Annotated in this window: 46 protein-coding genes (2 of these 46 cut by a window edge); 30 read left to right on the top strand and 16 right to left on the bottom strand. The window is 73.4% G+C overall.

The window, feature by feature from the left end:
- Positions 1 to 908, top strand: the 3' portion of a protein-coding gene (locus tag OUQ99_RS26770) for a hypothetical protein (RefSeq protein ID WP_267946545.1). 289 nt of this gene lie to the left of the window's left edge; the window shows 908 of its 1,197 coding nt (coding positions 290-1,197); its start codon lies off the left edge, out of view; it ends in the stop codon at positions 906 to 908.
- Between the two features lie 100 nt (positions 909 to 1,008).
- Here OUQ99_RS26770 and OUQ99_RS26765 read toward each other — a convergent pair whose 3' ends face one another.
- Positions 1,009 to 1,425, bottom strand: coding sequence for an RNHCP domain-containing protein (locus tag OUQ99_RS26765; RefSeq protein ID WP_267946544.1), 417 nt, complete (start codon positions 1,423 to 1,425; stop codon positions 1,009 to 1,011).
- Positions 1,422 to 1,799: an RNHCP domain-containing protein gene (locus OUQ99_RS26760; protein WP_267946543.1), complete on the bottom strand. Its 378-nt coding sequence runs from the start codon at positions 1,797 to 1,799 to the stop codon at positions 1,422 to 1,424. The genes OUQ99_RS26765 and OUQ99_RS26760 overlap by 4 nt, the downstream gene beginning before the upstream one ends.
- Before the next feature lie 404 nt (positions 1,800 to 2,203).
- Here OUQ99_RS26760 and OUQ99_RS26755 point away from each other — a divergent pair, with 404 nt between their 5' ends.
- Positions 2,204 to 3,181, top strand: coding sequence for an ABC transporter ATP-binding protein (locus OUQ99_RS26755; RefSeq protein ID WP_267946542.1), 978 nt, complete (start codon positions 2,204 to 2,206; stop codon positions 3,179 to 3,181).
- On the top strand, positions 3,178 to 4,005 hold the full coding sequence (locus OUQ99_RS26750) for an ABC transporter permease (protein WP_267946541.1): 828 nt from the start codon (positions 3,178 to 3,180) through the stop codon (positions 4,003 to 4,005). The genes OUQ99_RS26755 and OUQ99_RS26750 overlap by 4 nt, the downstream gene beginning before the upstream one ends.
- Before the next feature lie 134 nt (positions 4,006 to 4,139).
- Here OUQ99_RS26750 and OUQ99_RS26745 read toward each other — a convergent pair whose 3' ends face one another.
- Both OUQ99_RS26745 and glpX read right to left on the bottom strand, forming a co-directional pair.
- Positions 4,140 to 5,840 (bottom strand): hypothetical protein, encoded by a 1,701-nt coding sequence (locus OUQ99_RS26745; RefSeq protein ID WP_267946540.1) that lies wholly within the window; start codon positions 5,838 to 5,840, stop codon positions 4,140 to 4,142.
- Between the two features lie 221 nt (positions 5,841 to 6,061).
- On the bottom strand, positions 6,062 to 7,084 hold the full coding sequence (gene glpX, locus OUQ99_RS26740) for a class II fructose-bisphosphatase (protein ID WP_267946539.1): 1,023 nt from the start codon (positions 7,082 to 7,084) through the stop codon (positions 6,062 to 6,064).
- Positions 7,085 to 7,266: 182 nt separating this feature from the next.
- Here glpX and OUQ99_RS26735 point away from each other — a divergent pair, with 182 nt between their 5' ends.
- Together OUQ99_RS26735 and OUQ99_RS26730 are read left to right on the top strand one after the other, a co-directional pair.
- Positions 7,267 to 7,905, top strand: a complete 639-nt coding sequence (locus OUQ99_RS26735) for a TetR/AcrR family transcriptional regulator (protein WP_267950514.1) — start codon at positions 7,267 to 7,269, stop codon at positions 7,903 to 7,905.
- 178 nt (positions 7,906 to 8,083) lie between these two features.
- Positions 8,084 to 8,656 carry a DUF4245 domain-containing protein gene (locus OUQ99_RS26730; RefSeq protein WP_267946538.1) on the top strand — a complete coding sequence of 191 codons (573 nt, stop codon included), beginning with the start codon at positions 8,084 to 8,086 and terminating at the stop codon, positions 8,654 to 8,656.
- 87 nt (positions 8,657 to 8,743) lie between these two features.
- Here OUQ99_RS26730 and OUQ99_RS26725 read toward each other — a convergent pair whose 3' ends face one another.
- Positions 8,744 to 9,715, bottom strand: coding sequence for a 4-hydroxy-3-methylbut-2-enyl diphosphate reductase (locus tag OUQ99_RS26725; protein WP_267946537.1), 972 nt, complete (start codon positions 9,713 to 9,715; stop codon positions 8,744 to 8,746).
- A gap of 294 nt (positions 9,716 to 10,009) precedes the next feature.
- Here OUQ99_RS26725 and OUQ99_RS26720 point away from each other — a divergent pair, with 294 nt between their 5' ends.
- The 4 genes from OUQ99_RS26720 to OUQ99_RS26705 all read left to right on the top strand — a co-directional run bounded on the left by OUQ99_RS26720 (position 10,010) and on the right by OUQ99_RS26705 (position 12,971).
- On the top strand, positions 10,010 to 10,759 hold the full coding sequence (locus OUQ99_RS26720) for a hypothetical protein (RefSeq protein WP_267946536.1): 750 nt from the start codon (positions 10,010 to 10,012) through the stop codon (positions 10,757 to 10,759).
- A 113-nt stretch (positions 10,760 to 10,872) separates the two neighbouring features.
- On the top strand, positions 10,873 to 11,385 hold the full coding sequence (locus OUQ99_RS26715) for a DUF3060 domain-containing protein (RefSeq protein ID WP_267946535.1): 513 nt from the start codon (positions 10,873 to 10,875) through the stop codon (positions 11,383 to 11,385).
- A gap of 75 nt (positions 11,386 to 11,460) precedes the next feature.
- Positions 11,461 to 12,693: an exodeoxyribonuclease VII large subunit gene (xseA, locus tag OUQ99_RS26710; RefSeq protein ID WP_267946534.1), complete on the top strand. Its 1,233-nt coding sequence runs from the start codon at positions 11,461 to 11,463 to the stop codon at positions 12,691 to 12,693.
- Positions 12,694 to 12,695: 2 nt separating this feature from the next.
- Entirely contained in the window at positions 12,696 to 12,971 is a 276-nt protein-coding gene (locus OUQ99_RS26705) for an exodeoxyribonuclease VII small subunit (RefSeq protein WP_267946533.1), read from the top strand.
- 97 nt (positions 12,972 to 13,068) lie between these two features.
- Here the strand turns inward: OUQ99_RS26705 and OUQ99_RS26700 are convergent, their stop codons facing one another.
- Positions 13,069 to 13,611 (bottom strand): DUF6542 domain-containing protein, encoded by a 543-nt coding sequence (locus OUQ99_RS26700; RefSeq protein WP_267946532.1) that lies wholly within the window; start codon positions 13,609 to 13,611, stop codon positions 13,069 to 13,071.
- Between the two features lie 231 nt (positions 13,612 to 13,842).
- A complete protein-coding gene (locus tag OUQ99_RS26695; RefSeq protein WP_267946531.1) occupies positions 13,843 to 15,255 on the bottom strand; it encodes a DNA recombination protein RmuC in 1,413 nt (470 codons plus the stop codon).
- Positions 15,256 to 15,567: 312 nt separating this feature from the next.
- Here OUQ99_RS26695 and OUQ99_RS26690 point away from each other — a divergent pair, with 312 nt between their 5' ends.
- Positions 15,568 to 16,323, top strand: a complete 756-nt coding sequence (locus OUQ99_RS26690; protein ID WP_267946530.1) for an alpha/beta fold hydrolase — start codon at positions 15,568 to 15,570, stop codon at positions 16,321 to 16,323.
- An 84-nt stretch (positions 16,324 to 16,407) separates the two neighbouring features.
- Here the strand turns inward: OUQ99_RS26690 and OUQ99_RS26685 are convergent, their stop codons facing one another.
- Positions 16,408 to 17,379, bottom strand: coding sequence for an FkbM family methyltransferase (locus tag OUQ99_RS26685; RefSeq protein ID WP_267946529.1), 972 nt, complete (start codon positions 17,377 to 17,379; stop codon positions 16,408 to 16,410).
- 422 nt (positions 17,380 to 17,801) lie between these two features.
- On the opposite strand from OUQ99_RS26685, the gene ychF reads away from it, so the two are divergent.
- Positions 17,802 to 18,887 (top strand): redox-regulated ATPase YchF, encoded by a 1,086-nt coding sequence (gene ychF, locus OUQ99_RS26680; protein ID WP_267946528.1) that lies wholly within the window; start codon positions 17,802 to 17,804, stop codon positions 18,885 to 18,887.
- Between the two features lie 69 nt (positions 18,888 to 18,956).
- Here the strand turns inward: ychF and OUQ99_RS26675 are convergent, their stop codons facing one another.
- Positions 18,957 to 19,667 (bottom strand): lysoplasmalogenase, encoded by a 711-nt coding sequence (locus OUQ99_RS26675; RefSeq protein WP_267946527.1) that lies wholly within the window; start codon positions 19,665 to 19,667, stop codon positions 18,957 to 18,959.
- 470 nt (positions 19,668 to 20,137) lie between these two features.
- Between OUQ99_RS26675 and OUQ99_RS26670 the strand changes: the two genes are divergently transcribed.
- The 3 genes from OUQ99_RS26670 (at position 20,138) to OUQ99_RS26660 (ending at position 25,627) form a co-directional block, all read left to right on the top strand.
- On the top strand, positions 20,138 to 21,088 hold the full coding sequence (locus OUQ99_RS26670) for a conjugal transfer protein (protein ID WP_267946526.1): 951 nt from the start codon (positions 20,138 to 20,140) through the stop codon (positions 21,086 to 21,088).
- Between the two features lie 72 nt (positions 21,089 to 21,160).
- Positions 21,161 to 21,484, top strand: coding sequence for a hypothetical protein (locus OUQ99_RS26665; RefSeq protein WP_267946525.1), 324 nt, complete (start codon positions 21,161 to 21,163; stop codon positions 21,482 to 21,484).
- A gap of 18 nt (positions 21,485 to 21,502) precedes the next feature.
- Complete coding sequence (locus OUQ99_RS26660) at positions 21,503 to 25,627, top strand: TcpE family conjugal transfer membrane protein (RefSeq protein WP_267946524.1); 4,125 nt, start codon at positions 21,503 to 21,505, stop codon at positions 25,625 to 25,627.
- Between the two features lie 162 nt (positions 25,628 to 25,789).
- Here OUQ99_RS26660 and thpD read toward each other — a convergent pair whose 3' ends face one another.
- On the bottom strand, positions 25,790 to 26,695 hold the full coding sequence (thpD, locus tag OUQ99_RS26655; RefSeq protein ID WP_267946523.1) for an ectoine hydroxylase: 906 nt from the start codon (positions 26,693 to 26,695) through the stop codon (positions 25,790 to 25,792).
- 509 nt (positions 26,696 to 27,204) lie between these two features.
- Between thpD and OUQ99_RS26650 the strand changes: the two genes are divergently transcribed.
- The 3 genes from OUQ99_RS26650 to OUQ99_RS26640 all read left to right on the top strand — a co-directional run bounded on the left by OUQ99_RS26650 (position 27,205) and on the right by OUQ99_RS26640 (position 31,814).
- A complete protein-coding gene (locus OUQ99_RS26650) occupies positions 27,205 to 27,864 on the top strand; it encodes a GmrSD restriction endonuclease domain-containing protein (protein ID WP_267946522.1) in 660 nt (219 codons plus the stop codon).
- Between the two features lie 245 nt (positions 27,865 to 28,109).
- Positions 28,110 to 30,578 (top strand): ATP-binding protein, encoded by a 2,469-nt coding sequence (locus tag OUQ99_RS26645; RefSeq protein ID WP_267946521.1) that lies wholly within the window; start codon positions 28,110 to 28,112, stop codon positions 30,576 to 30,578.
- Positions 30,579 to 30,773: 195 nt separating this feature from the next.
- Complete coding sequence (locus tag OUQ99_RS26640; protein WP_267946520.1) at positions 30,774 to 31,814, top strand: hypothetical protein; 1,041 nt, start codon at positions 30,774 to 30,776, stop codon at positions 31,812 to 31,814.
- A gap of 24 nt (positions 31,815 to 31,838) precedes the next feature.
- On the opposite strand, the gene OUQ99_RS26635 is transcribed toward OUQ99_RS26640, so the two are convergent.
- Complete coding sequence (locus OUQ99_RS26635) at positions 31,839 to 33,662, bottom strand: serine/threonine-protein kinase (RefSeq protein WP_267946519.1); 1,824 nt, start codon at positions 33,660 to 33,662, stop codon at positions 31,839 to 31,841.
- 431 nt (positions 33,663 to 34,093) lie between these two features.
- The gene (locus OUQ99_RS26630) at positions 34,094 to 34,633 is read right to left on the bottom strand and encodes a hypothetical protein (RefSeq protein WP_267946518.1); all 540 of its coding nucleotides are present in this window, start codon (positions 34,631 to 34,633) and stop codon (positions 34,094 to 34,096) included.
- A gap of 621 nt (positions 34,634 to 35,254) precedes the next feature.
- Between OUQ99_RS26630 and OUQ99_RS26625 the strand changes: the two genes are divergently transcribed.
- The 4 genes from OUQ99_RS26625 to OUQ99_RS26610 all read left to right on the top strand — a co-directional run bounded on the left by OUQ99_RS26625 (position 35,255) and on the right by OUQ99_RS26610 (position 40,223).
- Positions 35,255 to 37,588, top strand: a complete 2,334-nt coding sequence (locus OUQ99_RS26625) for a type IV secretion system protein (protein WP_267946517.1) — start codon at positions 35,255 to 35,257, stop codon at positions 37,586 to 37,588.
- A 19-nt stretch (positions 37,589 to 37,607) separates the two neighbouring features.
- On the top strand, positions 37,608 to 38,276 hold the full coding sequence (locus OUQ99_RS26620; protein WP_267946516.1) for a hypothetical protein: 669 nt from the start codon (positions 37,608 to 37,610) through the stop codon (positions 38,274 to 38,276).
- 107 nt (positions 38,277 to 38,383) lie between these two features.
- A complete protein-coding gene (locus OUQ99_RS26615; RefSeq protein WP_267950513.1) occupies positions 38,384 to 39,469 on the top strand; it encodes an NlpC/P60 family protein in 1,086 nt (361 codons plus the stop codon).
- Positions 39,462 to 40,223: a hypothetical protein gene (locus tag OUQ99_RS26610; RefSeq protein WP_267946515.1), complete on the top strand. Its 762-nt coding sequence runs from the start codon at positions 39,462 to 39,464 to the stop codon at positions 40,221 to 40,223. The genes OUQ99_RS26615 and OUQ99_RS26610 overlap by 8 nt, the downstream gene beginning before the upstream one ends.
- A gap of 29 nt (positions 40,224 to 40,252) precedes the next feature.
- Here the strand turns inward: OUQ99_RS26610 and OUQ99_RS26605 are convergent, their stop codons facing one another.
- Positions 40,253 to 40,804: a thymidine kinase gene (locus OUQ99_RS26605; RefSeq protein ID WP_267946514.1), complete on the bottom strand. Its 552-nt coding sequence runs from the start codon at positions 40,802 to 40,804 to the stop codon at positions 40,253 to 40,255.
- A 425-nt stretch (positions 40,805 to 41,229) separates the two neighbouring features.
- On the opposite strand from OUQ99_RS26605, the gene OUQ99_RS26600 reads away from it, so the two are divergent.
- Together OUQ99_RS26600 and OUQ99_RS26595 are read left to right on the top strand one after the other, a co-directional pair.
- Positions 41,230 to 42,063 (top strand): ion transporter, encoded by an 834-nt coding sequence (locus OUQ99_RS26600; protein WP_267946513.1) that lies wholly within the window; start codon positions 41,230 to 41,232, stop codon positions 42,061 to 42,063.
- A 165-nt stretch (positions 42,064 to 42,228) separates the two neighbouring features.
- Positions 42,229 to 44,373, top strand: coding sequence for a hypothetical protein (locus OUQ99_RS26595; protein ID WP_267946512.1), 2,145 nt, complete (start codon positions 42,229 to 42,231; stop codon positions 44,371 to 44,373).
- A gap of 40 nt (positions 44,374 to 44,413) precedes the next feature.
- Here OUQ99_RS26595 and OUQ99_RS26590 read toward each other — a convergent pair whose 3' ends face one another.
- Together OUQ99_RS26590 and OUQ99_RS26585 are read right to left on the bottom strand one after the other, a co-directional pair.
- Positions 44,414 to 46,075 (bottom strand): hypothetical protein, encoded by a 1,662-nt coding sequence (locus OUQ99_RS26590; protein ID WP_267946511.1) that lies wholly within the window; start codon positions 46,073 to 46,075, stop codon positions 44,414 to 44,416.
- Positions 46,076 to 46,208: 133 nt separating this feature from the next.
- On the bottom strand, positions 46,209 to 47,375 hold the full coding sequence (locus tag OUQ99_RS26585; RefSeq protein WP_267946510.1) for a DUF695 domain-containing protein: 1,167 nt from the start codon (positions 47,373 to 47,375) through the stop codon (positions 46,209 to 46,211).
- Between the two features lie 180 nt (positions 47,376 to 47,555).
- Between OUQ99_RS26585 and mnmA the strand changes: the two genes are divergently transcribed.
- The 7 genes from mnmA (at position 47,556) to gatA (ending at position 57,565) form a co-directional block, all read left to right on the top strand.
- Positions 47,556 to 48,644, top strand: coding sequence for a tRNA 2-thiouridine(34) synthase MnmA (mnmA, locus tag OUQ99_RS26580; RefSeq protein WP_267946509.1), 1,089 nt, complete (start codon positions 47,556 to 47,558; stop codon positions 48,642 to 48,644).
- A gap of 123 nt (positions 48,645 to 48,767) precedes the next feature.
- Positions 48,768 to 49,367 (top strand): DedA family protein, encoded by a 600-nt coding sequence (locus tag OUQ99_RS26575; RefSeq protein WP_267946508.1) that lies wholly within the window; start codon positions 48,768 to 48,770, stop codon positions 49,365 to 49,367.
- A gap of 547 nt (positions 49,368 to 49,914) precedes the next feature.
- Entirely contained in the window at positions 49,915 to 50,964 is a 1,050-nt protein-coding gene (locus OUQ99_RS26570) for a methionine synthase (RefSeq protein ID WP_267946507.1), read from the top strand.
- A gap of 49 nt (positions 50,965 to 51,013) precedes the next feature.
- Complete coding sequence (gene ligA, locus OUQ99_RS26565) at positions 51,014 to 53,266, top strand: NAD-dependent DNA ligase LigA (RefSeq protein WP_267946506.1); 2,253 nt, start codon at positions 51,014 to 51,016, stop codon at positions 53,264 to 53,266.
- Between the two features lie 374 nt (positions 53,267 to 53,640).
- The gene (locus OUQ99_RS26560) at positions 53,641 to 55,689 is read left to right on the top strand and encodes a putative bifunctional diguanylate cyclase/phosphodiesterase (RefSeq protein WP_267946505.1); all 2,049 of its coding nucleotides are present in this window, start codon (positions 53,641 to 53,643) and stop codon (positions 55,687 to 55,689) included.
- 76 nt (positions 55,690 to 55,765) lie between these two features.
- On the top strand, positions 55,766 to 56,065 hold the full coding sequence (gene gatC / locus OUQ99_RS26555) for an Asp-tRNA(Asn)/Glu-tRNA(Gln) amidotransferase subunit GatC (protein WP_267946504.1): 300 nt from the start codon (positions 55,766 to 55,768) through the stop codon (positions 56,063 to 56,065).
- A gap of 3 nt (positions 56,066 to 56,068) precedes the next feature.
- Complete coding sequence (gatA, locus tag OUQ99_RS26550; protein WP_267946503.1) at positions 56,069 to 57,565, top strand: Asp-tRNA(Asn)/Glu-tRNA(Gln) amidotransferase subunit GatA; 1,497 nt, start codon at positions 56,069 to 56,071, stop codon at positions 57,563 to 57,565.
- An 84-nt stretch (positions 57,566 to 57,649) separates the two neighbouring features.
- On the opposite strand, the gene OUQ99_RS26545 is transcribed toward gatA, so the two are convergent.
- Positions 57,650 to 57,671: the 3' end of a thioester domain-containing protein gene (locus tag OUQ99_RS26545; protein ID WP_346660219.1), read on the bottom strand. Its footprint extends 1,163 nt past the window's final position; the window shows 22 of its 1,185 coding nt (coding positions 1,164-1,185); the start codon falls outside the window, past its right edge; its stop codon occupies positions 57,650 to 57,652.

Genomic DNA, 57,671 nt, shown 5'->3' with positions numbered 1-57,671 from the left:
CGGTCACCGGCCTCACGGGCCACCTCGGCGACCTCGACTTCAACGACCGGGACGGGCGCGTCTACGGATCGCTGGAGTACAAGGCGGCCGAGGCGTTCTACATCGCGATCTTCGACGGCGACCGCATCACGCGGCCGGGCATGGACGCGGAGGACGACCGCGTCCTGACCACCGTCCACCTGGACGAGGTCGTCGAGGACTACACCGCGGACATGGACGGCGACGGCGTGTTCGACGGCAACGTCGCCGACACGGCCGACCACCGCTACGGGTCCAGCGGCATCGACGGGGTGGCCTTCGGCCCCGAGTTCGGCCGCGGCGGCGGCCGCGAGGTGCTGACGGTCGCCTACGGCGTCTACTCCCACCCCGGGCGCGCCGACAACGACCACCAGGTCCTGCTCCAGTACGACACCTCCTCGTGGAGGCGGTACGAGCGCCCGCTCGACCAGGACGCCCCCCACACCAGCGGCCCGCCCCGGGTCGGGGGCAAGTACTTCGTGTACACCGGAAACACCACCTACGGCGTGCAGAACCTGGAGTACGACGCGCGCACCGGCGACTGGTTCATGGCGGTCTACGAGGGCGTCAAGCCGCACTTCCCCAACTACTCCCTCTTCGTGGTCGACGGCTCCCGGCCCCCGGTGCGGGGCACGGTCCGCGGCCAGGAGGACGACGAGCAGGGCCTGCTGCTCCCGCTGCGCCGGGACGGCATGCTCCACGGGGAGTCGGGGGTCCGGGGCTGGGACACCGGAGGCCAGTACGGCCTGGTCTCCCTGGACGACGGTCGCTTCTACGTCGTCGAACGCGGCCGGCGCACCGGGGACGGGGTCACGCTGGAGACCGGGGTCGCCCACCTGAACCGGTGGACGGCGGGGACCCCCGACCCCTTCACGCCCCTGGACGGCTGAGAGGCGCACGCGGGCCGGCCGGCCCGGGAGCCGCGGGCGGGCCGGCCTGTTCCCGGCCGGACCCGCCCACGGCGCCTCCGGAACCCCGTCGGCGCCGCCCCTACAGGCGGAGCAGCACCCGCCTCGCCACCGCGTCGGAGGCGGCCGCGAGCGGGCGGACCGCCAACCGGACCAGGGCGCGGGGGTTGTCGTCCCCGGCCACGCGGTTGGAGCCGAGTTCGCCGCAGCGAACGCAGCGGTGGATGAGCATCCACTCCCCGTCGGGACGCGAGGAGAGGCTCAGCGCGACCATCCTGCCCCGGCAGTCCGCGGCGCGGTCACCGGGAATCCGGCGGTCCACGTGCAGGCTGGCCAGGCAGTTCGGGCAGTGGTTCCGGTGGCTGGTCCCCGGTGCGGCGAGGGGGACCTCCAGACGGCACCCCGCGCACCGGAACGACCCGGACTCGCCGGCGGCGTGCCGGACGGTCTTCGCCCGCTGGGGCCGCCGGTCACGCACGTTGCGCCGTCCCACGCTCACACCTCCCCGAACAGGTCGAGCGGGAACGGCGGGTCGGCGAGGGGCCGCACCGCGATCCTCATGAGGACGAGGTGGTTGTCGTCCCGGGAGACGGAGCTCCCGGCCAGCTCGTCGCACAGCGTGCAGCGGTGGACGAGCATCCAGGCCCCGTCGCGCACGACCGCGACGGAGACGGGGACCATGCGCCCGCCGCAGTCGGAGCGGCCGCCCCGGACCTGGTCGACGACGTGGCGCGAGGTCAGGCAGCTCGGGCAGTGGTCGCGCCGTTCTCCCCCGGGCGCGAGGGCGGACACGGACAGGCCGCAGCGCAGGCACGTGAAGGTGCTGGTGCGCAGGGTGGGACTGGGTTCGTACGGTGAATCGGTGGTGGACACCCGGAACTCCTTGCTGGAAGTGGTACGAGGCAGCAGGAGCAGGCCGAGCGCTTCTCGACGGAAGGGGCGCCGCGTCAGACGGTGCGGGGGCCCGCAGGGATGTGAGGCGCGCTCGGCGCGTTCCGGTTCATCAACACCTGTCCTTGACCCGTGGGGCGTCGGCCCCCGGGAATCGTCTCCGGTTCCGGGCTCCCCGGCCCGGAAGTGACGATGGTAGGCAGGGGCTCCGAGCGGGCGCAACGGGTTTTCCGCGGCCCCCGGGGCGGGCGCGGCGCGGGGGGTCGCCGGGGCGGCCCCCGCCTGCGGCGCCCGGCCTCCGGGGGCGCGCGAACAGGCCGTGCGGCGTCCGCGCGGCGGGCGTAAACCCGTTGGAATTCCGGGCACCCGGTGCCTACGGTTGGGCCATGACCACACCTGTGCCCGGCCGCCGCCTGCCCGGGAGCGCGTCCTCCACCCCCGTCGACACACCCCCGCCGGACGTGCCCGCACTGCTGCTCCGCGGCGTCGTCAAGCGCTTCGGAACGCTCACCGCCGTCGACGGGCTCGACCTGGAGGTCCCCCAGGGCGTCGTCCTCGGACTCCTCGGCCCCAACGGCGCGGGCAAGTCCACGACCATGAAGATGCTGACCGCCCAGTCCCTCGCGGACGAGGGCGAGATCCGCATCCTCGGGCACCCGATCCCCGCCGAGTCCAAGTGGGCCCGCGCCCGCATGGGCGTCGTCCCCCAGCACGACAACCTCGACGAGGAGCTCACCGTCGAGCAGAACCTGCGGATGTTCTCCTTCCTCTACCGGGTTCCGCGCGCCCGGCGCAAGGAGGCGGTCGCCCGCGCCATGCGCCTCGCCCAGCTCGGCGACCGGGGCGACACGCTCGTGGACGACCTGTCCGGGGGCATGCGCCGCCGCCTCCTCATCGTCCGCGCCCTCCTCCACAGACCCGAGCTCGTCCTCATGGACGAGCCCACCGTCGGCCTCGACCCGCAGGTGCGCCAGGACCTGTGGGGCGTCATCTCCGCGCTGCGCGACGAGGGCGTCACCGTCCTGATGTCCACCCACTACATCGAGGAGGCCGAACGCCTCTCCGACGAGGTGGCGCTCATGGCGAAGGGCGCGGTGGTCGAGCGCGGCACCCCCGCCGACCTCGTCGCCAAGTACGCGGGCTCCACCGTCGAGGAGTACACCCCGGGGGACGAGGGCGCCGACGTCCTCGAACGCCGCGTCCGCGAGCACGGCTTCACCACCCGCCGGACCGGCGTCACCCTGTCGGTCCTGCGTGCCGAGGAGCTGCCCGACTCCCTCCGCGACCGGCTGGGGACCCCCCACCGCCGGGCCAGCACCCTGGAGGACGTGTTCGTGACCCTGACCGGAGAGAGCGTCGAATGAGCATCCAGCACGACCGGGCCAGGGACGACGCCCGGCCCGAGGTCCACGCGCGCCCCGGACGGATCGAGGCCGACGCCGTGATCGGCGTCGTCGCCCGCGAGTGGATCCTGTACGGCCAGTCCTGGCGCGCCACCACGTTCGCCGCCGTCGTCGAGCCGACCCTCTACCTGCTCTGCTTCGGATTCGGGATGGGCGCCCTCATCGGCACCCTCGCCGGGTTCAGCTACATCGACTTCCTCGGCACCGGCATCGTGGCGGTGTCCGTGATGTTCCAGTCGATGATGCCCGCCGTCATCAACACCTTCATCAAGCGGCGCTTCCTGCACACCTACGAGGGCATCCTCGCCGCCCCGGTGGACGTGCGCGAGCTCGTCACCGGCGAGGCCCTGTGGCTGGCGATGCGCTCGGGCGTGTACGGCTGCGTCCCCCTGCTGGTCGCCGTCGGCTTCGGGCTCCGACCCGGCCCGGGCATGCTCCTGGTGCCGTTCATCGCGTTCCTGGCCGGGTTCGCGTTCGCGCTCTTCGGCATCTGGATCTCCGCGGTGATCACGTCGGTGCGGTCCATGGACTACGTGTTCAGCGGCCTGTTCACTCCGCTGTTCCTGGTCGCGGGCACGTTCTTCCCGCTCACGGAGCTGCCCGCCTGGGTGCAGAACGCCGCCATGGCCAACCCGCTCTACCACGCGGTCGAGCTGATCCGCGGCTCGGTGTTCGGAGGGCTCGGCGCCGGTGCGGCGCTCCTCCACGTCGGGGTGCTGCTGGGGTTCATCGTGCTGATGTGGTTCCTGGCAGGCTTCCAGATGCGACGGCGCGTCGTCGGCTGAGAACACCCCGGACGGGGCGCGGGCCGCCCCGTCCCCCGGGGGGGTTGCGGCACGCGGACGGCGCGGGCCGTCCCCAGGGGCTCCCGCGCCGTCCGTCCTGCCGCCCCGCGCGCCCTACCGGGGCGCGCGCCGGCTCACTCGCCGCCGCCGCTGGGGGACCAGCGCAGTTCGACGCCGCTGCGCCGACCCTCCTCGGTGACGCTCACGGCCAGGCCCATCGCCCCCCACTCGGCGGGGTTCTGCACCTCGGTGTCCGTCAGCACCTGGCGCATGTCGAAGTAGCCGGCGACCACGGCGTCGTCCATCTCCTGCATGGTCTGCTGGAACACCGGGTCGTCGCCCAGGCGCCCGGTGGCGCTGCTGCCGCTCGCCACGACGACGGCGTCCCCGTCGGTGGCCACACCCGGGGGAGTGGCGTACGGGTCGGAGGCGGCCACGTTCTCGACGAAGTCGCCCAGGACGCCCTCGTCGCCGCCGACCGCGCGGTACTGGAACGAGAACTCCTCGCCGCCGCCGTAGGCCGAGCCGAAGAAGCTGTCCAGGTCCATGCCGGTGACGCCGAACGCCGTGGACGAGCCCAGCAGGTTCGTGAAGCCCTCCGGCAGCGGAGCGCCCATGGCGTTGAACTCGCGCTCCATCTCCTGCATCTCGCCGCTGCCGCTCAGGAACGGGATCTCGTCGCTCTCGTAGGCGTCGGTCAGAGCCGTGTCCAGGCCGCTGGCGCCGAACGCCATGACGGTGCTCTCCGGCAGCGACTCCATCGCCGCCACGCTCGCGCCCGGCGTCTCGGCCAGCCAGGCCAGGTCGGCGCTGTCCACCTCGAAGTCGAAGACGTCCGCCCGCGCCTCCAGGTAGTCGCCGTCGATCCGCAGCGACGCGGTGGCCCGGCCGCTCACCTCACCGGTCTCGGCGGCCATCCCGCTCTGGATCTCCGCGGCGACGCCCTCCACCTCCATGAGGCGCGTGAAATCCGTCCAGCCCACGGCCAGGCTTCCGCCGGGCACGTCGGCCACGTCGCCGGAGTAGACGTCGGAGTCCTCCAGGGACCCGTGCTCGTCCACCTGGGCGGCCCGGTCGGCCAGCGCCGCCTCGGAGGTGGAGAGCAGGGCGAAGCCGTTGGTCATCTCGAAGTGGAGGGTGTCGTCGCCGCTCGCGAGGGAGGCCAGCTCCTCCTCGGCGCGCCGCTCGTCCTCGACCGCCAGCGCCAGCGCCATCGCGAGGCCGGAGCCCTCGTCGACCTCGGCCGCGGCGTCGGCGGTCGGCCACACGGAGACGCCGGCGCGCTGGCCGATCCACTCCTCCACGTCGGCCTGGCGGGACTCGGGGAAGGCCTCGACGAAGACCTCCGCGAACAGCTCCGTCATGTCGCCGTCGGGCTCGTCCATCTCCTCGGTCATCTCCGCCGGGAGCTGGTCGACGAACCGGATCAGCTCCATGGCCTGGGACCCGTCGATCGACAGGTCGACCTTGCCGAACGCGACGGAGCTGCCGGGGAGCACGGACTCGGGCTGCGGACCGCCGAAGCTCACCAGGGAGACGGTGGCCCAGACGGTTCCGCCCATCACGACGAGCGCCACGCCCGCCGCGGCGGGGATCAGCCAGCGGTTGCGCCCGCCGCCACCGCCCGGAGGCGGGCCGTACCCGCCGGAGTACTGGCCGGGGGGCGGGCCCCCGGGAACACCGCCGCCCGGGGCGCCGGGCACGCCGCCCGGAACACCCGGAGCGGCGTACTGCTGACCGGGGACGGGGCCCTGCGGCGGAGGGAAACCCTGCCCGGGCCGCCCGGGCGGCTGATGCTGCCACTGGGGCTGCTGTGAGGGATCGGGGTGGGACATCGGACCTCCGACGGGGAAATTCTTCGCGCGCGACCGCGCAGCCAACGCCGGGTCTGATGCCTGTCCACCCCGGTGTGGTTCGCGTTCCGCGCCACTTTCGGACGGCCGGTCGGGGAGAGGGCGCCCGCGCCGCCCCCACCGGCCGGGGGAGCGGCGGGATCCTGCCACCGGGCGCCGGGCCCGGGCGCCGGACGAGGGGTGTCCGGGCCCGGGACGCCGGGTCAGGGCGCGGAGGTGAGGTCCACGCCGCTGTACGCGGACAGCTTGCTCAGGCGGTGCTCGCTGAGCACCTGGCGGACGGTGCCGCTGCGGCCGCGCATGACGAGGGAGTCGGTGATGACACGCGAGGACTCGTACCGCACGCCGCCGACCAGCTCGCCGTCGGTGATGCCCGTCGCGGCGAAGAACACGTCGTCGGACGAGACCAGGTCGTCGGTGTACAGCACGCGGCCCAGGTCGTGCCCGGCGTCGAGGGCCTTGCGGCGCTCGTCGTCGTCCTTCGGCCACAGGCGGCCCTGGATGACGCCGCCCAGGCACTTCATGGCGCAGGCCGTGATGATGCCCTCCGGGGTGCCGCCGATGCCCAGGAGCAGGTCGACGCCGGTGCCGGCACGGGCCGCCATGATCGCGCCGGCCACATCGCCGTCGCTGATGAACTTGATGCGGGCGCCCGCGTCGCGCACGTCCTGCACGAGCTGCTTGTGGCGGGGGCGGTCGAGGATGACCACCGTCACGTCCTGCGGCGACTTGCCCTTGGCGCGGGCCACCGCGCGGACGTTGTCGGCGACGGGGGCGGCGATGTCCACCACGTCCGCCGCCTCCGGGCCCGCGGCCAGCTTCTCCATGTAGAACACCGCGGACGGGTCGAACATGGTGTTGCGCGGGCTCATCGCGATCACCGCGATGGCGTTGGGCATGCCCATGGCGGTCAGGGTCGTCCCGTCGACGGGGTCGACGGCTACATCCCAGTCGTGGCCGCCGCCGTCGCCCACGCGCTCGCCGTTGTAGAGCATCGGGGCGTTGTCCTTCTCGCCCTCGCCGATCACGACCGTGCCGTTCATCGACACGGTGCTGATCATGTGCCGCATGCCGCGCACGGCGGCGCCGTCGGCGCCGATCTTGTCGCCCTTGCCGACCCAGCGGGCGGCGGCGAGCGCCGCGGTCTCTGTGACGCGGACCAGCTCCAGCGCGAGGTTGCGGTCGGGCGCCGCGGGCTGCGCGGACGGGCTACTGGGCTGCGACATGGACGTGACACCTTCCGACAGGGAACAGGGCGGGGGGACAGGTCTTAGGGTAGTCACCCGACGTGATCCCCGAGCGGCCCCGGGTACCCGCGCGGCCGCCCGAGCCGGTCGTCCGGAGGGCGCGAAGGTCTACTCTGGCGGGATCCGGACCGGAGCGGCCGGACTGGAGTGAGGGTGTGACAGTGGACAAGACGGACAAGCCGGAGAAGCTGGTGAAGCCCGCGCGGGTCTCCCCACGCGGAGCGGCCACCCGCAGCGCCCTGCTCAGGGCGGCGGCCCAGGTCTTCCACACGGTGGGTTTCGCCAAGGCCGGTGTCAGCGAGGTCGTCTCGGTGGCGGGGGCCAGCGTCGGGAGCCTCTACCACCACTTCACCGGCAAGGCGGACCTCTACCTCGCCCTGTACGAGGAGTTCCAGCAGCGCCAGCAGGAGCGGACCCACCAGGCGGTCGTGGAGGCCAGGGCGGGCGGTGAGAGCGATCCCACACGGCTCATGAACATCGCCGCGCACGCCTACCTCCTCGGATGCATCGAGGAGGGCGACACGACCCGCCTGTTCTTCAGCGGTGACGGCCCTCCCGGGTTCGACCACCAGCTGCGGTCACGGCTCACCCAGTGGACCGACCGCAACGTGGCGCTGTTCCGCAAGGCGGACGAGCCGGTGGACGAGGCCCTCCTGATCGTCGTGAGCGGGGCCATGCTGCTGGCCGTGGCCGAGGTGGTGCGCCGCGACGACGCCGAGGCGCGCAGGCTCGCCGACGACATCACCGGTCTGCTCACCCGGCTCGAACCACGGCACCGGACCGCGGAACCCGAGGCCTAGGCGGTCTTCCGCGGACCGTTCCGGGCCCGCGTCCGCCGGGCTGCCCCTCGCCGCGCCGACCCCGCTCGCACAGCCGGACCCGGGGGTCGGACAGGGCCGCCGCGGGGCCGGGGGTGCGCGCCGCTAAGCCCACCCCGGGTCGGAAAGGCCCCGGACCTGCGGCAAGCTGGACCCTGTCATGAGTGAGTACAGCCGGTCCAGCGCGACCTTCAAGAACTACGCCATCTCCCTCGGGATCCTCGTGGGCATCGTCCTGATCATGGCGTTCGTGGTCTCCACGCGCTCGGGCGAGCACATCCCCACCGTGGACTACCGGCCGGACGCCGACGTCCTGGGGGAGGCCGCCGACTACCCCGTGAGGGCGCCCTCGGCCGAGCTGACCGACGAGGGGTGGACGCCCACCAGCTCCACCCTCAACGTGAGCGGTCCGGTCGAGTGGAGCGTCGGTTTCGCCACGGCGGCCGACAGCCACGCCATGTTCACCCAGAGCGACGCCGACCCCGAGCAGGTCGTCGCGGAGCGCGTCAAGGAGGCCGAGCAGGTCGGCACGGTCGCGGTCGGCGGACGCGAGTGGGAGCACTACGACTCCGAGGACTGGGGCGCCCTGGTCCTGCGGGAGGAGGGCGTGACCCTGGTCGTCTCCGGTTCGGCCGAACTCGACGAACTGGCCCACCTGGCCGAGGGGCTGGAGGACCTCCCCGCGGCGGAGGGCGACGGGGACGCGGAGCCCTCGGAGTCCCCCGAGGGCTAGGCCCTGGTCCGCAGGTCGTTCCGGGCCCGGACACGGCGAACGCCCGGCGGGCGCACCCGCCGGGCGTTCGGCATGCAGGGGCCGGGGCTACTCGGCGCGCAGGTCGCGGCGGAGCTCCTTGGGCAGCGAGAAGGTCAGCGTCTCGTCGGCGGTCGTCACCGGGGAGACGGAGCCGTAGCCGTGCCCGGCGAGCTTGTCGAGCAGCTCGCGCACCAGGATGTCCGGCACGGACGCGCCGCTGGTGACGCCGACCGTGGTCACGCCCTCCAGCCAGGCCTCGTCCATGAGGGACGCGTTGTCGATCAGGTAGGAGGCGTCGGCGCCCGCGTCCAGGGCGACCTCGACCAGGCGGACCGAGTTCGACGAGTTGTCGGAGCCGACCACGATGACCAGCTCGCACTCGGGCGCCATCGCCTTGACGGCGTCCTGGCGGTTGGAGGTGGCGTAGCAGATGTCGTCGCTGGGCGGGTCGAGCAGGTTCGGGAACCTCTCGCGCAGGGCGTCGACCGTCTGGGTGGTCTCGTCCACCGAGAGGGTGGTCTGGGACAGCCAGGAGACGTTGTCCGGGTTGCGGACCCGGACCTTGTGGACCTCGTCCGGGCTCTCCACGATCTGGATGTGCTCCGGGGCCTCACCGCTGGTGCCCTCGACCTCCTCATGACCGATGTGGCCGATGAGGATGATGTCGCGATCCTCCGCCGCGAAGCGCTTGGCTTCCTTGTGGACCTTGGTGACGAGCGGGCAGGTCGCGTCGATCGTCTTGAGCTGCCGCCTCCCCGCCTCCTCGTGGACGGCGGGGGAGACGCCGTGCGCGGAGAACACGACGATGGCGCCCTCGGGCACCTCCTCGGTCTCCTCGACGAAGATCGCGCCGCGCTCCTCCAGGGTGCGCACCACGTGGGTGTTGTGCACGATCTGCTTGCGCACGTAGATCGGGGCGCCGTACTGCTCCAGGGCCTTCTCGACGGTGATGACCGCGCGGTCGACACCGGCGCAGTAACCCCGGGGGTTGGCGAGGAGCACACGGCGTTGGTTCGTGGCAGTCGTCATCGCAGTCATGCGTACATCCTAGGTGGCTTGGTCCGTGTACGACCCTGGTGTGGGCGATGGCACCGTTACGGGGATATCCGCGCCCCACCGGGGCCAAGGTGACGGTATCGCAACAGGATGTGTCCGGTCGTGGATCGAAGTGGCGAAATCGTTCGCCCATCCCCTGCTCGCGGTGTTCCCCCTCCTCTATCCTGGTTCACCATCGCATCTGTCACAGGCGGTTCGCCCCGACTCGGCCTTGCCCGGTCTGCTGGACGCGTGCCGCCGACCCCACCGCCGAGACCACCCAGGAGCCCCCGTCCTATGTCGAACCCGACGATCGCCACGAAACTGATCACCCTGGCCAAGGGAATCTTCGGGCGCAAGAAGCCGGCCGCCCCCGCCGAGCCCGCGGACACCGCCGCCCCGTCCGCCGCCGAGGCGGCCGGGGAGAAGGCCGCCGCCGGGAGCCCGGCCCCCGCCGCCGCGCCCGCCGCGACCCCCGAGCCCGCCGCCGCGGAGCCGGCCGCCGCGGAGCCGGAGGCCGGGGAGAAGGCGCCCGCCTCGACCCCCGAGCCCGCCGCCGCGGCGCCCGCCGCGGAGTCGGCGGAGGCCCCCGGGGAGAAGGCCCCCGGGGCAGGGGCGACCCCCGCTCCGGAGTCCGGGACCGCCGAGAAGAAGACCACCCCCGAGAAGGCGGAGACCTCCGAGAAGGCGGAGACCTCCGAGAAGGAGGGGGCCCAGGTCCGCACGGAGCCCGTCGTCCCGGCCACCGAGGACGTCCCCGAGGAGGCCCCGGCCATCGCCGAGGAGCTGGCCGCCGCGGAGGCGCACACCACCGTCGCCAGCGACGAGGTGCTGGAGAAGGTCCGCAAGGAGGCCGCACCCGCCGTCGAGGACCTCGCCGTGCCGACCTACGACGAGCTCACCCTCCCGTCCGTCCGCGCGCGCCTGCGCAAGCTCAGCATCGAGCAGGTCCGTGACCTGCGCGCCTACGAGGTCGCGCACGGAGGGCGCACCGAGTTCATCAAGATGTACGACAACCGCATCGCCAAGCTGGAAGCCGGGGCGTAGCAGCCGGCGGGCCCGGCAGGCGCCTGTGCCGCGACCCGGCGGAACCACACGGGGGCGGGGAACGTCCTACTGACGAGCGCACCACGGCGCTTCCCGCTCGAAGGGCTACGACCATGCGTCCCGCGACTTCCACCGCTGCGCTCCTCACTGCGGCGGCCTTCTGGCTGACCGGCTGCTCGGTCGGCATCCCCGGCACCGACCAGGAGGTCAGCGTCGACCCCGACGGCGTCTCCGTCGGAAGCGAGGACGGAGAGGTCTCCGTCGACTCGGACGGCGACGTCACGGTCGGGAACCAGGACGGCGACGTGACCCTCGACGAGGGCGGCGGCGTGACCATCGACGACGGGACCGGCGACATCAACATCGCGTCGGTCGAGGGCAGCGTCACGGAGGACTGCGAGGGCCGCGACGTCAACGTGACCGCCAGCGGCGCGGAGGTCGTCCTCAACGGCCAGTGCGGCGCGGTCACCGTCACGGGCAACTCCCTCACCGTCCACGTCGGCGGCGCCGAGTCCATCCACGTGACCGGAGCCGAGAACACCGTCCACCACGCCGAGGGCGAACCCGACATCACCGACATCGGCATCGACAACACGGTGTCCGCGGGCGGGGACGCGCAGGGCTGACCGGAGCCGGGCGCGGCCGCGCCCGGCGACCGGCCTGCCCGGAACTGTCCCCGGCCTCCCCTAGGCTCGGTTGCCATGGGCATGGAGAGTTCCGCCGAGACGCCGCAACCGGTACGAGTCGTCCTCAACGCCGTCGGCCAGTGGATCGGCCGCCTGGGCCGGATCTGGGTCGAGGGGCAGATCGCCGAGCTCAACCGCCGGGGGCGGATGGCCTACATCACGCTGCGCGACCCGGTCGCGAACGTGTCGGTGCGGGTGGTCTGCCAGACCTCGGTGCTGGACGCGCAGAGCCCGTCCCCCGAGGCGGGGGCGCGCGTCGTCGTGCACGCCAAACCCGACTTCTACGAGGTGCGCGGCACCTTCTCGCTCCGCGCGCTGGAGATCCGCCACGTGGGCCTGGGCGAACTCCTGGCCAGGCTGGAGCAGCTGCGGCGCACCCTGGCGGCGGAGGGGCTGTTCGACGAGGGGCGCAAGCGGCCCCTGCCCTTCCTCCCCGCCACGGTGGGGCTGGTCTGCGGACGCGACTCCGCGGCCGAGCGCGACGTGCTGGAGAACGGCCGCCGCCGGTGGCCCGCCGTCCGCTTCGAGGTGCGACAGGTCGCCGTCCAGGGCGACCGTGCGGTCCGCGAGGTGCTGGAGGCCCTGAAGGAGCTGGACTCGCACCCGGAGGTCGACGTCATCGTGATCGCCCGGGGCGGCGGCTCCCTGGAGGACCTGCTGCCGTTCTCCGACGAGGCGCTGGTGCGGGCGGTCGCGGCGGCGGGCACGCCCGTGGTGAGCGCGATCGGCCACGAACAGGACACCCCGCTCCTGGACCTCGTCGCCGACGTGCGCGCCTCCACGCCCACCGACGCGGCCAAGAAGACCGTCCCCGACGTGGGAGAGCAGCTGGAGATCATCAGGCAGTTGCGCGACCGGGGGCGCAGGGTCCTCACGGGCGCGCTGGAGCGCGAGCTCTCCTGGCTCTCGGGCATCCGGTCCCGTCCGGTCCTGGCCAGCCCCGTCCGGGAGATCGACCGGCTCGCGGAGCAGGTCGCGGACATGCGCGACCGGGCCCGCCGGAGCCTCACCCTGTCGCTCGACCGGGCCGGCGAGGGCCTCGGCCACACGAGGGCGCGTCTGCACGCCCTGTCCCCGGCCACGACGCTGGCACGCGGGTACGCCGTCGTGCAGCGCCCGGACGGGTCGGTGGTGCGCTCCGCGGCGGAACCGGACGTGGGGGAGTCCCTGCGGGTGAGGTTCGCCGAGGACAGCCTGACCGCCACCGTGGAGTCCGTCCACACCGAAGACACCACCGAGGGGGAGTAGAGATGGCCGCCAAGGGCACGAAGACCGACGGCAAGGACGGCGGGGCCGCCGTGCCGGAGCTGAGCTACGAGGAGAGCCGCGAAGAGCTCAACACGGTGGTCCGCCGACTGGAGTCGGGCGGGCTCAGCCTCAAGGAGTCCCTGGCCCTGTGGGAGCGGGGCGAGGAGCTGGCCCGCGTGTGCGAGCAGTGGCTGGAGGGCGCCCGGGCCAAGATGGCCGCCGCCATGGACGAGCGCCGGGAGGACGACCCCCCGGCGGACGGGGACACGCCCTTCTGATCCGCGCGGGCCCCCGGCGGCTGACCGGTGCGCGGTGGGAGTGCGCCTCGGGGGAGCGGGGGCCCGCCCCCCGGGGGGCGACCGGACGCGCCCGGCGCTACCCGCGGCCGTTGAGCTCGTCGCCCAGGTCGCGGAGGTTGCCGGGCAGGCCGCGGAAGACCCCGATGACCAGGACCAGCGCGGTGCCCAGGAAGAGCCAGGGGGCCGCCTCGGCCAGCCGCGAGGCGAGGCCCAGGAGCAGGACCCGCGCGAACCCCTCGTTGCCCAGGGCCAGCACGCTCTCGGCGGCGGCCACCGCCACGAAGAACGCCAGGGGCGGGCTGACCGACAGCGAGAGCAGGTCGGCGGGGCGGACCGCGGACGCCGTCGCCAGGCAGGCGACCGTGAAGGCGATGCCCGGCACGGCGGGGGTGCCCGACCACTGGGCGATCATGGTCCCGGCGAAGCTCAGCACGGCGATGACCAGGACGCCGCCCCGACCGGTCAGGCGGGGAGGCCGGCGCACGGGGTTCCCCTCCGGGGCGCCCGGGGCGGCGCCCGCTCTCCTCCGGGCGCTCCGCGCGCCCCGGCCGCGGCCCTCGGGCCGCACGAAGTACGGTGCGTGCCCGGGCTCCGGACCGTCCGCCTTCCGCGGGGGCATAGCCGTTCGCCTCCCAAGTGTGTTGCTCACAGTGTTTAGTGTGTCACTTCTAGTAAGCGTAGGGCGTCTTTTCCGGGGAACGTGTCGCCATTTCGGTCACTTGCCCCTTCCGTCGCGAACACGCCTCCCACTCGTGGGACACCAGCATGGCGCACGGCGGTTCTGTCGCTCCGGAGGTGCTCGCCCGAGTTGTCCTCGGGTGGATCGTCGGACCTGCGCCGACCTGCGGATTCATGTCCCGTGCACGCTCTTTCGGGGTTCTTTTCCGGTCGAACCATTGCTCTTGTTACCCACATGCCGAATACCGTCGAAATCCGAGCCCTCCCGGTCTCCCGCTCCGGGAGCCGCCCCGCGGACCCCGTCACGCCCCGCGGGGCCGTCCGGCAGCGGTCCGCCGAGTGCGTGCCCGTCCTCACCGAACGCCTCCGCCCCGTACCCCGACAGCTCGGGGGCGGCCACCGTGCGCGGGCGCTCCTCCACGCCGGTCGGCCGGTCCAGCTCGCCGTCCACGAGGCCCAGCTCGCCGAACCGCCGGGCGGTCACGAGCACGCGGCTCTCCAGCGACCCCACCGTCTGGTTGTAGGCGCCCACGGTCCGGGTCAGCGCCCGGCCCAGGGCCTCCACGTGCCCGCCCAGCGTGCCCAGCCGTTCGTGCAGCTGCTTGCCGAGGTCGAACACCGCCCTCGCGTTCTCGCTCAGCGCCTCCTGCTGCCACGCGTACTGCGCCGTCCGCAACAGGGAGATCAGCGTCGTCGGCGTGGCGATGTGGACCCGTCGCGCCATCGCGTGCTCCAACAGGCCGGGGTCGTGCTCCAGGGCCGGGGCCAGGAAGGCCTCGCCGGGGATGAACAGCACCACGAACTCCGGGGCCGGGGTGAACGCCGCCCAGTACGACTTGGCCGCCAGCTGGTCGACATGTGTGCGGAGGTGCCGCGCGTGGGCGCGCAGGCGCTCCTCGGCGGCCTCCTCCCGGCCCGCCTCCACGGCGTCCAGGTACGCGGAGAGCGGCACCTTGGAGTCCACGACGATGTTCTTGCCCCCGGCCAGGCGCACCACCATGTCGGGGCGCTGCGACCCGTCCCGTGTCGCCGCCTGCTCCTCGAAGTCGCAGCGGGGGCCCATCCCCGCCAACTCGGCCACCCGGCGCAGCTGCAGCTCGCCCCACCGGCCGCGCGCCTCGGGCCGCCGCAGCGCGGTCACCAGGGACCGGGTCTGCTCCCCCAGGCGCTCCGACCCCTCGCGCACGTACTCCACCTGCTTGGCCAGCTCCGCGTGGGCGGCCACCCGTCCCGCGTCCACCTCCCTGAGCTGCCGCTCCACCCGGTTCAGCGTCTCGGTCAGCGGTTCCACCATGCGCTCCACCGCCCGCCGCCGCTCGTCGAGGTCGCCGCCGGCCTGGGCGCTGACCGCGCGCAGGCGTCCCTCCGCGAGCTCCAGGAAGCGCTGGTTGGTCTGGTCCAGGGCCTGCGCGGACAGGGCGCGGAACCGGTCGCCGAGCTGCTCCTCGACGTAGGCCGCCCGCTCCTCGGCGGCCCGGGCCTCCGCCCGGGCCTCGGCCTCCCGCCCGCGGGCGAGGATCCATCCCACGGCGACGCCGATCGCCAGGCCGACCAGGAGCATGAGTACGAGTGCGAGACCGTCCATGGCGCACATGGTGCCAGCCGCCGTGCGCCCCGGTCTCCCCGCCACGCAGGACATCGGCGGGCAGGCCGACCAAGTCCGGCATGTCCGCCGCCCGGGGCCGTGCGGCCGCACGGCCCCGGAGGACCGGTCCGGAGGCGGCGGCGCCGTCCGGGGCTCCGGGGAGCGGTGGGAGGTCGCGGACCCGAGTCCGCATCCGGACATCCTCTTTCCTTGTGCAAAAGTTTTCGAGACCCTGGAGGTCCGAACGCGAAGGCCGGAACTCCGCACCGGCCCCGATCCCCGCAGTCCCCCTATCCGAGGAGGCCCCCTCCCATGCGACTGGAGACCTACAGCAGCGGTACCGGAGACCACACCATCGCCCTCGTCCACGGGGCCATGGCACACCACGGGACCTGGCACGCCGTCGAGGCCGAACTCGTCGCACGCGGCCACCGCGTGCTCGGCGTGGACATGCGCGGCCACGGGCGCAGTCCGCGCGGCCCCTACAGCGTCGAGGCGCTCGGGGACGACCTCGCGGACTCCCTCCCCACCGGGCTCGACGCGGTCGTCGGCCACTCGATGGGCGGGGTCGCGCTCTCCCTGGCCGTCGAGCGGCTCGTGCCCCGCCGGGCGGTCTACGTCGACCCGGCGTTCCGGCTCCCGCCCATGGCCGACGACGCCGGTGAGCGTATGCGCAGGGTGTTCGCCACCGCGGACGTCGAGGGCGTGCGCCAGCTCAACCCCAGGTGGAGCGACGCCGACGTCGAGAAGGAGCTCAGCGGCTTCGCCTCCTTCGACCCGGCGTTCTTCGACTTCGTCGCCTCGGAGGTCGCCGGGAGGGACTTCCTCCCGGAGAGGCCGGCCGTCCCCTCCCTCGTCCTGCGCGCGGGGAACGGCATCACCGTCGACCCGCGGGCGGCACGGGAGCTCGCCGAGCGCGGCTTCACCGTACGGGTCGTGGAGGGGGCGGGCCACTGCGTCCACCGCGACGAACCGGCGGCCCTGGTCGACGCCCTGGACGGCTGGGTGCGCGGCCGCGCGCCGTCCCCCCGGAGGGCCGTGGCCGGGGCGGCCCGGGCGCGGCTGTAGCCGACCGGGGCCCCTCCCGGGCAGCCCGCGGCCCCGCCGCGGGGCCGCGGCCGGGAGGGGCCCGGCGCGGGCCGTGCCTGCCCCTCAGGCGCTCCTGGAGTCCGGGGAGCAGGCCGCGAGCGCCTCGCGCCAACCGGCCACCGACGTCCAGAAACCGGCGGGGACCGGCTGCGGCGTGAACAGCCACATCCGCTCCGTGGCGGGTGAGGCCCGTCCGGCTATCTCCGGACGCGGCCGGTAGGGCGGCCTCCCGCTCACCGGGTACCACGTGTACTCCAACGGGTCGAGCAGCGCCATCAGCCGCTCCTCGACCCCCCGGTCCGGCCGGACCTTGACCAGCATCCACGGCCGGTACCGGCGCAGCACCTCCAGCCCCCCGGCGACCACGTCGGGCTCCGTGCCGACCGTGTCGATCTTCACGACCGCCGGGGCGGCGGACGCGGTCTCGCTCCACCGGGCCAGGGTGCTCACCCCCACGGTGATGTGGGACAGGTCCCCCCGGGCGGCGTGCACCAGCGTGTTGCACATGTCGTTGTTCCTGGCCCGGCGCAGGTGGGCGGTGCCGTTGTGGTTGCTCAGCGCCAGCTCCACCACCGAGAACCCCAGGTCCGCGGAGGACGACACCGCACGGGCGGCCGAGGCGATCTCGGGCGTGGGCTCGAACGCGAACACGGGCCGGCTGCTGCGCGCGGCGGCCAGCACCGAGTAGACCCCCACCCCCGACCCGACGTCGAGCACCGCCCCGGGCCGCGTGTGGCCGAGCATGGCGAGGAAGCAGGCCAGGCTGTCGGGTTCGTGGCGGGCCAGGCCGAACGCGGCCAGGCGCCGGGGCACCGTCAGGTCCCCGGGGAGCCGCAGGGTGAGGCTGTCCGGCCCGGCCCCGCGGGTGTCCGACGCCAGTCGCGGGAGGGCGAAGGTGAAGCTGCGGCTCCACGGCGGGACGTGCGCGGGGTCCAGGCCGCCCAGCCGCCTGGGCAGGCGCACGCGGATCTGCCGTGTCGCGAAGCGGACGAGCGGGTAGCGGCGCACGAGCGCCCGGAGTTGTTCGGTGACCACAGTTGTCCTCCCCCAGGAACGTGGCCGCGGCAGAGGAGGGTGAGCGGAAGGCCCCGCCGCCCCCGCGGCGGGGCCGCGCCGCCGCGCGGTACCCCCGGACGTGCCGCCTGCCCGCTGCGCCGGGTCGGTCGAGGAGCCCACCGTGCCCCTGTGGCCCTCGTCGCCCCCGCCCGGCACGGACCGGACGTCCACCGGATGCCGCCTCCCCCGTGTCAGCGGCCGTGTTTCGACCGGGGACGCGGGGTGCGGGTGCCCGGGTGCGCGGCACACGGCCGCCCGGACGGTTTCCACCCCCGGTCCCCGGAGACGTTGAACGAACCTACTGTGAGCAGCGTCCCCTGTGCAGCGTGTTTCGGTGATCGGTGCCGCTTTCCGGCGGCGGGGGACCGTCCCACCCGCCGGTCCGCATAGACTCGGGCCTTGTGAGTCTGTCTATCGGGATCGTCGGCCTGCCCAACGTCGGCAAGTCCACCCTCTTCAACGCCCTGACCAAGAACGACGCTCTGGCGGCGAACTACCCGTTCGCGACCATCGAGCCCAACGTCGGGGTCGTGGGCGTGCCCGACGGCCGGCTCGGGAAGCTGGCCGAGATCTTCGGTTCGGCCAAGGTCCTCCCGGCGACGGTGGACTTCGTCGACATCGCGGGCATCGTGCGCGGCGCCTCCACCGGTGAGGGCCTGGGCAACAAGTTCCTCGCCAACATCCGCGAGAGCGACGCCATCTGCCAGGTGATCCGGGCCTTCGACGACCCCGACGTCACGCACGTCGACGGCGACGTCGAGCCCTCCCGCGACATCGAGACCATCAACACCGAGCTGATCCTCGCCGATCTCCAGACCCTGGAGAAGGCGCTCCCGCGCCTGGAGAAGGACGCCAAGCGCAACGCCAAGGACAAGGGCGCCCAGGAGCTGCTCCAGGCCGCCCGGCAGGCCCAGGAGGTCCTGGACGGCGGCACGTCGCTGTCCGCCGCCGAGGGCATCGACCTGGACCGGCTGCGCGAGCTGAGCCTGCTCACGGTCAAGCCGTTCATCTACGTGTTCAACCTCGACACGGACGAGCTCGCCGACGAGGCGCTGCGCGGCAAGCTCCAGGCCCTCGTCGCCCCCGCCGAGGCGATCTTCCTCGACGCCAAGATCGAGGCGGAGCTGGCCGAGCTGGACGACGACGAGGCACAGGAGCTCCTGGAGTCCCTGGGGCAGTCCGAGTCGGGCCTGGCTCAGCTCGCCCGGGTCGGCTTCGACACCCTCGGGCTCCAGACCTACCTGACCGCCGGGCCCAAGGAGGCCCGCGCCTGGACGATCAGCAAGGGCGCGACCGCCCCCGAGGCCGCGGGCGTCATCCACACCGACTTCCAGCGCGGCTTCATCAAGGCCGAGGTGGTCTCCTACGACGACCTCGTGGCCGCGGGCGACATGCAGACCGCCCGCGCCGCGGGCAAGGTCCGCATGGAGGGCAAGGAGTACGTGATGGCCGACGGCGACGTGGTCGAGTTCCGCTTCAACGTCTGACCGGACCAGGGACCCCGCGGCACCCGTGAGGGGCCGCGCACCGCCGTGACCGCGGCGGCGCGCGGCCCCTCACGCGCTGTCGGCCGGCGCCGCGCCCGGCACGGGGGCGGTCCGGTCCGGTGTCCGCAGCCGGGCCAGGACGCCGAGCACGAGCAGCGCCTGCGCCGCGGTGTAGGTGAGCATCACCCAGAAGCCGTCCCCGGGGAGGCCGAACCCGGGGACGAACGCCCCGAGGGCGATCAGGCCGTCGGAGACGAGGAACAGCGCCCCGCCGGCCCCCGCGAGCGGGTGCACCCCGGTGGCGAGGACCGCCGCCGCCCCCAGGCAGAGTCCGTACAGGAGCACCGGGACCAGCAGGTCTCCCGCGCCGGGGGCGCAGGCCAGGGTCAGCGCCCCCACGGCTCCGGCGTAGGGGACGAGGAGCGCCCGGCGGCGGTGGAGGACGCTGTCCGACCGCAGGGGCGCGAAGGCGACGGCGTACACGACCTGCGCGACGAGGAAGAACCCCACCATCAGCAGGAACGCGGTGTCGCCCGAGGCCAGTGCGGGCGCGGTGTCGCCGAGCCAGGAGAGGCCGAGGGCGGTCGCGGCCAGGACCGCGAGGCGTGCGCCCGGCCGGGGGGCCTCTGCGAGGAGGACGGCGGCGAGGACGGGCATCAGCAGCGCCTGTGTCGGGCGGGACCAGTCGTCGGCGCCGTACCACTGGACGACGAGGTGGACGGCGGACAGCGCGGTGTAGAGGGCCAGCAGGGCCCGTGCGAGGGGGCGGCGGGGGAGCATCGCGCCATCCTAGGCGCCGCACCGCACCGTGCCGAGTGGGCCCCGGGGCGCCCGCCGCGGGGGCGCTGTGCGTGCGGGGGCGGTGGGAGGGGTGGGGCCGCGGTGGCGTCCCCGGGGTCCTCGGAGGGGGTTCGGATCCTCCCGAAGGAGATCCCGGTTACATCCCGTCAACGGTTTCCTGCCCCCGGAGGACAGAACTTGCTCCCTGCCGAGTGACTAATCGCTTTCCGGTCCAACCAAAACTGCGCCGACGTGCACAGCCCCACCTTGAGTTCCATGAACCATTGCTGTGGTATGCACCTTTTGGGAAGTTCTACCGTTGCGCGCAATGCGCTGTTGGCGGGGAAACGCGGAGTCACGGAGGCCCCTCCCAACCCCCACAATGCCTCACTATAGGGATGGGGTAGACAAGGGCGTGGCGGATACGCCGTCCGAAGCGGGCGGCGCGGAACTGTGTGCAGGAGGCGGGGATGGCGAAGGCGTCACGACGCGGCACCGCCGTACGTGACCGGGAGGGCGACGAGATGGAGTTCGACGCCCCCCGAACCCGACGGCCCCGTGCCGGGTCGGGCGGGCGCTGGTGGGTCGGCGTGGGACGCGCCGTCCTGTGGGCGTTCATCATCGTCGTCGTCTTCAACGGCATCTGGTTCCCCCTGCGCGGGGGGTTCGCCCTGCCCGCGGCGTCCGAGGAACCCGAGCAGGCGGAGGAGCCCGCCTACCCGGAGACGGCGGCCGCGGCCTTCGGGCTCCGGTTCGCCGACGCCTACCTCGACACCGCCGACACCGAGGCGCGGCTGTCGGCCCTGGCGGCGTTCGTCCCCGAGGGCGAGGCGGCCGGACTCGAGGTCCCCGCCGACAGCCTCACCGGGGACAACCTCACCGTCGTCGCCGTGGACGTCCACGACGACCACAACGCCTCGATCATCGTGCGGGCCGACGTCAACGGCGAACCCATGCGCCTGGACGTGCCCGTCTACGCCGACGGGGACTCCCTGGTGGTGGCCGGCGCCCCGGCCTTCCTCGCCCCGCCCAGCCGGGCGAGCCTGCCGGAGGACGCCTCCTTCGAGACCGACCCGCAGGCCGCAGAACAGCTCACGGAGGTGCTGCCGGGCTTCTTCGAGGCCTACGCGGGGGAGCCCGCGCACCTGGAGCGCTACGTCGAACCGGGCGTCACCATCGCCCCACTTCCGGAGAACAGCCTGGAATTCGTCGAACTGTCCGATATGGCGGTGCCATCACAGTCCCCGAACGGGGATGATGACGTACGACAGGTAGCGGCGACGGTCACGTGGAGCGTTCCGGCCCCCGACGGGGCCGAAGCCGGGCGGGTGACGCAGAACTACCTGGTCACGGTCGTCGACTCCGGTTCCGAGTGGCACGTCCGCGACATCCAGGGAGCCCCTCGCTCGTTCGGCGGGTGACGGGGCCAGTAGGCAAGGAGACGAGAAGAACCATGAGCACACCGGTCACGACAGCGGAGGACGGCGCCTGACATGCTCCCCCTGCTGTCATCCACACCTGACGTGTTCCATGCCGTCGGCGCCACCGACCTGCTGACCCTCGCGGTCGAGACCACCCCGACGGAGAACGCCCCCGACACCGGGGGCCTCGCCGACTTCCTGCGCGGCTTCTTCGGGCCCCTCTTCCTCGTCATCGTGTCCATCGTGGCGGTGTTCTTCCTGTTCACGAGGGAGATCACGCGGTTCGCGCAGTTCATCATCCTGGCGATCTTCATCGGGATCGTGTTCTACGTCCCCGGCATCATCGAGGTCATCGCAGTGGCGCTCGCCCGAGCGATGGGCGTATCGACGGAATAGGCGAGGGAGGCCGGGAACGTGGATCTGCCCACGTACACCAACATCTGGCGTATCGAGAAGCGGCTGTACAAGCTCTACGATTTCCGGCTGCCCATGCCGCTCCCGGTGGGCACGTTCGGGGTCGCCCTGGGCGTGTTCGCGCTCTGGGTGGTCCTGCTCAGCATCCTCAACGCGCCCTTCGCGTTCGGCAACGGCTGGCACCTGGTGCTCTGGGTCGTGCCCCCCGGGGTGATCACGGTGCTGGCGACGCGGCCGGTCATCGAGGGCAAGCGGCTCACCGAGCTGCTCATCTCCCAGGCGCGCTTCCTCGCCGAGGCCAGGGTGTACACCCGCCTGGCCCCCGAGTACGAGCCCTCCGAGGTCCGCGTGGCGGTGCGCGTGTGGCACCGCGACCCCGAGGCGGGCCCCCTGGCCGTACCCAGGCGCCGCCGCGCCGGGCGCCGGGCGGTGGAGGCCGCCCCCGCCGCGGTCCCGGCCGAGGAGACCACGGCCGTGCGCCCCGTGCCCGCGGCCGCGCCCCCGCTGCCCGGCCTGGCCGAACGCGTCTCCGCGTCCGCGTCGGCGGTCGAGGAGGCGCCGGCGCCCGCCGCGGCGGGAAGGGGCTCCGGGGGCGGGGACCGCGAGCCGGTCCGCGTCTCCGCCGCACCCCTGCTCCCGGCCTCCGCCGTGAGCGCGCCCGCCGCGCCCTCCCGGGTCGCCTTCCCGGGGGAGCGGACCGCGCCGGAACGGACCGGCGGGTCCGGGGACGCCGGGGCCCCCGCGCGCGAGGAGCGCGTACCGGTCGCCGTCGCGTCCCTCGCGCGACCCGGTGACCGGGCTCCGGAGGACGACCGGGGCGAGGAGTTCCACGCGTCCGAGGCCTCCGCGGGGTCCCACGGGGACCCCGGCACGCCGGACGGTCCCGACGGGCCGCGCCGGGGGGTCGGCCGCCGCGTGCTCAACTACTTCGGGTGGGGCCTGCGACCGGAGCGCCCCGCCGCCCCGGAGGAGGCCGGGAGCGGCGACGACGGCGAACGGGACGCGTTCGACGAGGAGCCGGTCCACCGGACCGAGAACGACGAACAGCGCGACAGCGACGCGTGGTTCGCCAACCTGCGCGCCTCCTCCGGCGAGACCCCCGTCGGCCTCACCTCCAAGAACGCCTACTCCCTCGGTGACACCGGCGCCCTCAGCCGGGACGAGGTCGCCGACGCCGTCGCCGGGAACCGGGGACCGGGACGGGAGCGCCGCCGTGCCGAGGAGGTGATGTCCGCCCCCGACCCCGAACCGCAGGACGACACCCCCGCCGCGCGGCGCCTGCGCGGCCGCACCCAGGGCATCCGGGTCGCGAAGGACCTGGAGGAGCGCCGCACCGAGCAGGTGCGCGAACGGGGCCCCAAGGAGCAGCGCCCCGTCCGGGCCCAGGGAATCGGCCTCCCCGAAGCGGGGACCGCACCCGCCCCCGGCGAAGGGGACCGGGCCCCCGAGGGGCCCCGGGTTCCGCGCCGCCGGGGACGCCCGCACGCCGCCCCGTGGGACCTGGACGAGGAGCGGGCCGAGGAGGGCCCCGCCGACCACGCGGACCTGTCCGACTACGCGGTCCGCTTCGCGGCCGCCACCGGTCGGCCCGCCGCGGAGACCGCCGTGCCGTGGCTGCCCCCGGCCGCCGCCTCCCCGGCGGAGGCGGACCGCGTGGACGCCGGGCAGGCACCGGGACACGGGACCGGTCCGGCTTCCGGCCAGGACGCGCGGGCCACCGGCGACGCCGCCCACGACACCGCGGAACCCGGGGCTCCGGCCGCCTCCGCCACGGTCACCGAGGCCCCGCAGACCCCGCAGGCCCCGGTCGCACGGGAGCAGGCGCAGACCCGGATCCCGCGCCCCCCGGAGCCTCACGGAACGGGGCCCGCGGCCGACGCCGCGGACGGTGCCGGGGCGGCCCGCACCGCGGCCGCGGTCCCCGCCCCGGAACTGGACCACGGCACCGGCGAGCAGGACGCCATGCCCCGGAGGCCGGAGGAGGAGCCGGAGGACCGGGGACCGGAGTGGGACGCGCACATGTCGGTGCTCGACCGGCACCTCATCACGGCGGACACCCCGGCGCCGCCCCGTCCCAAGTTCGCCGACGCCGTCCCCACCACCGAACGGGACGCCCCCCGCGACCCCGGCGAGTGGTTCGAGGACGGGAAGAAGCGCCACCCGGACCAGCCCAAGGTCGGCGACCGCGGCAACCCGGTCATCCCGGCCGGCGAGCTGCGCGAGGACGGCGCCGCCGTGTCCGGACCCGCCGACGACCCCGGCGCGGAGGCGGCCAGGACGGAGGCCGCGGAGCCGGTGCGTCGCGCGCCGGAACCGGAGGAGGCGGAGACGGCCGGGCCGACGGAGGCGGTCCCGGAGCCGGACGCCCCGGAGGAGGGGGCCAAACCGCCCACCCAGCTCGACCACGGGACCGGCGAGCTCGTCAGCTTCGCCGAGGTCCGCGACGAACCGGAGCGGGCCGACCGCAACGTGCGCGCGGACCCCGGCACGGGAACGGCGCGCCGGCGCACGGTCTCCGACCTGGAGGAGGCCGAGGCCGCGGCCCTGGCCCGCCGCCGCGCGGCCGCGGTCCGCGACGCCGGGCGCGGGGAGGACGGCCGCGCCGACGGCGTACGCCCGGCGGGGACCCGCTCCGAGATCGCCCGCTCCGAGGCGGCCGGTTCCGGGGCGGAGGCCGCCGCCGAGGCGGCCCCGCGGACCAGGTGGACCATGCGCGCCACCGGCGCGGCGGAGGACGTGCCGCCCGCCCGGGAGGACACCTCCGCACCGGATCAGCGGGACGCCCCCGCCGACGCGGACGGGCACGAGAGCGCCGCCCGCGACCCCAGGGGCAACCCCAGCATGGCCGACGCCCTCGCGGCGGAGGGCCCCGGATCCGAGGACCTGTGGTCGCGGGAGACGGGGGAACCCGGCGGACCCGGCACCGCCGCGCCCGCCGACGCGGCCCGGGAGGCCGGCGACGGGGCCGGGGCGCCCGACACGGGGCAGGACCCCCGCCCGGACCCGGGGTCCGCGGACGGCGCCGACCCCGGTGACGGCGTCTTCCACCGAGTCGCCCAGAACGCCCGCAAGCTCGGCCAGCTCTTCGGGCAGCCCGTCCCGGGCGACGAGCCCGAGCCGTCCGCCCGGGACCCCCGGCCCCAGCTGGAACTCGACCACGGCACGGGCGAGCAGGAGAGCCTGGGCGACACGCCCAACGGCGTCCCGTCACAGCGGCCCCGGCCCTCCGAGCCCGTCAGGGAGCCGGAGGAGCCCCTCCGCGGCGAGCCGGGCGGCAGCGAGTCCGGCGGCACCCGGGGCTGGCGACGCCTCGCCAAGGTCGTCACCGGCGGGGCGGCGCCCGTCCGCTCGGACCTGCCCCCCAGCGACATCGAGCGGCTGCGCACCCCGCTGGAGGGCTCGCGCAGCCTCGTGGTCCTGGGGTGCACCGGTGGGGCGGGGCAGACGGTCACCACCCTGATGATCGGCCACACCCTGGCCGCGCACCGCGACGACCTGGTCGTCGCGGTCGACGTCAACCCCGGACCCAACGGCCTCTCCCGCAGGGTCGGGGCCCAGACCCCGGAGACCCTGACCGCCCTGCTCGCCAACGCGGACGCGATCGGCGACTACGCCCGGATGAGCGGCTACACCAGCCGGTCGGGCACCGGCCTGGAGGTCGTCCAGACCCTGGACGACCCCTACGTCCAGACCCTGGACGACCGCGACTACGGCCAGCTCGCGTCCCTGCTCGGCTCGTTCTACGGCATCACCCTGCTGGACCCCGCGGCCACCGGCGTCGCGCGGGCGCTGCCGGTCGCGGACGGCCTGGTACTGGTCGCCCCGGCCAACGCCGACGCCGAACGGGCGGTCTCGATGACGTTCGACTGGCTGGACGGCAACGGCTACAACGCGCTGCGGGCCAACTCGGTGCTCGTCGTCAACGGGGTCAGCAAGCGCAGCCTCAAGGACGTCGACGCCGCCGAGCGGGTCGCGCGCGGGCGCTGCCGGGCCATCGTCCGCATCCCGTGGGACGACCACCTCGGCTCGTCCTACACCAGGATCGACGTCGGGGCCCTGCGCCCGGCCACCAAGCGCGCCCACGGTGCGCTCGGCGGCGTCCTCGTCAACGCGCTCGTCCGGTAGCGGCCGGGCCCGGCCCCGGGCGCTCCCCGACAGGGGAGCGCCGCCGGGGCCGGAAGACGAACGGCGCCCGGAGCCCTCGACGGGCTCCGGGCGCCGCTACGGCACGGGGACAGGGCGAACCGCCGCGCGGGCAGGAGCGGGGCCCGTCCGCGCGGCGGTGGCTCAGCGGCCCACGGGGGTGAAGTCCCGGGAGGCGATGTGCTCCGGGCGCGGCCCCGAGGAGCCGAACGGCGCGGTGCAGGCGTTCTCGACGCTGTTGAACACCACGAACACGTCCGACCGCGGGTGCGGCGTGATGTTGTCGCCGGAGCCGTGCATGCAGTTGGCGTCGAAGACGGTCGCCCCGCCCGCGGGACCGGTCAGCACCTCGATGCCGTGCTGGTGGGCGAGCAGCGAGAGCGAGCTCTCGTCGGGCACGCCGACGCCCCGCGTCTTGGGCGGGGTCCGGTGGTGCGGGCTCGGGGCCGGGTCCACGCACGAGACGAACGTGCGGTGCGAGCCGGGGATGGCCATCAGGGCGCCGTTGTGGGGGTGGTTCTCGGTCAGGGCGACGGAGAAGCTCACCGCCCGCATCCGTGGCATGCCGTCCTCGGCGTGCCACGTCTCGAAGTTGGAGTGCCAGAAGAACGAGCCGCCGCCGAAGCCGGGCTTGTGGTTGACGCGGCTCTGGTGCACGTACACGTCCGATCCCAGGATCTGGCGTGCGCGCTCGACCAGGCGCGGGTCGTTGACGAGCTCGGCGAAGACGTCGCTGAGCTCGTGCACCGCGTAGACCGACCGGACGCCGCCCGACTCGGGGTCGACGACCACGCGGTCGTCCCCCCGGAGGCCGGGATCGGACGACAGCCGCTCCAGCTCGGCGCGGTAGGCCTGGACCTCCTCGCCGCTGACGAGGGAGTCGATCCGGGTGTAGCCGCGTTGGTCGTAGTCCGCGATCTCCTCCGCGGAGAAGGGCCCGCCGTCGGCAGACCCCCACACGGTGGGGGACCTGCGGTACAGGAGTGCGGGTTCGTGGGCCTTGCGGGTCGGGTACTCGTCCGCGGTCGGTATGTCTATCAGGAGAGTCATGGCCTGTCCCCGTGGGGTTCGTCCTCTCTGAGGTAGACGGCGTTCCCTACGACATGCGAACTTAACAAATATCGACCCGGATTTCCTGAATGGCCGAAGGCTCCCGTGTTTGTCGTTTACTTTTCCGGGTAGGACCGTTTTACTTATGGGCTGAAACGCATAATCGCGCTCTCCCCGGCACGCTCCCCCGTCCGCCCCCGGCGTTCGGATCCTCCGGGCCCACCTGCCCTCCGTCACCCTCGGTGTCCCTGGTCGGCATGCCCGGACATCCGCGCAGGTGGCCGTGTCGCCGTCACAGACAACGAAACACGCCGTCACCCAGGGCGATTTCCTTGTGATCTGGTTCACAAGTATATGGTACAGAGCTTGGTTCAAAATTAAGGGGGCGGACGCGGGGACGTCACTTCCGAACAGGTGCGAATTCCCTGTCCGGGACTGGCGCGGAAAGCGCCGTTACCCCACAGTAGTGGGGTCCTTGTTTCCTCGACCCGCTCAAGAGGAGAAATAACGTGACCCCCTTCCCCCGCGCGGTCCCGCGCGTACTCGCGGCCGCCGCCGCGGCGGCCCTCGCCGCCGTCATCGGATGGTCCTCGCCCGCCGCCGCGGACCACGTCCTGCCGCCCAACATCCCCAGCACCTCCGAGGCCCGTACCCAGCTCGGCTCCCTGACCGTCGCGGCCAAGGGGCCCCAGACCGGCTACGACCGCAGCCTCTTCCCGCACTGGAACGTCGTCGACAGCCCCTGTACCGCCCGCCAGGTCGTCCTGCTCCGCGACGGGCACGACGTGGTCACCGACGACGACTGCCAGCCGACCTCCGGCAGCTGGTACAGCGCCTTCGACGACTCCTGGGTGTACGACGAGCCGTCCGACATCAGCGTCGACCACCAGGTGCCGCTGAGCGAGGCGTGGAAGACCGGCGCGGCCGACTGGTCCACGTCCCGGCGCGCCGACTTCGCCAACGACGTCACCAGCTCGCAGCTGTGGCTCGCCACCCCGTCCAGCAACGGCTCCAAGGGCGACAAGGACCCGTCCCAGTGGATGCCGACCAACACCTCCGTCCACTGCGACTACGTCAAGTCCTGGATCAACGTGAAGTACGTGTACGACCTCACCGTGACCTCCGCGGAGAAGTCCTCCATCCAGGGCACCCTCGACTCCGCCTGCTGAACGGCGACCGCCGCCGCGTGACCGCGGTTCCCCTCTCCGGGCCCGTCCCCCCGCAGCGGGGGGACGGGCCCCTCCCGTACGGGCGCGAGTCACGTTTTCGCGGGGATTCTGGCGCGCCGTAACCCCGTCCGCTTCTACGGCCCCGGCACGATGCTCCACTATGGAGGGTGGCACAGGCGGCAGGCCCGGGTGCGTCCGCCGTCCGGGCGCACCCCGACACGCGACGCGACCAGAAGGGCTCAGAGATGACCGGTACCAGGGGGACCCGCGGCGCGACCCGCCTCACGGTCCGCTACTTCGACGACCGCGTGCTCTTCAGCGACAGCGAGGCCTGGGCCTACTTCCGGCTCCCGACGGTGTCGTACGAGTTCACCACCCCCGAGGAACGCCAGGCCCTGGCCACCAACATCACCATCGCCCTCGCCGCCATCCGCATGAACGACGCCGAGGTCCACCTGCGCGTCGCCCACCGCACCTACCCGGCCGCCCAGTGGGCCACCAGCCTGGACGGGACCTCCGACTCCGGCCCCGGCTGGTACGACTACCTCGACGAGATGTACCGGCACGTGTGGGCCAAGGACTTCTGGACCAAGGAGGTCTACCTCGGCGTCCGCCTCGGCCTGCGCGGCTCCGGCACCGGCCTCGGCCTGTTCTCCCAGGTGTTCGGCGCCTACCAGCGCACCGAGGAGGTCCTCGGCATCAACGACGACGCCGTGGACGACAAGGAGATCGCCCGCTGGACGGACCAGTCCGAGCGGCTCGGCCGCGCGCTGGCGGCCAGCTCCCTCCACGCGCGCCACGCCACCTCCGACGAGATCGCGTGGCTCGTCAGACACTCGGTCAGCGGCTCCGCCGAGGAGGTCAGGCCCTCCGCCGCCGGCCGCCGCACCTGGGGGCGCGGCGAGATCGAGGCGCTGGTGGACGGGGTCGTCCACAACGGCCGCTCCATGCTCCGCCTCGAACAGCCCTCCGGCTCCACCTACGTCGCGTTCCTGTCGTTCGCCCGCTTCCCCGACCTGATGCCCTTCCCGGACGGCGAACCGTGGCTGCACCACGCCGACGCGCTCCCCTTCCCGGTCGAGGTGTCCCTGCGGATGAAGCTCATCCCGCCGGCCAAGGCCTCCAAGGACGTCGGCCGCAAGCTCGCGCACGCCCGCGACATGGACGCGCACATCCGCGAGGCAGGGGTGGAGGCGCCCATCGCGCTCGCCGAGCAGATCGACGCCGCCCGCATGCTGGAGCACGGCATCACCAAGGAGCGGCTGCCCTTCGTCTACGGCTGGCACCGGCTCATGGTGTCCGCGCCCACCGAACGCCTCCTCGTCCAGCAGGTCGAGGCCGTCGTCGAGCACTACCGCGACATCGGCATCGACGTCATCAACTCCACCGGCGACCAGTTCTCGCTGTTCAACGAGTCCCTGCCCGGTGACCGCATCCGGCTCCAGGCGTACGCCCAGCGCCAGCCCCTGCGCACCATCGCGGGCGGCATGCCCACCGCCACCGTCGAGGTCGGGGACCGCGTCGACCGCAGCGGGGGCGGCTGGGTCGGCCCCTACATCGGCGAGAGCATCGGCCGGGCCCGCTCCATCGTGCACTTCGACCCGATGGTCGCCGCCGCGCGCAACCGCCCCACCGCCATCGCCATCACCGGCGAGCCCGGCGGCGGCAAGACCACCCTGGCGCTCCTGCTCATCTACCAGCTGGCCCTGCGCGGCGTCACCGTCGCCGCCATCGACCCCAAGGGCGACGCCGAGTCGCTCGTGGAGCTCCTCCGGCGCCGGGGCCGCAAGGCCAGGATCATGTCGCTGGGATCGGCCCAGCCCGGGCTGCTCGACCCGTTCGCCTTCGGCGACGACCTCGCCGCCAAGAAGACCATGGCCACCGAGACCCTGCGGCTCCTGCTGCCCCGCATGAGCGAGGAGCGCGAGTCCGCCATGATCCAGGCGGTGGCCGCCGTCGCCAACCAGCCCCGCCCCTCCCTCGCCAAGGTCGTCGACCACCTCGTCTCCTCGCCCGGAGCCGCCTCCCGCAACCTGGGCGCGGTCCTGCAGTCCATGTCCGAGATGCGGCTCGCCTCGCTGTGCTTCGACCCGCAGGGCGAGACGCAGATCGACACCGAGGGCTGGACCACCGTGTTCACCCTGGGCGGGCTCACCCTGCCCGACTCCGGTGTGGGCCGCGACGACTACTCCTACGAGCAGAGGCTCTCCGTCGCCCTGCTCTACCTGGTGTCCCAGTTCGCCCGCCGCCTGATGAACGGCCTGGACCGCCACCTGCCCAAGGCGATCTTCCTGGACGAGGCGTGGGCGGTCACCTCCACCCCCGAGGGCGCCAAGCTCGTCCCCGAGGTCTCCCGGATGGGCCGCTCCCGCAACACGGCGCTCATCCTCGTCTCCCAGAACGCCGGGGACCTCCTGAACGAGCAGGTGACCAACTGCCTCTCCTCGGTGTTCGCGTTCCGCTCCAGCGAGCGCTTCGAGGTGGAGAGCGTCATGGCCCTGCTCGGGGTCGACCCCACCGAGGACCACCTCGCGGTGCTGCGCAACCTGGGCAACGGCGAGTGCCTGTTCCGGGACCTGGACGGCCGGGCCGGGCGGATCGGCGTCGACCTCGTCTCCGACCGGCTGCTGCGCTGGCTCGACACCAACCCCACCCGGCAGCGCCCGGGGGAGGAGGACGACCTGGTGGCGGCCGGACACGACGAACCGGTCTGACGGGTCCGCGTCGCGGACGGGACCCGCAGGTGGCGGCGGCCCCCCGCGGGCCGGGCGCCGGGCGCGGCAAAGGCGTCCCGGGCGGCAGGTTCGGGGCGGCCCCGGGGTGGGCATCTCCTATTTTGTCGGGCTCCTCCCCGGGTGCCCGCCCCCGCCCCGCCTCCCGACAGACCCACCACTCACGAGGGACCGCCCATGAGTGAGGACGTCATCCGGCCGCGACCCGTCATCGACCCCTCCCTGCCCGAGGAGCTGCGGGAGGAGGTCACCTGGCAGGCGCGCGCGCCCGACCGCTTCCCGCGCCGGTACGACACCGGGTCGGCAGGGCGCCGGGCCCGCCTGAGGGAGGGCGGCGTCCAGCTGCTCGGGGTCGGGTTCACCACGGCACTGGCCCTGTTCACCGCCGGCTGGTACCTGGGCATGGTGATCGTCAGCATCAGCCTGGTCGCCTATGTCGCCGCCCTCGCCTGCCGCGGGGACGCCCGCCCCGCGGTGCGCGCCACGGGGGCCCTCGTCGGGGCCGGCGCCGTCGCCGCCGCCCCGGTGTGGCTGACGGACGTCGTCCCGCAGGACCCGTTCCCGGGCATGCCCTGGGCGCTGTTCGGCGTCCTCGTCGCCATGGTCGCCGCCGACGCCCTCACGTCGGGCGCCGGACGGACGGTGGAGGGGCCCAGACAGCAGTTCGTGGTCCTGTCCGACGACCTCACCGAGGCCGACCGCGCCCTGGTCGCGGAGGTGCAGCGCACGATCGACCTGGTGTCGGACGCCCGGGCCGACCTCGGTGCGGACGCGCTGGACACCGACCGGGCGCTGGCGGTCCTCCGCGAGCAGGAGTGGCGGATCGCCTCCCTCCTCGCCCGGCAGCGGGAGCTGCGCCGCGCCCACGCGCGCCGGTGGCAGCGGGCGTCGTCGCCCAGGGTCCGGGACGCGCTCAGACCCCAGCGGGAGCACCTGGGCGCGGTCGAGGACGCGGTCCGCGCCCGGGTCGCCCAGATCACCGCGTACGGGGTCCTGGTCGAGCAGGCGGTGGCCGCCCACCGGGAGTGGGAGCAGTGCCAGGAGGCGGTGGACTCCACCGCCGACTACGTCGACCACCGGGTGTCCGCCGGGTTCCTCGGCACCGCCTCGGCGGACGTGTCCGAGCTGTGCGCCACCGCCGAGTCGGCCCGCAGGGTGCGCGACGAGCGGGTCGAGCGCATGCTCACGGCCGACAGGCTGCTCACCGCCCCCGAATGAGGCGTTGCGCGGTCGCGGACCCGCTCAGGCGACGCCCCCGCCGAACCCGAAGTGGGACCGCACCCGCTGCGGGAGCAGCAGCAGGCCGCCGATCGCCACGTTGAACACCAGCAGCAGCACGTAGAACGCCAGTTGCTCCGGGTTGTAGATCAGCACCGAGAACAGGCCGAAGAACAACCCGATCGCCGCGATGCCCTGGACGATCACCACCGCCCCGAACACGAGGCGTGAGCGCAGGACCGCCCCGGCCGCCCCGATGACCGAGTAGGACCCCCACAGGCCCAGGAGGAGTACCGTGCCCCAGCCCGTGGGGCCCCCGTTGACGGCCTCGGCCGCGAACAGCACGGTGAGGAACAGCAGGTAGGCGGCGTTGAGCGCCAGCATCACCGCCGCGACGAGCACCTGCACCGGCCTGCCCGCCGCGGGCGCGCCGTGCGCCCACGTCCCCCGGCCCCCGGGCGCCGGCGGCGCACCGCTCCCCGGGGCGAAACCGGCGCGACCGGAGCCGTGCCCGGGGGCGGCGGGCCTCCCGTTCAGGGTGAAGTGCCCGGTCCCCGGCGCCGCGGGCGCGTGCGGGGCCTGCGCCCCGTACCGCCCGGCCGGCTGCTGCCGGTACGGGCGGCCGGGCGCCGTCATGGGGTGCGGGGTGTCGTGCGCCCCGGGCGCGGCGGGTCCCGCGGGGTTCGGCCGGTGTGCCGGGTGGCCGCCCGACACCCCCGTGTGCGCGGGCGGCCCCTGGGGCTCCTGGGGCCCCGAACCACCGGACACCGACGGGATCCCCATCACGCCGGGCACCGTGGGGCCGCCCGGGGCCCCGGGCCTCAGGGTGTCCGGGAAGGCCGCGTGGCCGCCGGTCGGCTGCCGCTGCGCTGGGTAGGCGCCGCTCGGGCCGGACTCCTGCCACCGGGTCACGCCCGCGCCGGCGCCGCCGGGGCCGTGCGCGGGATCGTCGCCCGGGGCGCTCTGCGGACCCGTGTCCGGGGCGGGGTCCGCGCCGCCCGTGTACGCCCGTCTCTCCCGGGCCAGGAGGGCCAGGGCCTCCGCCGGGTCGGGACGCAGGGCCGGGTCACGGTCGAGCAGCGCCCCGATGAGCGCCCTCAGCGGCGCGCTCGCCGGGTCCTCGCCGTATCCCGGCACGGACAGCGGCGGCGGCATCGGCGCGGTCAGCACCGCGCTGATGATCCCCGTGATGCTGTCCCGCTTGAACGGGGTGTGCCCCTCGAGCAGGGAGTACAGGGTGACGCCCAGACTCCACAGGTCGGACGCGGGCAGGGCGCGCTCACCCTCGAACCGCTCCGGCGCCATGTACTCGGGCGAGCCGATGTACACGCCGGTCTGGGTGAGGGCGGCGCTGCCGTCGACGTTCGCGATACCGAAGTCCGTCAGGACCGTACGGCCGTCGTCGGTGAGCATGATGTTGGCGGGCTTGACGTCGCGGTGGGTGACCCCCGCGGCGTGCGCCGCCCTCAGGCCGCCGAGCAGCGACCTCGCCGCCTCCTCGACCTGCTCCACCGGCATCGGACCGTGGCGGTCCAGGTGGTGCTGCATCGACGCGCCGCTCAGCAGCTCCATGACGATCCAGGGGCTGTCGTCGTGTTCGAGCACGTCGTGGATGGTGACCACCGACGTGTTGGTGATCCTGGCGGTCGCCTGCGCCTCGCGCAGTGTGCGCGCACGGGCCTCGGCGCGGTCCTGCGGGTCCATGCCCTCGGGGAGGAGGACCTCCTTGACGGCCACGTCGCGCTGGAGGGAGGGGTCCCAGGCGTGCCACACCGTGCCCATTCCGCCCGCGCCGAGTCGTTCGCGCAGCTCGTAACGGCCGACGGTGCTACGGCCGGGAGTGGGCATAGGGGCGCATCCCTTCTGGCGGTGGGGGACGATGCGCGGCCAATCTATCCAAGAAAGGCCCTGCCGCCGCGCCTTGCGGTGCTCGCCGCCGTTTTCTGAAGCTTTCTCACTGTAATCCGGCAAGGCCCTCCACCCCTGGGCGCGAACGGCAGGTGACCGAAAGCGGTCACTGCCGAGGGGGGTCGTTCCGGGGAGGGGGTCAGGGGCCTTCCGGGACAGTGACCACGGTACCGGTGCGGTGCGACGGAATCCTCGGCGAACGGGCCCCGACCGGGGAGAGGGGCCGCTCGAACACAAGAGCGTCCTGGTCAGGGCCATTACTGACCTTGGCCATGTTTCGGCGTCCGGGCGCTCCCCGCCGCAACTCCTCGGAACGGAGCTCCTTCCGATACACGCCCCCTTTTCTTTTTGTCACCCAGGGATACTCCTCCTCACTCATGGTGACGAATTCGGGGCTGTTCCGCCGTCTCCCGCGGGTCCCCGTGCGGAAGGCCGACGGCCGCCGGCTCGTGGTGCGCCGCCTCCGCGCGGGGAACGGCCGGTTCCGGCGCCCACGCGACCGGCAGGCGCAGCAGGGCCACCGCGCACAGGGCGGCCGCCGCCCACGCGACCGCGCGACCGCGGACGGAGGCCAGGACGAGTGCGGCGGCCGCCCCCTGGGCCGCGGCGGCGAGCGGCGGCCCCCAGACCGGGCCGACGCCGAACCAGGGGTACATGAGAGCGGTCTGGGTCAGCGCCAGCGCCACGGACGCCGTCAGCAGGACGGCGGTGGCGCCGGGGCGGGGGAGTCCCGTGCCGCGCAGCACCGCGTACAGGGCGGCGTGGGCCGCAGCGAGCCCCGCGATCCCGGCCCCGGCCCAGGCGGCGGACGCCGCCGCGCCGGTGGTGGCCGTGAAGAGGGCGAAGGCGCCCACCACGAGGAGGACCCCCGTGGCGGCCGGCGGGTACAGGACGGCGCACACGAGGAGCACGGCGGAGCTCCCTGCCGGGAGGGGCGGTCCCGCGGGCCCTCCGGGGCCGCGGGTCGGGTCGGCCGGGCCTGGTCGCGGAGCGGTCATGCTGCGTCCTCCGTGCGTGTCGGTGCGGGTTCGTCCGGCGGCGGAGCCGTGGACCGGTTCGGCGGTTCGGTGGGGCGCGTGGTTTCGGCCGGGCGCCAATGACAGCTCGGGGGCCTGCAGAAGACCGGAGTGGAACCGGGTGCCAGTCCGATTGGTGGCAGGGTGTCCACTTCTGGCCGAGAAGCCGAGTGTGATGCCCCTCATAGTCGCCTGGTGGAGAGAAAATTGTGGCCTTGCGGTTTTTGGGAGTTTCGGAAGGCCAGTCATGTCTTCTACCTGCGGAAACATGCGGAATGGTGACTTTTGTACACGCTGGTCTGGGTGTCGGGAGGGTGGGAACCGGAAATCCAGTCGCGTTGTACCCATCCCCCGGCCCGGTGATGGCGCACCATAGAAGATGGGGTAAAGACATGCGGGGGTCCTGCGGTCGCGCACGGCCGCGCGCGGAGCTGTGCACGCGTGCGTGTGCGACCACCGGCAGGACCCTGTGTCTGCCATCGTCCCCGCACGAACACACGACGCAGGAGCCAGCAGATGACGCATCAGAACGTCCGACGGCGGGGATGGCGACGCCTCCTGATGACGTTCCTGATGCTCTCCGGCTTCCTGCTGCTACCGCTCACCAGCGCCCAGGCCAACCCGCTCTGCCCCGGGGAGCCCGCGCCGCTGCCCGAGTCCGCGGGCAGCGGATCCGACGGGCTCCTGGTACCCCCGCAATCGCAGTCCGCCATCGCGGGGGCCCCCGACGGGCTGCCGCCCGACGCCAGCATGTACGGGCAGTACGGCACCGCCGGCCAGCAGTGGCACATGATCACCGAATCGTGCGTCGACGGGATCAGCAACGGGGCCCAGGCCACGCTCGCCAACACCGCGTGGGACCTGTCGAAGACCATCAACCAGTCGACGATCACCGTCTACCAGGCGGCGACCTCGGACGGTCTCCTCGCTAGCTTCAACGAACTCGTCGAGAACGTGGTCGTCACCCTCAGGGAGGGGATCTGGCGCCCCCTCATCCCCACCGTCGTCATCCTGGGCGCACTGTGGCTCGGGTGGTTCGGTCTCATCCGCAAGCGGATGACCCTCACCATCGAGTCGACGATCTGGATGATCGGGGCCACGGCCCTCGGGCTGTGGATCATGATCAACCCGGCCCAGATCATGAGCATGGCCGGCGGACTGGTGAACTCCGGCAGCCAGCTGGTGACCAGCACCGTGGGGCAGGTGCCCTACGGGGGAGGGTCGGGGACGTGTCCGCCGGGAGCAGAGGCGCCCGAACGGGCCGACTGGGAGTCCGAGTCGGACTTCCAGGTCCGGCGCAACGCCGACATGCTCTGGTCGAGCCTGGTCTGCCAGCCGTGGGTCGCGGGACAGTTCGGTAACGGCCCCTTCGCGAGCAGTGCTGTTGAAGACCATGCAGTGGACCTAATAGCAGCTCAGGGTGTGGGGAGGATCGAGCAGCAGCAGATCAGGGATGGCGAGCTTGACGCGAACACGCTGATTGAGGAGAAGCAAGAGTCCTACGAGGCGATCGCCGCAGACGTTCAGGAGTTCTACCCCAGCATCTACCCGCTCTTTTCAGGTCAGGACCAGGGCAGCCGCCTGGGGGTGGCGACACTCGCGCTCTTCGCGTCGGTCTTCGCCGGCGGGCTGATCCTCGCGGGTTCCGTGGCCCTCATCGTCCTGAAGATCGCCTTCCTCATCCTCTTCCTGTTCGCTCCGGTGTTCCTGCTCATCGGAATCCATCCCGGGTACGGGCGCATGGTCCTGCTGCGCTGGGTGGAGCTGATGATCGGGTTCCTGCTCAAACAGATCTTCGTCGTGCTCCTGATCTCCCTGCTGGTCATGTGCTACGGGATGGTCATGTCCACCAGCCTCGGCTGGGGACTGCAGATGATCCTCCTCGCCCTCTTCACCGTGGCGCTGTTCGTCTATCGCAAGCCCTTCGTCTACCTCTTCGCCTCGGTCAACGCGAACACGTTCACCTCGAGGATCGTGAGCGACGCCGCCCAGAGCCAGGCGCTCAGCAGGAGCGCCGTGGTCCTCCCGCCGATCGCCAACCTGAAGACGCAGGCGTGGGGTCTGCGCCGGGCCCCGCAGATCGCCGCAGGAGCGGCCGGCGTCCCCGCGGGCGGAGGGGGCGTCCCCCCCGCCGCCGCAGAGACGGGCGTCGGCGACGAGGTCCCGGCCGACGGGGTCCCGGTGCGTGCGGACGGGGTCCGAGCCCGCGGCGGCGGATACGGGCGGGTCCGGGGTGACGGGGACGCCCCGCCGCTGAACGTCAACAGGAGCAACAGCGGCGGGGTGGGACCGCGCCCCTCCGGCGGGGCGCGCGACGGGAACCAGGCGCCGAGCCTCGACGGCGCACGGTCCGGATCGATCCCGCCCCGCCCGAGCGGCGGCTACACCGGCACCGGCGACAGCGGGTGGGCGGGCGTGTTCGGCACCGGGAACGGCAGCCGGGGCGGCTCCGACCGGCGTGACGGCGGCGGTGGCGGAGGCTCCGTTCTCGGCGGCGGTTCCCCCGTCTCCGGGAACAGCCGGGCGGCCGGCTCCGACCGGCCCGAGCCGAGCACCGGCCGGGGCATCTTCGCCGGACGCGAGGACACCCCGGCCCGTGGCGGCCTGGACGCGCGCGGGTCCCGTTGGGGCGCTCCAAGGGAGAGGCGCGAGCGGCAGGCGCCGCAGCGTCCGGCGCGCCCCGCACCCTCCAACGAGGGGCGCGGCCGGGGGGACGGCGACGGCGGCTGGCTGACCGGTTCGGACAAGCGCCGCGACAACGCGCCCATCACCCCGTTCTGGGGGGAGAGCCGGGGTTCCGGCACGCGGGACCGCAAACGCGACGTCCCCTTCTGGCTGAACGACGACTGACGGACAAAGGCCCCGAACCATGCCCAACCCTCTCCCTGAACGCGCTCAGCGTGCTGTCTTCATCGGTCTGATAGCGGTGCTGGTCGTGTTCGGGCTGTACCTCAGCCTCGGCGGTTTCGGGGGCGGCGACGAGGAGGGCCCCGCCGCCTCGGAGGAGCCGGGGGCGTCCCCGAGCGGAGCGACCGATCCGGCGGCCCCCGGCGGGCTGTCGACGGTGGAGCCCAGCCCCATCGACACCACGGCCGAGGAGGACGTGGACGTCCTCGACTGGTTCCCCTTCACCGAGGAGGAGCTGAGGGCGGCGGGGGCGACGGCGCGGACGTTCGCCGAGGCCTACGGGACCATCGACTACACGGGCTCCCCCGAGTCCTACTACGCCTCGATGGAGGCCCTGGCGACCGACGAGTACGCCCGGGTGCTCGTGGACGCGAGCAGGGCGGGGGCGTTCTGGGAGGAGATGTCCGAGGTGGAGGCCGTCGCGCAGGGCAGGGCGGAGGTCGACTCCGTGCGCACCTACGGCAGCGACTCCATCACCTTCGTCGTGACGGCCCAGTCCATCACCGAGACCGCCGACGCCGAGTTCGACGAGGAGCTCGGGGAGTTCGCGGTCACCGTCGTCCGCGGGGGCGGCGCCTGGCAGGTCTTCGACTTCCAGCCCGCGGACGCGGGCCAGTTCGGGGAGGAGTAGCCCACGTGTCCCCCCTCTTCAAGTCCTCTCCGTCCGCCCCGTCCGACCGGGGCGCGGCCGGCCTCTGGGTGGGCGTGACCGCGGTGGTCGCGGTGGCCCTGACGGTCATGCTGGCGATGTTCGTGATCCCGGTCATCACGACGTCCACCCAGCAGGTCGGCTCCCTGCTGGCGAGCGGGCTCGTCTGCACGCCGAACGCGGACGCGGAGCAGCCCGACGCGAGCGGCTACGCCATGGACTCCATCCCGGAGAACTACCTGGAGATCTACCAGGAGGTCGGGGAGGAGAAGGGCATCCCCTGGAACATCCTCGCCGGGGTCGGCCAGGTGGAGTCCCACCACGGGCGCTGGGAGGGGCCCGGGATCACCGAGGGGCACAACGACTGGGGGGCGGCCGGACCGATGCAGTTCGGTTCCCTCGACGGGTCGGCGGCGGGAAACAGCTGGGGGGGAGAACCCGTCCAGGCCGTGGAGGAGCGCCCGGAGAACGGGTACGGCGTCGACGGCAACGGGGACGGGATCGTCAACGTCTACGACCCGGCGGACGCCATCCCCGCCGCCGCCGACTACCTGATCGCACACGGCCTGGAGGAGGACGTCCGGCAGGCGATCTTCGGCTACAACCACGCTTGGTGGTACGTGGACGACGTGCTGGAGTGGGCCGAGCAGTACGCGGGAGGGGAGTTCGACACGAGCGGCTCCATCCGGACGGCCGTCCTGTGCGAGCTGGACCAGGACGGGCAGTTCATCGGAAGCGCCCCGGACGAGCTGACCCAGGCGGTTGTCGACTGGGCCCTGGACCAGCGGGGGAAGCCCTACATCTGGGGCGGGACCGGTCCCGACGGCTACGACTGCTCCGGACTGACCATGAAGGCCTACGAGAGCATCGGCGTCACCATTCCCCGCGTCTCCCAGGACCAGTGGAACTTCGGGCCCGAGATCCCGATGGGGGAGGAGCAGCCCGGCGACCTGGTCTTCTTCGACGTGACCCGCGCGGGGGAGCCGCCGGGGCCGGGGCATATGGCGATGGTCATCGGCGACGGGCTGATGGTCGAGGCCTGGTGCACGAACTGTGGACCGATCGCGGTGCGCGAGTACGATGACCCCAATCGTTCGGACATCGTGGGATTCACCCGGCCGCTCGAGCACCCGGATGTGAGAGCCCAGTTGGAGGCGCAGGATAACCGTGGTTGACGAGAAGGCACCGCCCGCGAAGCAGGGATTGCACGGGTGGAGGGCCGCCGCCGCGGTGTTCGGGTGCGGAAGCCTGGCGGCTTTCGGGGTCTTCGGTGTTCTCGTTGGCGTGGCCAGCCTTTTCTTCAACACGGTCTCCTCGGGAATAGCGACTGAGGCCGACTCCTCGGCTCAAGAGGTCGTTCCTGAGCAGACCATCAAGCCACGTGACAGTATGCCCACGGAGTCTCTGGATCTGTGTGGTGGAACGATTCCACAAGTGAACGAGGTCAGTTCCACAAGAACAGACCCTGGTGGCAATTACAGTGACCCCGGGGAGGGGGAGACTCCTCGTACGGTTACGGATGAGTGCGCCTGGAATGTGATCCCCGCCGGTGACAGGTCTTCGGTCTGGGTGCTTGACTTTTCCTACGCTTCCTTCGTGGCTGATGAAGAAGGGAATGAGGCGAGTAGTCAGGCAGGTGCGTACTTCGATGAGGGTGTCTCCCTTATCGATGACCTCACTCTGGGTTCGCGCTCTGAAGGTTCAGCGGGTGTTGCCGACGCATCTCACTATGTTCACGGTCTCACTGAAGAAGGGACGACTGTCTATGCGATGGTTGTTCGCTCCGGCGATACCGTTTACGAGATGGAATTCGAAACGGACCGTGACTTTTCCAGCGGTGATCTGGTACCTGTTTCACTGTTCGAGCATGAGCGCGACGCGCTCGTTGAGTACATCGAGGTCAGGTTGGGGATCCTCGGGCCCGGCTAAGGCGCAATGCCGAAGCCCGGGCAAGCACGTCAGGCGACGCCGGCCATGAAGTGGTGGCGGCACAGGGTCGCGTAGGACTCGTTGCCGCCGATGTGCACCTGGGCGCCCTCGTAGACCATGACCCCGTCCACCACGCGCGCGTTGTGGGTGGCCCGGCCGCCGCACCAGCACCGGGCGGAGACCGGCAGGACCTCTATCTTGTCGGCGAGCTCGACCAGGCGCTTCGAGCCCGGGAACAGCTGCCCCTGGAAGTCGGTGAGGATCCCGTAGCAGTAGACGTCGATCCCCATGCCGTCCACGACGCCGGCCAGCTGGCCCACCTGCTTGTGGGACAGGAACTGGGCCTCGTCGCAGATGACGTACGGGGCCTTGCGGTCGGCGACGTCGTCGTACAGGTCCAGGTGGTCCCCGACCTCGACCGCGGGGGACTCCAGCCCGAGCCGGGAGGAGATGATGCCCGCTCCGGCCCGGTCCTGCTTGGTGTAGAGCACCCCTTCGCCGCCACGTGAGTGGTGCTCCTGGAGGGCCATCGTGCTCTTGCCCGAGTTCATCGAACCGGTGAAGTACTTCAGCTCCGCCATGTCTCTTCCTGGGTCGCGGGCGCCGGGGCCGTCGACGGCTCGGACTCCTGCCGTGGCCGGCTGTGAAGATATCAGCGGTCGGCCGCTCCCCCCGAATCACCACCGGCCCACCGGCGCCCCGCCGGGCAGGCGGGGACGTCCGCCCGGAGCGGGAGCCCCCTCCGGGGACGGGATCCCGGTCGCGCGCCCTCCGGGGCGGTCGGCGGCGCGGTCCGGTGTGTGGGATGTTCCACGCGACCCCCGCCGGTGCTCCGTTGCGGGCTCCGTGCCGCCGCGGGGCGTACCGTCTTCGGTGGCGCCGCCCCGCGGGAGGGTGCGCGGGGAAACTGTCGAGTCCACTTCGATATATTCAGGTGTTCAGTGTCCGAATTCGGGGTGGAATTGCGGAGGGGGAAGTGACGTTGCGGCGTGATCAGGTCACCCGGATGGTCGAGAGCCGATGGTTCTCCAATGTGATGCTCGTGGTGATCCTGATCAATGCCGTGATTTTGGGATGGGCCACTTATGGGAGTTCCGCACTTCCGTATCTCCTCATCGCCGAGCGCGTCGTCATCGGCGTGTTCGTCGTCGAGATGACCCTCAAGGTCTACGCCTGGAGGGGCGACTTCTTCCGCGACCCCTGGAACTGGTTCGACTTCTTCGTCGTCGCGGTCTCCCTCGTTCCGACGACCGGGCCGTTCGCGGTGCTCCGGATCCTGCGGGTCCTCAGGATCCTCCGCGTGATCACCGCTGTGCCGCAGATGCGGATCATCATCACCGCCCTGTTCAAGGCCGTGCCGGGGATGGGGACGGTCATAGGCCTGCTCCTGGTGGTCATCTACACCTCGGGGATCATCGCCCAGCAGCTGTTCGGCGAGGAGGTGCCGGAGTTCTTCGGGAACCTCGGCACGTCGCTCTACACGATGTTCCTGCTGATGACGACGGAGAACTGGCCGGACGTCTCCGACGCGGTGCTGGAGGAGCACCCGATGGCGTGGATCTTCTTCGTCCTGTACATCGTGCTGACGGCGTTCATCATGCTGAACCTGGTGATCGGCGTGATCGTCACCTCCATGGAGCAGGAGGTGAACGAGAGCCGCTGGGTCGAGGACCAGGAGATGGAGGAGGTCCAGCACGAGGCCGTCATGGCCCGTCTGACGGAGCTGGGGCAGCAGGTGGAGCGGCTCAACAGGATGCTGGTCGAGCGCGACGGCGGTCCCGTCCCGGAACAGCCCCTCGGCCGGGAGGGCGGCGCCGCGCAGCCCGCCTCGGGGCTCTAGGCGGCCGGGCCCGCCTTCCGGCCGGACCGTGCCCTGTCCGCGCCCCGGCCCCTGCCCGGGTCGCGCGGCGCCCGGCGCGGCCGGAGGCGGTCATCGGGGCGTGGCGGCGGGGTCCGGCTGGGTAGGGTGACGCACGACCGGTGACCACGCCCACGCAGGAGACGAATGAGCGCCGACGCCCCCGGGCCTCACGAGACGCGTAACTCCCAACGGGACAACCGCGGCCAGACCGTCCAGGCGGGCAGCATCGGCGGCGGGGTGCACTTCCACTCCGCGCCGGACCGGGCCCCGGTGCCCCGGCAGGTCGAGCCCCCGACACCGTACTTCGTGAACCACGAGGAGTGCCAGAGCTGGACGCGCGGGCACATGGACCCCGACGCGCCGCCCAAGGTCGTCGTGTGCGGGGGACCCCGCGGGATCGGCAAGACCGAACTCCTGCGCATGATCTCCTACACCACCGGTGACTACTTCACCGGCGGCCAGCTGACCTTCAGGTACGCGCGGGGAAGGCAGGAGGACGGCGCCGCGGCGCTCGCCCAGTTCCTCCAGGTCCTGGGGGTGCACAGGTCGGCCCTGCCCGAGGATCCCGGGCTCTGGCCGGGCGCGTACCGCACGCACACCCACGACAGGCGGCTCCTCGTCGTGGTCGAGGGGGCGTGGGAGCCCGCGCAGGTGCGCGCCCTGGTCCCGAGCGGGCGCGGGAGTCTGGTCCTCGTCTCCAACGACGGCGCCGACCTCCGTGAGCTGAAGTGGGCCGACCACGCGAGGACGACCGACCTGCGGCCCCTCGACCGCGCGGCCTCCCTCGTCCTCATGGAGCGGCTGGTGGCGCACCCCCTGGCCGAGGAGGACCCCGGGGCCCTGGAGCGGCTGCTGGAGGTGTGCGGAGGGCTGCCGCTGGCGCTGGTCCTGGTCAGCGGCCAGCTCGACGCGGGAGGGCCGGGGAGCGCGGCCGCCCTGGTCGCGCGCGTCGACGGGGCCCGCCGGATGCTGAGGGCGATCGGTGACGACCAGGGGAACCTCGACGTGTTCTTCCGGACCGCCTACGAGGGGCTGTCACCCCGGGCGGCGGCCCTGTACCGCGCCCTGGGCACCTGGCCGGGCTCCCGGTTCGACCGCCGGATCGCGGCCCGGGTGGGGGACGCCGGGGCGCTTCGCGAACTCGTCACGGCGCGCCTGGTCAAGGAGGACGGCGACGGCCTGGGCTTCGAGCACGACCTCCTCCGCGTCCACGCGGGGGAGCTCGCGGAGGAGGAGCCCGAGCGCGGGCGCCGGGAGAGGCTGCGCCTCATGCTCGACGCGTACCTGGCCTCGCTGGGTTTCGCGGAGCGGCTCGTCCGCGGGGAGAGGCTGAGGGTGGTGGACCTGGACCGGCTGCTGGAGGGCGAGGAGGACCCCTTCGGGGGAGACGCGGAGCTGGCGCGCGGCTGGCTGTCCCGCGAGCGCCCCACCCTGGTGGCCGTGGTGCTCGGCTGCGCGGACGCCGGACTGCACGAGCACACGTGGCGCTTCGCCGAACTCGCGACCGCGCTGTACCTGGAGGAACGGTACCTGCACGACTGGGAGGCCACCGGCACGGCGGGCGCGGACGCCGCCAGGATGGTCGGGAACGCCGCGGCCGAGGCCCGGCTCGGCGCCCTCGTCTCCCGGCCGCTGCGGGACCTCCACAAGGAGGACCTGGCCCGCGAGAGGATCCTCAGGGCCGTCGAGCTGGTCGAGGGCGTGGAGGACGAGCTGCTGCGCGGGTCCGTGTGGGAGTTCTACGGCCGCTTCCTGGAGAAGGACGACCCGGCGGGCGCGATCGAGGCCTACGACCGGTCGGTCCGGCACAACCGGGCCAGCGGGAGCCCGCACGCGGTGCGCGGCACGGCGCTGGCGATCCTGTTCCGGGGCGCCGCGCGGCTCGCGGCCCGGCGCCCGGAGGAGGCGGTGGCCGACCTCGAGGACGCGGTGGGGCGGCTGCTCGCCCTGCCGGAGGGGCCGGACGACCGGATGGCGGCCCGCGCCAGGACGGCGCTGGGGCGCGCCTACCACGCGGCGGGGTGTGACCGGGAGGCCGTGGCGGCCCTGAACCTGGCCGTGGAGGGGTTCTCCGCGCTCACGGCGCACCTCGGCTACTACGAGGCGGAGGCGCACGAGGCCCTGGCCGAGGTGCTGGACGGGCTCGGCGCCGCGGGCGACGCCCGCCGGCACAGGGCGGAGGCGCTCCGGCTGTTCCGGGAGGTCGGCAGCCCCCGCGCCCAGGCCGTGGAGGAGCGTGCGTCCGGGGAGCGCGACCGTGCGCGGGAACCCGCCGGGCCCGGGGACTGAGGACCGCCCGGACCGACCGCGGGCCCGGCGGCGCCGGGGCTCACGGGGGGCCGGCGGCCTCGATCACGCAGTCGCGCGGCACCGGACCGGCCCTGACCTTGTGGTGGCCGGTGGCCGGGAGGGAGGACGCGAGCAGGGTGTACACCGCGCCCGCGGCCAGGACCGGATCGAGGCGCGGGTCCGCGCGCACCAGGAGCCTGCGGCCGTCCCGGACGGCCACCCGGGTGCCCTCCTCGGTGTCCGCCGCCGCCATGAGCGCCCCGGGCTGCTGCTCCAGCGCCGTCCGCGACCACCGTTCGGGGTCGCTCCGGGAGGCCGGGTCCCGGCAGACCACGGACGCCGCGTTGACCAGGGCGTGGCGTTCCTCCGTCTCGTAGGCGGAGAGGTGGCGGACGGCTCCCGGCCGGGAGCCGGGCACGTGGCGGGTGGCGCTCGGAAAGCGTTCGAGGGAGACCTCCCCGTTCCCCTCGGCGCTCCCGTGGACCTCGAAGGAGCGCGGCGGGCGGCCCGCCGGGTCGGGTTCGGGCGCGGGCAGGGCCCGGTCGGTGCCGTCCCCCGCCTGGGGGCGGAGGCCGAGCAGCCCGTAGAGGAGTTCCGCCAGGCGGCGGCCGCCCTCCCCCGGGTGGGCGAAGGCCAGTTCCGCGGCGCCGCTGTGCCGGCCGGGGCGGTGGCCGTCGATGGCGGCCTCCACCTGCGGACGCAGGCCCTCGTCGGCCAGCCGGGGTGCGGTCCGGGCGAGCTCGGCGACGGCCGTGCCGGGGACGGACTCGGCGCCGGGGGCGGCGAGCAGGAGGGGGTGGTCGAGCGCGGCTCCGTACAGCGTCACGCTCCCGTGGTCGCCGATGACGCAGTCCGCCGCGACCAGAGCTGCGCCCCACCCGGCGTGCGGGGGGATGAGGAGGAGCCCGGAGTCCAGGGCGTCGGCGAGCATGTGCCGCACCTGCCAGGGGCTGTGCGAGAACCAGATGTTGGGGTGCAGGACGGCGGCGACCCGGTAGTCGTCGTGGGGGAGGGCGCCCAGGAGCCGGCCGGGCAGCCGGGGGCGGCTGCCGATCAGGCCCTCGGGGCCCCAGGTGGAGGTGGCGACGACCAGGCGCTGGTCGGCGCCCACGCCGAGCCCGGCCCGGTAGCGCTCGCGCATCCGGCGCCCCGCCTCGAGCCGGTCGCGTGCGGGGTCGCCGACGACCCGTGCGTGTTCGGCCAGGGGGACGCGGGCCGCCCGGAGCTGTTCCCTCTGGGCGGGGTGGGACAGGACGAGATGGACGTTCCGCGCGTCGTGGAACTCGTGGCGGGGCACTCCGGAGAGGCGTACCCCGCCGGTGCGGTGGTCGGGCACGTACTTCTGGAAGCCGATGCCGTGGGGGAGGACGACCACGGGGCACGTGAACTCGGCGAGGTCGACGTTCTCGGTGGCGGTGACCACCAGGCGCGGCCGCACGTCCAGGCGCGACTCCCAGGGGACGAGGCCCACCTCGGCGCCGGCCAGGAGGCGCTCGGTGCCCGCGCTGAACGCGGATCCGCCGTCGAACGCGAACACGACCCGCACCCGGGTGTCGCCGCGGAACACGGCGAGGCCCTCCAGGACCCGCACCGCGGAGGTGAACGTGCGGGCCAGGGCCAGCACCACGGGCGTGTCGGCGAAGGTCTGCCAGCGGTGCGCGTCGGGGCCGGCGTTGGCGCGTACGTACGGGGAGTCGGTCAAAGTCGTCCCTAGACCCTCGGGAGCCGTGGCGAACCAGGGTAGTGGCGCGGCGGGCGCGGTCCGGCCCCGCGGGACGCACTTCCCGGGCCGCCCGGCCGCGGGGAGGGCGCCGGGCCCCTCCCCGCGGTGGGGCCTACTCCCCGAGCTGGCGGCGGAACGGCCGGCGCGCGGCGTTGAACTGGGACCAGGACGGGTCCAGCTGGCTGCGCAGCTTCACCTCGCCCTCCGGCCAGTCCTTCAGGACGGCCTCGAAGTCCGGGAGCACCCCCGAGTCCGGGTCCAGGTAGTAGCGGTAGTCGCGCCGGCCGCCGACGGTCTGCTGCATGAACAGCGCCCCGTTGTCCCCGAGCACGTCCGAGACACGGGCCTCCAGGTCGGCCAGGGCGGAGGCCGAGGCACCGGTGGGCAGCTTGTCCTCGTCCGCGTGGGTGTACGGCACGACGACCTGCACGAACAGGGAGAACGCCGGGAAGTCGCGGCGGGTCAGCGGGTGGCGGAGCATGATCTCCACCGCGCCCTGGATGGGGATGCGCCCGTGCAGGGTCGCCCAGCCGCCGGAGCCGCCGAGCAGGTCGGCCATCTGCCGGACCACGGACGGCATCGACGTGGGGGGCAGCGGGTCCAGGGGAGGCTCGTCCAGCGGCGCCGTCAGGCCGATCCACCGCACCAGGTCGTCCTCGCCGAGCGCCAGCAGGGCCACGTGCTCGGCGACGCCCTCGCGCGTCTCCTGGGACAGGAACATGTTGTCCGGGTGGTAGACGCCCACCTCGATCCGCCCGGTCCCCTGGTTCACGCGCATGGACACCGACACGTGCGACAGGTCCAGTTCGTGGTCGTCCCAGCGGACCACGGAGGACAGCCGCTCGTGGTCGGCGGGGCGCACCGGCCGGAACAGCCACTCGGCGTCCTCGGGGGCCGACCGGGCCCAGCGCTCGGACAGGATGCGCGCCTCCTCGGACGCGCCGGGGCGCAGGGTGAGGGCGTGGGCGGGGCCGTCGGTCAGCTTGGACGGGTCGTCCAGGGCCGCCAGCTGCTCCAGGAGCTTGTCGGGATCGGTGTCCGCCGACAGGTCGAGGTCGTCCAGGCCCCCCTGCCGCTTGGGCGCGGGGCCCACCTCCCAGTCCAGGTCGGGGTGGATCGCGCGGACCAGAGCGGTGACGCGCTCGGAGACCTCGGAAGGGGCGGGCCGGTCCGCGTCGGCCGCGCCCGCGAGGGCGTCGCGTACGGAGGGCCACGCGTCCCAGAACGCGGTGACGGACGTGGTGGAGTCGGCGGAGCGGCGACGACGGAACAGAGCCATGTCACGATTTTCGCAGAACCGGGCGACCACCCTCGCCCTCACCGGCGGGCGCGTCCCCGGCGGCTCCCCGCCGCGTGCCGCCCCGGCCCGCCGGGCGCCGCGGGCCGCGCGCCCGGTGCGGCCGGAGTCCCCCGGCGCCCGTGGCCGCGACCCCCGGCGGGCGCATACGCTGGAGCCACTATGACTTTGCGTGTACTGGCCGCCATGTCCGGCGGGGTCGATTCCGCGGTCGCCGCGGCCCGGGTGGCCGAGGCGGGCCACGACGTCACCGGCGTTCACCTGGCGCTCTCCAAGAACCCACAGTCCTACCGAACGGGTGCGCGCGGCTGCTGCACCGTGGAGGACTCCCACGACGCCCGCCGCGCGGCGGACGTCATCGGCATCCCCTTCTACGTGTGGGACATGTCGGAGGAGTTCGACCGGGAGGTCGTGCAGGACTTCGTCGCCGAGTACGAGGCGGGCAACACGCCCAACCCGTGCCTGCGCTGCAACGAGAAGATCAAGTTCGAGGCTGTGCTGGACCGGGCGGTCGCGCTGGGCTTCGACGCCGTGGCGACCGGCCACCACGTCCGCAAGGTCGACGGCCGCCTGGTGCGCAGCGTCGACCGGGCCAAGGACCAGTCGTACGTGCTGGGCGTGCTCGACGCCGGCCAGCTGGAGCACGCGATGTTCCCCCTCGGGGACTGCACCAAGGACGAGGTGCGGGCCGAGGCGGAGCGGCGGGGGCTGTCCGTGGCGGACAAGCCCGACAGCCACGACATCTGCTTCATCGCCGACGGCGACACGGCGGGGTTCCTCAACCGGCGCATCGGCGAGAGGCCGGGCCCGATCCAGGACGAGGACGGCAACGTCGTGGGCACGCACAACGGCTCCCACACGTTCACGATCGGCCAGCGCAAGGGCCTGGGGCTGGGCGGCGCGCCCGACCCGCGCTACGTGCTCTCGATCGAGCCGGTGGGCAACACCGTCACGGTGGGGCCGCGCGCGTCCCTGCGCGTCGACGGGATCACCGGGGTGCGGCCCGTCTGGAGCGGCAGCCTGCCTCCGGCGGAGCCGATCGAGTGCCGCGTGCAGCTGCGAGCCCACGGCGAGGTCTACCCGGCGACGGTGTGGCAGCGCGAGGGGGCCGAGGGCGCTGAGCTGGTCGTTCGGCTGGCCGAGCCCGCCACGGGCGTGGCCACGGGGCAGGCCGTGGTGGTCTACGAGGGGGACACCGTGCTCGGCTCGGCGACGATCTCCTCCACCTCCCGGGCCGCGGCCTCCGTCTGAGGCGGCCCCGGAAGGGTCCCGCCCGGCCGGAGCGGGACGGAGCCCCGACGGGTGACCTGCGACCCCTTGCCGAAGTTAGGTTAGGCATAGCATAGTTACTGGCCGAGGTTAGGGAGCTCGCCCATGCCAGAATTCGGTTTCCTCGACGGCCAGCCCTTCTGGATCGTCTACTTCACGCTGCTCGGCGTGATCCTGTGCCGCGCCCAGGCCACGTACTGGATCGGCCGCGGGCTCGGGGCGGGCGTGACGCGGAGCCGCATGGGCGCCGCGCTCGGCCCGCGGCTGGAGGCTGCGCGGCGCCGCATCGACCGCTACGGCGCGCCCGTGGTGACGCTGAGCTTCTGCACCGTGGGCGTGCAGACCGCCGTCAACCTCTCCGCAGGGGCCATGCGCATGCGCTTCCCGCGCTACCTCGCGGCGATGTTCGTCGGCTGCCTCGTCTGGGCGGGCCTGTGGGGCGTCATCATCGGCGGCGTGGTCGGCACCTGGCTGGAGCTCTTCCTGAGCTCGCCGTGGACCGCCCTGGGCGTCGTGGCCGCCGCCTGCGCCCTGGTGGCCCTCCTCGTCGTGCGGGGCCGCCGTGCCCGCGCCCGCTCGGGGGGCGGGGCGGAGGACGGGGGAGCCGACGGCCCCCCTGTCTCCGGGACCGCTCCGGACGCCGTTGGCGCGCGCGACGGGCAGGACGCCGACCCGGCGCAGGCCGTCGCCGCACGGCCCTCCTGAGGCCTCTCCCTCCCGACAGCTCCTCCCCGGGGCCCGACCTGCGCGGTCGGGCCCCTTTCGCCGTGTCCGGGCGGTTCCCGCGTCCAAGGCGTTGACACCACTCCGTCTGTAGTACGACATTCGAACCACTCCACATGGAGTACTGCAAACAAAGCTGTACGAGAGGGAGGCCTGTGCGAGCCCGTACCACCACCCCGCCACCCCCGCCGTGACCGTTCCGCCCCTGCCGATCGGCGCCCTCACCGCGCCCCCCGCCGGCGGGGGGCGGCCCGGTCCGGCCGGACGGGGCCTTCCCGGCGCCAGGACCGACCACCGGAACCGGAACCGTCCCGGGCCGAGCCCGGCGCCCCGGCCCCGCCGGCACTTCCGCCCCGGCGGCAACCGATGACCGCGCCATCACCCCCCGCAGAAGGACGGAGCCCCCGCCGGGGGCCCAGCCGGACCACGGGGGCGGACGGTGACCGCCGTGCCGACCGCCGACCCGCACCACGCCCGTGCGGGTCGGCGGTAACACCCCCCGCCTACCGTTGCCCTAACCTTGGGCAACGTGAGCGAACAGCAGTCCTACCCCTGGCCGAACGCCTCCTCCACCGGGGTCGGCTCCTGGCCCGGAGACGATCCCGACGAGGCCGTCCGCACGATCCTCGGCGAACTCCCCGCCCTCCCCCACCTCCCCGAGCTCCCCGAACGCGGTGTGGGGGCCGACATGGTCGGCCGCACCGCCGGGCTCCTGGTCGACCTTCCCGTCGAGGTGCAGCCCAGCGGATGGCGTGTCGCCGACACCCCGGGGCGCGACCTCGCCCGCGCGACCGGCTTCATGTCCTACGACCTCGACGCCCTCACCGAGCACGCCCACGCGTTCACCGGCACACTCAAGATCCAGGTCGCCGGCCCCTGGACCCTCGCCGCGTCGATCGAGCTGCGCAACGGCCAGCGCCTGGTCTCCGACCCCGGCGCCTGCCGCGATCTCGCCGAGTCCCACCTCGAAGGCGTCCTCGCGCACATCGACCGGGTCCGCGGGGGCGTCCCCGGCGCGCGGCTCCTCGTCCAGGTCGACGAACCCTCCCTGCCCGCCGTCCTGCTCGGCTCCCTGCCCACCGCCAGCGGGCTCAGCCGCCTGCGACCCGTGGACAGGGTGCGCGCGGAGGACGTCCTGCGAAACCTGTTCTCCGGGATCTCCGGGGCCGGAGCCGTCCCCGCGGCGCACTGCTGCGACCCCGGCGCGCCCCTGGACCTCCTGCGGCGCAGCGGCGCCGAGGCCCTGAGCCTCGACGCGCTCCTCCTCACGCGCGACCACGACGAGATGGTCGGGACGGCCGTGGAGGCGGGCACGGGGCTGCTCCTGGGGGTGGTCCCGACGACCGACGCCACCCCGGCGCAGACCGCCCGAATGTCCGACCCCGCCGCTACCGTCGATCCTGTTCGCGACCTCTGGAACCGGTTGGGAATCACCCCTGACCTGCTCTCCCGCGCGGTGGTCACCACGCCCACGTGCGGACTGGCGGGCGCCTCCCCGGGGCACGCGCGCGCGGCCCTCACGGCGGCGCGCGCCGGCGCCAGGGTCCTGCGGGACGAGCCCCGCAGACAGGCGTCCTAGAAGTCCGCGACCGCGACAGGTGAGCACGAGAGCAGCAGAAAGGCAGCGAGTGAGCGCGCTCGACAACACCACCGACATCCCCGACGAGGTACGCGCCCGCCACGAGGAGCTGTGCCGGGAGCTGGACGACCACAGCTACCGCTACTACCTGGGCAACCCGATCATCTCCGACGCCGAGTACGACACCCTCATGGGCGAGCTGCGCGGCATCGAGGACCGGTACCCCGTCCTCGCCACGCAGGACTCGCCCACCCAGAAGGTCGGCGCCCCCATCAGCGTCGACTTCGCCGAGGTCGAGCACCTGGTGCGGATGGAGAGCCTGGGCAACGCGTTCGACACCGGGGAGCTCAACGCCTGGGGCGAGCGCTCCGCGGCCGAGGTCCCGGTCGGCGCCTACCTCTGCGAGCTCAAGATCGACGGCCTCGCGGTCGACCTGGTCTACGAGAAGGGCCGCCTCGTGCGCGCCGCCACCCGCGGCGACGGCCGCGTGGGCGAGGACATCACCCTCAACGTCCGCACCATCGGGGTCGTCCCCGAGCGGCTGCGCGAGGACGTGCGCCCCGCACCCGAGCTGCTGGAGGTGCGCGGAGAGGTCTTCCTCCCCGTGGAGGACTTCGAGGCCCTCAACAAGCGCATCACCGAGACCGGCGAGCACGCCCCCTTCGCCAACCCCCGCAACGCCGCCGCCGGCTCGCTGCGCCAGAAGGACCCCCGGGTCACCGCGACCCGCCCCCTGTCGATGATCGTGCACGGGGTGGGCGCGTACGTCCCCGCGGGCGGCGGGAAGGACGTCGCCTTCACCAGCCAGTCGCAGGCCTACGCCCTGCTGGGGGAGTGGGGCCTGCCGCTGAGCGACCGCTACAAGGTCGTGGGGACCATGGAGGAGGTCCGCGAGTACGTCGCGTACTACGCGGCGCACCGCCACGAGCCCGCCTACGAGATCGACGGCATCGTCGTCAAGGTCGACGACTTCGCGCTCCAGCGCAGGCTCGGCTCCACGAGCCGCGCCCCGCGCTGGGCGATCGCCTACAAGTACCCGCCGGAGGAGGTCACCACCCGGCTCGTCGACATCAAGGTGGGCGTGGGCCGGACCGGGCGCGTCACCCCGTACGGCGTCATGGAGCCGGTGGTCGTGGCCGGGTCCGAGGTCGAGTTCGCCACCCTGCACAACTCCCAGGAGGTCGCCCGCAAGGGCGTGCGCATCGGCGACACCGTGGTGCTGCGCAAGGCGGGCGACGTCATCCCCGAGATCGTCGGCCCCGTCCTGGAGCGCCGCGACGGCAGCGAGCGCGAGTTCGTCATGCCCGAGCGCTGCCCCGAGTGCGACACCCCGCTCGGCCAGCAGAAGGAGGGCGACGTCGACCTGCGGTGCCCCAACGCCCGCTCCTGCCCCGGACAGCTCCGGGAGCGGGTCGCCTTCATCGCCAGCCGCAAGGCCCTGGACATCGAGGCGCTCGGCTACGTGGCGGCCACCGCCCTGACCCAGCCGCTGGAGCCCGCACAGGCCCCGCTGCGGGACGAGGGGGACCTGTTCGACCTGACCGTCGACCAGCTGCTGCCCATTCGCACCCACGTGCTCGACCCGGACACCACCGAGCCCAAGACCGACCCGAAGACCGGCGACCCCAAGGTGGTGTCCTTCTTCGCCAACCTCAGGGGCGAGCCCAAGAAGACGGTCGAGAAGCTGTTCGAGCAGCTGGAGGAGGCCAAGGCCAAACCGCTGTGGCGGGTCCTCGTGGCACTGTCGATCCGGCACGTCGGCCCGCGCGCGGCCGAGGACCTGGCCCGCCACTTCCGTTCCATGGACGCCATCCGCGGGGCCACCGAGGAGGAGCTGGCCTCGGTCGACGGCGTCGGCCCGACCATCGCCGCGTCGATCCGCGAGTGGTTCTCCGTGGACTGGCACACCGAGATCGTCCGCAAGTGGGCGGAGGCGGGCGTGCGCATGGAGGACGACGAGCCGGAGTTCGGCTCGCGCTTCCTCGAGGGCGTCACCGTCGTGGTGACCGGCTCCCTGGAGGGGTTCACGCGCGACGGCGCCAAGGAGGCGATCGCCGAGCGCGGCGGCCGTGCGACCGCGTCGGTGTCCAAGAAGACCGGTTTCGTGGTGGTGGGGGACAGCCCCGGGTCCAAGTACGACAAGGCCGTCAAGCTGGGTGTGCCCGTGCTGGACGAGCAGGGGTTCCGGGTGCTGCTGGACGAGGGCGCCGACGCCGCCGTCGGCGTGCGGATCAACCGCTCGCCGGAGGACGGCGCCGCCGACGCGGCGGAGGCCCCCGCCGCGGAGGGGGCCGACGCCTAGCGGCGGCGCTCCGCGCCCCGGTCCGGAAAGCGGCCCCGCGCCCCCGCGTGCGGTGGGGCGGCGGGGGCAGGCCGGACCGGGGCGAACCCGTGTCCGGGCCCCGTGAACCGGCTGGTCACCACCCGGGGCCGCGGAGGGTCGGGGTTCCATTTTGTGCGTCCCCCACCACGCGCGGCCCACACCTTGGTTAACTGATAGTTCCGGGCAAGCGACAGTTGGTGACGAAGCCGCGTAAGCTGGACACGGACACGTTGGATGTGGACGCATCTAAAACCGCGATTCGGTCATGAGGGGGGCCGGACCGCGGGAACCCCGAGCGCGGGACCGGCGGCGCCGCGCCGCCGTCGGCCCACGGCCCCTCGCGAGGACCACGGATGAAGGACCCCATCAGCACCAGGGACATCGGTCCCCGTGCCGGGACACCGCTCTGGCTCTACATGCTGGGCACCACGGTCGCCGGCGCGGGCCTGCTCGTCGTCTCCAGCCTCGGCCTGGGCCTCGGCGAGCTCCGCGGCCTCGCGGTCGAACCCCTCACCTGGGTCCTGCTCTGCATGATCGTCCTCGGCGAACTGCGGCCCATCTCCATGCCCGGGCAGGCCCCCGGCAGCGGCGCCCCCACGTCGCTGCCGTTCTCCTTCGCGCTCGTCCTCCTCCTCGGCCTGCCCGTCGCCGCCCTCGTCCAGGCGGCCGCCACGACCGTGGCCGGCTTCGCGCGCGGCCACGCCCCCCACCGCACCGCCTTCAACGCCGCCCAGTACACGCTCTCCCTCGGGGTCGCCGACGCCGTCCTGCGCCTCGCCCTGCCCGGCCTCGTCGCCGACGGCCCCGCCCCCGCGGCGGGGGAACTCGTGGCCGTCGCCCTCGCCGGGGCCGCCTACTTCGCCGTCAACCGCGTCCTGGTCGTCTGCGCGGTGGCCATGCACGAACGCGTCCCGCTCAGACAGGTCATGTTCAAGGGGATCGGCCAGCAGTTCTACGTCAGCGGCGTCCTCATCAGCCTCGCCCCGCTCGTCGTCGTCGCCACCGCGCACTCGGTCCTCTACGTCCCCCTCTTCGCCTTCCCTCTCGGAGCCCTCTACACCAGCGCCATGCTGTCGGTGAAGCGCGACCACCAGGCCAACCACGACGAGCTCACCGGACTGGCCAACCGCAAGCTCCTCACCCACCGGTCCCGCCAGGAGATCGCCCACGCCCACCAGCGGGAAGGCGGGGTCGGCCTCCTCCTGCTCGACCTCGACCGGTTCAAGGAGGTCAACGACACCCTCGGCCACCCCACCGGCGACCGCCTCCTCCAGACCGTCGCCTACCGGCTCACCCACAGCGTCCGCCCCGGCGACCTCGTGGCCCGGCTCGGCGGCGACGAGTTCGCCGTGCTCCTGCCCCAGGTCGGCGACACCTCCGCCGCCCGCGAGGTCGCCGCCCGCCTGCGCGGCGCCCTCGCCGAGCCCGTCCGCCTCGACGGCATGGACTTCGACCTGGAGGCCAGCATCGGGATCGCGCTCTTCCCCCGGGACGCGCCCGACTTCCCGCTCCTCATGCAGCGCGCGGACGTCGCCATGTACGTCGCCAAGGCCGCCCGCACCGGGGTCGAGTGCTACGACCCCGGCAAGGACCGCAACTCCACGGCCAGGCTCAGCCTCTACAGCGAGCTCCGGCGGGGCCTGGCGGAGGGAGCGCTGGAGATGCACTACCAGCCCAAGGTGTCCCTCGACGACGAGCGGCCCGTGGGCCTGGAGGCCCTCGCCCGCTGGCGCCACCCCACCCGGGGGCTGCTCGCCCCCGAGGAGTTCATGCCGGTGGTCGAGCAGTCCAACCTGTTCCGCGCCTTCACCGGCCAGGTCCTCGACATCACGCTGGCCTGCGCCGCCCAGTGGCGCGGGGAGGGGATCCGCCTGCCCGTCTCCGTCAACCTCGGGGTCCGCGAACTCCTCGACCCCGAACTCCCGTCCACCGTGGCCGCCGCGCTGCGCGAGCACGGGGTGCCGCCCGAGCAGCTCGTCCTGGAGATCGGCGAGCACGCCCTCATCACCGACGCCGACGCCGCCACGGCCGCCGTCCACCGGCTCCGCGCGCTCGGCGTCGGCCTGGCCCTCGACGACTTCGGTACCGGCCACTTCACCCTGGCCCAGCTCGCCGGGCTCCCCCTCGACGAGGTGAAGATCCACGAGTCCTTCACCACACGCCTCGTGGACGGGCCCGACAACGGCCACACCGTCGTGCGGGCCGCCATCGCCCTGGTCAGGGCTCTGGGCATGCGCGCGACCGCCGGGGGCGTGCGCAGCCGGGCCCTCGCCCTCGCGGCCCGGTCCACCGGGTGCCACGCCGCGCAGGGGAGCCACTACTCTCCCCCGCTGGCCGCCCGCGAGGTCGTCGCCTGGGTGGCCGCCCACGAGGGCGGGGCCCCGGCCGACAGCCGCGTCTGACACCGAGGGCGGCGCCCCCGGAAAACGCCATAGGATTGACCCGATAGTCCTTCCGCCGAAGAAACGGTTCGCATTCATGACCGCCATCACCCGCGATGAGGTCGCACACCTCGCCCGGTTGTCGCGGCTGGCGCTCGACGAGGGCGAGCTCGACACGCTCGCCGCCCAGCTCGGTGACATCCTCACCGCCGTGGCCAAGGTGCAGGAGGTCGCCCAGGGCGACATCCCGCCCAGCTCGCACGCCCTGCCGCTGACCAACGTCTACCGCCCCGACGAGGCCAGGCCCGGCCTCACCCCCGAGCAGGCCCTGGCCGGGGCCCCGGCGGTGGAGGAACAGCGGTTCCGGGTCCCGCGGATCCTCGGAGAGGGTGAGTAGCCGATGAGCGACGTCATCAGCCTGACCGCGGCCGAACTCGGCTCGGCCATCAAGGGGGGCGAGGTGTCCTCCGAGGAGGCCACCACCGCCTACCTGGACCGCATCGAGGCGGTGGACGGCGAGATCAACGCCTTCCTGCACGTGCGCCGCGAGACCGCCCTCGACCAGGCCCGCGCGGTGGACGCCCGCCGCGCCGCCGGCGAGGAACTGGGACCGCTCGCGGGCGTGCCCGTCGCCCACAAGGACGTGTTCACCACCAAGGACATGCCCACCACGGCCGCCTCCAGGATCCTGGAGGGCTGGCAGCCGCCCTACGACGCCACCGTCACCGCGCGCCTGCGCGAGGCCGGCCTGGTCATCCTGGGCAAGACCAACATGGACGAGTTCGCGATGGGCTCCTCCACGGAGAACTCCGCCTACAAGGTCACCCGCAACCCGTGGGACACCGACCGCATCCCGGGCGGCTCCTCCGGCGGCTCCTCCGCGGCCGTCGCCGCTTTCGAGGCGCCCCTGGCCACCGGGACCGACACCGGTGGCTCCATCCGCCAGCCCGCCGCCGTGTGCGGACTGGTGGGGGCCAAGCCCACCTACGGGGGCGCGTCCCGCTACGGGATGATCGCGTTCGCCTCGTCCCTGGACACCCCCGGCCCGTTCGCGCGCAACGTGCTCGACGCCGCCCTCCTCCACGAGGCGTTCTCCGGCCACGACCCCCGCGACTCCACCTCGATCGACGCCCCGGTCCCGCCGGTCGTGGACGCCGCCCGCCTGGGCGACGTCGACGGCCTGCGCGTCGGCGTGGTCAAGGAGCTGGACAGCGACGGCTTCCAGCCGGGTGTGCGCCGGCGCTTCCACGAGACCCTGGAGCTCCTGGAGTCCCTGGGCGCGAAGATCGTGGAGCTGTCCTGCCCGAGCTTCGACGCCGCCCTCTCGGCGTACTACCTCATCGCCCCGAGCGAGTGCTCGTCCAACCTCGCCCGCTTCGACGCGATGCGGTACGGCCTGCGGGTGGGCGACGACGGCACGCGCAGCGCCGAGGAGGTCATGTCGCTGACCCGGGCCCAGGGCTTCGGCCCCGAGGTCAAGCGCCGCATCATGCTGGGCACCTACGCCCTGTCGAGCGGCTACTACGACGCCTACTACGGCAGCGCCCAGCAGGTGCGCACGCTGATCAAGCGCGACTTCGACGCCGCGTTCGAGAGCGTCGACGTGCTGGTCTCGCCGACCACGCCGACCACGGCGTTCCCGATCGGAGAGCGCTCCGAGGACCCGATGGCCATGTACCTGGCCGACCTGTGCACGATCCCGTCCAACCTGGCCGGGAACGCGTCGCTGTCGGTCCCGTGCGGCCTGGCCCCCGAGGACGGCCTGCCCGTCGGCTTCCAGATCATGGCTCCGCCGCTGGCCGACGACCGGACCTACCGGGTGGCCTCGGCCGTCGAGCGCGCCCTCACCGAGCGCGACGGCGCCCTGATCGCCCGCAGCCCGTACGCGGTCGCCTAGCGGCCGGACGGCAGCGCCCCGTGTGCCCGCCGCCCCTCCCGGGGGCGGCGGGCACACGCGTCTCCGGCTCCGGCCGCGCGGCCCTTAGTCGGCGGTTCCCGTCCCC

The organism is Streptomonospora nanhaiensis, from assembly GCF_026642255.1.
Lineage (GTDB): Bacteria > Actinomycetota > Actinomycetes > Streptosporangiales > Streptosporangiaceae > Nocardiopsis > Nocardiopsis tropica.
Note: the sequence above shows the minus strand (reverse complement) of the source record. Positions and strands in the feature narration are given on the sequence as shown.

Coding starts and splice junctions, on each gene's coding strand:
- OUQ99_RS26755 (WP_267946542.1), top strand. CDS start 2,204: ATGACCACACCTGTGCCCGGCCGCCGCCTGCCCGGGAGCGCGTCCTCC.
- OUQ99_RS26750 (WP_267946541.1), top strand. CDS start 3,178: ATGAGCATCCAGCACGACCGGGCCAGGGACGACGCCCGGCCCGAGGTC.
- OUQ99_RS26745 (WP_267946540.1), bottom strand. CDS start 5,840: ATGTCCCACCCCGATCCCTCACAGCAGCCCCAGTGGCAGCATCAGCCG.
- glpX (WP_267946539.1), bottom strand. CDS start 7,084: ATGTCGCAGCCCAGTAGCCCGTCCGCGCAGCCCGCGGCGCCCGACCGC.
- OUQ99_RS26730 (WP_267946538.1), top strand. CDS start 8,084: ATGAGTGAGTACAGCCGGTCCAGCGCGACCTTCAAGAACTACGCCATC.
- OUQ99_RS26725 (WP_267946537.1), bottom strand. CDS start 9,715: ATGACTGCGATGACGACTGCCACGAACCAACGCCGTGTGCTCCTCGCC.
- OUQ99_RS26720 (WP_267946536.1), top strand. CDS start 10,010: ATGTCGAACCCGACGATCGCCACGAAACTGATCACCCTGGCCAAGGGA.
- OUQ99_RS26715 (WP_267946535.1), top strand. CDS start 10,873: ATGCGTCCCGCGACTTCCACCGCTGCGCTCCTCACTGCGGCGGCCTTC.
- xseA (WP_267946534.1), top strand. CDS start 11,461: ATGGGCATGGAGAGTTCCGCCGAGACGCCGCAACCGGTACGAGTCGTC.
- OUQ99_RS26705 (WP_267946533.1), top strand. CDS start 12,696: ATGGCCGCCAAGGGCACGAAGACCGACGGCAAGGACGGCGGGGCCGCC.
- OUQ99_RS26700 (WP_267946532.1), bottom strand. CDS start 13,611: ATGCCCCCGCGGAAGGCGGACGGTCCGGAGCCCGGGCACGCACCGTAC.
- OUQ99_RS26695 (WP_267946531.1), bottom strand. CDS start 15,255: ATGGACGGTCTCGCACTCGTACTCATGCTCCTGGTCGGCCTGGCGATC.
- OUQ99_RS26690 (WP_267946530.1), top strand. CDS start 15,568: ATGCGACTGGAGACCTACAGCAGCGGTACCGGAGACCACACCATCGCC.
- OUQ99_RS26675 (WP_267946527.1), bottom strand. CDS start 19,667: ATGCTCCCCCGCCGCCCCCTCGCACGGGCCCTGCTGGCCCTCTACACC.
- OUQ99_RS26670 (WP_267946526.1), top strand. CDS start 20,138: ATGGCGAAGGCGTCACGACGCGGCACCGCCGTACGTGACCGGGAGGGC.
- OUQ99_RS26665 (WP_267946525.1), top strand. CDS start 21,161: ATGCTCCCCCTGCTGTCATCCACACCTGACGTGTTCCATGCCGTCGGC.
- thpD (WP_267946523.1), bottom strand. CDS start 26,695: ATGACTCTCCTGATAGACATACCGACCGCGGACGAGTACCCGACCCGC.
- OUQ99_RS26645 (WP_267946521.1), top strand. CDS start 28,110: ATGACCGGTACCAGGGGGACCCGCGGCGCGACCCGCCTCACGGTCCGC.
- OUQ99_RS26640 (WP_267946520.1), top strand. CDS start 30,774: ATGAGTGAGGACGTCATCCGGCCGCGACCCGTCATCGACCCCTCCCTG.
- OUQ99_RS26635 (WP_267946519.1), bottom strand. CDS start 33,662: ATGCCCACTCCCGGCCGTAGCACCGTCGGCCGTTACGAGCTGCGCGAA.
- OUQ99_RS26625 (WP_267946517.1), top strand. CDS start 35,255: ATGACGCATCAGAACGTCCGACGGCGGGGATGGCGACGCCTCCTGATG.
- OUQ99_RS26620 (WP_267946516.1), top strand. CDS start 37,608: ATGCCCAACCCTCTCCCTGAACGCGCTCAGCGTGCTGTCTTCATCGGT.
- OUQ99_RS26615 (WP_267950513.1), top strand. CDS start 38,384: ATGCTGGCGATGTTCGTGATCCCGGTCATCACGACGTCCACCCAGCAG.
- OUQ99_RS26605 (WP_267946514.1), bottom strand. CDS start 40,804: ATGGCGGAGCTGAAGTACTTCACCGGTTCGATGAACTCGGGCAAGAGC.
- OUQ99_RS26600 (WP_267946513.1), top strand. CDS start 41,230: ATGGTCGAGAGCCGATGGTTCTCCAATGTGATGCTCGTGGTGATCCTG.
- OUQ99_RS26595 (WP_267946512.1), top strand. CDS start 42,229: ATGAGCGCCGACGCCCCCGGGCCTCACGAGACGCGTAACTCCCAACGG.
- OUQ99_RS26585 (WP_267946510.1), bottom strand. CDS start 47,375: ATGGCTCTGTTCCGTCGTCGCCGCTCCGCCGACTCCACCACGTCCGTC.
- mnmA (WP_267946509.1), top strand. CDS start 47,556: ATGACTTTGCGTGTACTGGCCGCCATGTCCGGCGGGGTCGATTCCGCG.
- OUQ99_RS26575 (WP_267946508.1), top strand. CDS start 48,768: ATGCCAGAATTCGGTTTCCTCGACGGCCAGCCCTTCTGGATCGTCTAC.
- OUQ99_RS26560 (WP_267946505.1), top strand. CDS start 53,641: ATGAAGGACCCCATCAGCACCAGGGACATCGGTCCCCGTGCCGGGACA.
- gatC (WP_267946504.1), top strand. CDS start 55,766: ATGACCGCCATCACCCGCGATGAGGTCGCACACCTCGCCCGGTTGTCG.
- gatA (WP_267946503.1), top strand. CDS start 56,069: ATGAGCGACGTCATCAGCCTGACCGCGGCCGAACTCGGCTCGGCCATC.